The 57671-nt window shown below is 41.7% G+C and carries 44 protein-coding genes and 2 tRNA genes (2 of these 46 running past the window's edge); 20 read left to right on the plus strand and 26 right to left on the minus strand.

The features are described 5' to 3' along the window. On the plus strand, positions 1 to 1850 hold the 3' portion of the coding sequence (locus tag PHEP_RS18725; RefSeq protein WP_015809554.1) for a glycosyl hydrolase family 28-related protein. The gene continues 1102 nt to the left of window position 1, outside the view; 1850 of the gene's 2952 nt are visible here — the last part of the coding sequence; its start codon lies beyond the left edge, outside the window; it ends in the stop codon at positions 1848 to 1850. Here PHEP_RS18725 and PHEP_RS18730 read toward each other — a convergent pair. After that, a complete protein-coding gene (locus PHEP_RS18730) occupies positions 1839 to 2723 on the minus strand; it encodes a LysR substrate-binding domain-containing protein (protein ID WP_015809555.1) in 885 nt (294 codons plus the stop codon). The genes PHEP_RS18725 and PHEP_RS18730 overlap by 12 nt on opposite strands. Positions 2724 to 2832: 109 nt before the next feature. On the opposite strand from PHEP_RS18730, the gene PHEP_RS18735 reads away from it, so the two are divergent. Next, complete coding sequence (locus PHEP_RS18735) at positions 2833 to 4062, plus strand: MFS transporter (protein ID WP_015809556.1); 1230 nt, start codon at positions 2833 to 2835, stop codon at positions 4060 to 4062. A gap of 18 nt (positions 4063 to 4080) precedes the next feature. On the opposite strand, the gene PHEP_RS18740 is transcribed toward PHEP_RS18735, so the two are convergent. Further along, the gene (locus PHEP_RS18740) at positions 4081 to 4563 is read right to left on the minus strand and encodes a hypothetical protein (protein ID WP_015809557.1); all 483 of its coding nucleotides are present in this window, start codon (positions 4561 to 4563) and stop codon (positions 4081 to 4083) included. Between the two features lie 234 nt (positions 4564 to 4797). Here PHEP_RS18740 and PHEP_RS18745 point away from each other — a divergent pair, with 234 nt between their 5' ends. Next, on the plus strand, positions 4798 to 5397 hold the full coding sequence (locus PHEP_RS18745) for a Crp/Fnr family transcriptional regulator (RefSeq protein ID WP_015809558.1): 600 nt from the start codon (positions 4798 to 4800) through the stop codon (positions 5395 to 5397). Positions 5398 to 5409: 12 nt separating this feature from the next. Then, complete coding sequence (locus tag PHEP_RS18750; protein WP_015809559.1) at positions 5410 to 6390, plus strand: GlxA family transcriptional regulator; 981 nt, start codon at positions 5410 to 5412, stop codon at positions 6388 to 6390. Positions 6391 to 6644: 254 nt separating this feature from the next. Here PHEP_RS18750 and PHEP_RS18755 read toward each other — a convergent pair whose 3' ends face one another. Next, positions 6645 to 7511, minus strand: coding sequence for a sugar phosphate isomerase/epimerase family protein (locus PHEP_RS18755; protein WP_015809560.1), 867 nt, complete (start codon positions 7509 to 7511; stop codon positions 6645 to 6647). A gap of 283 nt (positions 7512 to 7794) precedes the next feature. Here PHEP_RS18755 and PHEP_RS18760 point away from each other — a divergent pair, with 283 nt between their 5' ends. Continuing rightward, positions 7795 to 8811, plus strand: a complete 1017-nt coding sequence (locus PHEP_RS18760) for a LacI family DNA-binding transcriptional regulator (RefSeq protein WP_015809561.1) — start codon at positions 7795 to 7797, stop codon at positions 8809 to 8811. A gap of 33 nt (positions 8812 to 8844) precedes the next feature. Here the strand turns inward: PHEP_RS18760 and PHEP_RS18765 are convergent, their stop codons facing one another. Genes PHEP_RS18765 through PHEP_RS18820 form a run of 12 tightly spaced genes read right to left on the minus strand, consistent with a single transcriptional unit; the run spans position 8845 to position 25716 of the window. Continuing rightward, positions 8845 to 9729 (minus strand): glycerophosphodiester phosphodiesterase family protein, encoded by an 885-nt coding sequence (locus tag PHEP_RS18765; RefSeq protein WP_015809562.1) that lies wholly within the window; start codon positions 9727 to 9729, stop codon positions 8845 to 8847. Beyond that, positions 9722 to 10627, minus strand: a complete 906-nt coding sequence (locus tag PHEP_RS18770; RefSeq protein WP_015809563.1) for a carbohydrate kinase family protein — start codon at positions 10625 to 10627, stop codon at positions 9722 to 9724. Before PHEP_RS18770 ends, PHEP_RS18765 begins: the two co-directional genes overlap by 8 nt. Next, a complete protein-coding gene (locus tag PHEP_RS18775) occupies positions 10624 to 12111 on the minus strand; it encodes a mannitol dehydrogenase family protein (RefSeq protein ID WP_015809564.1) in 1488 nt (495 codons plus the stop codon). The genes PHEP_RS18770 and PHEP_RS18775 overlap by 4 nt, the downstream gene beginning before the upstream one ends. Positions 12112 to 12114: 3 nt before the next feature. Continuing rightward, complete coding sequence (locus PHEP_RS18780; protein ID WP_015809565.1) at positions 12115 to 13035, minus strand: ABC transporter permease; 921 nt, start codon at positions 13033 to 13035, stop codon at positions 12115 to 12117. Between the two features lie 10 nt (positions 13036 to 13045). Beyond that, entirely contained in the window at positions 13046 to 14524 is a 1479-nt protein-coding gene (locus tag PHEP_RS18785) for a sugar ABC transporter ATP-binding protein (protein ID WP_015809566.1), read from the minus strand. Between the two features lie 8 nt (positions 14525 to 14532). Then, the gene (locus PHEP_RS18790; RefSeq protein ID WP_015809567.1) at positions 14533 to 15564 is read right to left on the minus strand and encodes a substrate-binding domain-containing protein; all 1032 of its coding nucleotides are present in this window, start codon (positions 15562 to 15564) and stop codon (positions 14533 to 14535) included. A gap of 30 nt (positions 15565 to 15594) precedes the next feature. After that, positions 15595 to 16452: a glycerophosphodiester phosphodiesterase gene (locus PHEP_RS18795; RefSeq protein ID WP_015809568.1), complete on the minus strand. Its 858-nt coding sequence runs from the start codon at positions 16450 to 16452 to the stop codon at positions 15595 to 15597. 4 nt (positions 16453 to 16456) lie between these two features. After that, complete coding sequence (locus PHEP_RS18800; RefSeq protein ID WP_015809569.1) at positions 16457 to 17482, minus strand: zinc-dependent alcohol dehydrogenase; 1026 nt, start codon at positions 17480 to 17482, stop codon at positions 16457 to 16459. A gap of 13 nt (positions 17483 to 17495) precedes the next feature. Next, positions 17496 to 18920 carry a sialate O-acetylesterase gene (locus PHEP_RS18805; protein WP_143715777.1) on the minus strand — a complete coding sequence of 475 codons (1425 nt, stop codon included), beginning with the start codon at positions 18918 to 18920 and terminating at the stop codon, positions 17496 to 17498. Between the two features lie 12 nt (positions 18921 to 18932). After that, positions 18933 to 20492, minus strand: a complete 1560-nt coding sequence (locus tag PHEP_RS18810; protein WP_049772281.1) for a calcineurin-like phosphoesterase C-terminal domain-containing protein — start codon at positions 20490 to 20492, stop codon at positions 18933 to 18935. Positions 20493 to 20515: 23 nt separating this feature from the next. Next, positions 20516 to 22336, minus strand: coding sequence for a RagB/SusD family nutrient uptake outer membrane protein (locus PHEP_RS18815; protein WP_015809572.1), 1821 nt, complete (start codon positions 22334 to 22336; stop codon positions 20516 to 20518). Between the two features lie 17 nt (positions 22337 to 22353). Next, positions 22354 to 25716: a SusC/RagA family TonB-linked outer membrane protein gene (locus PHEP_RS18820; RefSeq protein WP_015809573.1), complete on the minus strand. Its 3363-nt coding sequence runs from the start codon at positions 25714 to 25716 to the stop codon at positions 22354 to 22356. A gap of 280 nt (positions 25717 to 25996) precedes the next feature. Here PHEP_RS18820 and PHEP_RS18825 point away from each other — a divergent pair, with 280 nt between their 5' ends. The 3 genes from PHEP_RS18825 (at position 25997) to PHEP_RS18835 (ending at position 30862) form a co-directional block, all read left to right on the plus strand. After that, positions 25997 to 27319: a BACON domain-containing protein gene (locus PHEP_RS18825; protein WP_015809574.1), complete on the plus strand. Its 1323-nt coding sequence runs from the start codon at positions 25997 to 25999 to the stop codon at positions 27317 to 27319. 49 nt (positions 27320 to 27368) lie between these two features. After that, positions 27369 to 28766 carry a phage tail protein gene (locus tag PHEP_RS18830; protein WP_015809575.1) on the plus strand — a complete coding sequence of 466 codons (1398 nt, stop codon included), beginning with the start codon at positions 27369 to 27371 and terminating at the stop codon, positions 28764 to 28766. 188 nt (positions 28767 to 28954) lie between these two features. Continuing rightward, the gene (locus PHEP_RS18835; RefSeq protein ID WP_015809576.1) at positions 28955 to 30862 is read left to right on the plus strand and encodes an FG-GAP-like repeat-containing protein; all 1908 of its coding nucleotides are present in this window, start codon (positions 28955 to 28957) and stop codon (positions 30860 to 30862) included. Between the two features lie 519 nt (positions 30863 to 31381). Here the strand turns inward: PHEP_RS18835 and PHEP_RS18840 are convergent. Both PHEP_RS18840 and PHEP_RS18845 read right to left on the minus strand, forming a co-directional pair. Further along, positions 31382 to 31453, minus strand: a tRNA-Glu gene (locus PHEP_RS18840). Between the two features lie 46 nt (positions 31454 to 31499). Next, a tRNA-Met gene (locus tag PHEP_RS18845) sits at positions 31500 to 31572 on the minus strand. 111 nt (positions 31573 to 31683) lie between these two features. Between PHEP_RS18845 and era the strand changes: the two genes are divergently transcribed. Together era and der are read left to right on the plus strand one after the other, a co-directional pair. After that, entirely contained in the window at positions 31684 to 32571 is an 888-nt protein-coding gene (gene era / locus PHEP_RS18850) for a GTPase Era (RefSeq protein ID WP_015809577.1), read from the plus strand. A gap of 75 nt (positions 32572 to 32646) precedes the next feature. Continuing rightward, complete coding sequence (der, locus tag PHEP_RS18855) at positions 32647 to 33948, plus strand: ribosome biogenesis GTPase Der (RefSeq protein WP_015809578.1); 1302 nt, start codon at positions 32647 to 32649, stop codon at positions 33946 to 33948. A 1-nt stretch (position 33949) separates the two neighbouring features. Here der and PHEP_RS18860 read toward each other — a convergent pair whose 3' ends face one another. After that, a complete protein-coding gene (locus PHEP_RS18860) occupies positions 33950 to 35530 on the minus strand; it encodes a S41 family peptidase (protein ID WP_015809579.1) in 1581 nt (526 codons plus the stop codon). Between the two features lie 312 nt (positions 35531 to 35842). Here PHEP_RS18860 and murQ point away from each other — a divergent pair, with 312 nt between their 5' ends. From murQ to PHEP_RS18880, 4 genes are all read left to right on the plus strand, one after another. Then, a complete protein-coding gene (gene murQ / locus PHEP_RS18865; protein WP_015809580.1) occupies positions 35843 to 36649 on the plus strand; it encodes an N-acetylmuramic acid 6-phosphate etherase in 807 nt (268 codons plus the stop codon). 9 nt (positions 36650 to 36658) lie between these two features. Continuing rightward, positions 36659 to 37228: a hypothetical protein gene (locus PHEP_RS18870; protein WP_015809581.1), complete on the plus strand. Its 570-nt coding sequence runs from the start codon at positions 36659 to 36661 to the stop codon at positions 37226 to 37228. A gap of 49 nt (positions 37229 to 37277) precedes the next feature. Continuing rightward, positions 37278 to 38027: a Bax inhibitor-1/YccA family protein gene (locus PHEP_RS18875; protein WP_015809582.1), complete on the plus strand. Its 750-nt coding sequence runs from the start codon at positions 37278 to 37280 to the stop codon at positions 38025 to 38027. A gap of 91 nt (positions 38028 to 38118) precedes the next feature. Next, positions 38119 to 39438, plus strand: a complete 1320-nt coding sequence (locus PHEP_RS18880) for a glycoside hydrolase family protein (protein WP_015809583.1) — start codon at positions 38119 to 38121, stop codon at positions 39436 to 39438. Between the two features lie 22 nt (positions 39439 to 39460). Here PHEP_RS18880 and msrA read toward each other — a convergent pair whose 3' ends face one another. The 8 genes from msrA to PHEP_RS18920 form a co-directional block, all read right to left on the minus strand. Then, the gene (gene msrA, locus PHEP_RS18885; RefSeq protein WP_015809584.1) at positions 39461 to 39949 is read right to left on the minus strand and encodes a peptide-methionine (S)-S-oxide reductase MsrA; all 489 of its coding nucleotides are present in this window, start codon (positions 39947 to 39949) and stop codon (positions 39461 to 39463) included. 62 nt (positions 39950 to 40011) lie between these two features. Then, a complete protein-coding gene (locus tag PHEP_RS18890) occupies positions 40012 to 42219 on the minus strand; it encodes an alpha-N-acetylglucosaminidase (protein ID WP_015809585.1) in 2208 nt (735 codons plus the stop codon). Between the two features lies 1 nt (position 42220). Beyond that, positions 42221 to 43030 carry an endonuclease/exonuclease/phosphatase family protein gene (locus PHEP_RS18895; RefSeq protein WP_015809586.1) on the minus strand — a complete coding sequence of 270 codons (810 nt, stop codon included), beginning with the start codon at positions 43028 to 43030 and terminating at the stop codon, positions 42221 to 42223. 77 nt (positions 43031 to 43107) lie between these two features. Next, positions 43108 to 44685 (minus strand): DUF5689 domain-containing protein, encoded by a 1578-nt coding sequence (locus PHEP_RS18900; RefSeq protein ID WP_015809587.1) that lies wholly within the window; start codon positions 44683 to 44685, stop codon positions 43108 to 43110. Positions 44686 to 44722: 37 nt separating this feature from the next. Beyond that, positions 44723 to 46279 (minus strand): SusD/RagB family nutrient-binding outer membrane lipoprotein, encoded by a 1557-nt coding sequence (locus PHEP_RS18905; RefSeq protein ID WP_015809588.1) that lies wholly within the window; start codon positions 46277 to 46279, stop codon positions 44723 to 44725. 7 nt (positions 46280 to 46286) lie between these two features. Further along, the gene (locus PHEP_RS18910; protein ID WP_015809589.1) at positions 46287 to 49796 is read right to left on the minus strand and encodes a SusC/RagA family TonB-linked outer membrane protein; all 3510 of its coding nucleotides are present in this window, start codon (positions 49794 to 49796) and stop codon (positions 46287 to 46289) included. A 230-nt stretch (positions 49797 to 50026) separates the two neighbouring features. Next, positions 50027 to 51205, minus strand: a complete 1179-nt coding sequence (locus PHEP_RS18915) for a FecR family protein (protein ID WP_015809590.1) — start codon at positions 51203 to 51205, stop codon at positions 50027 to 50029. A gap of 66 nt (positions 51206 to 51271) precedes the next feature. Next, on the minus strand, positions 51272 to 51910 hold the full coding sequence (locus PHEP_RS18920) for an RNA polymerase sigma factor (RefSeq protein ID WP_143715778.1): 639 nt from the start codon (positions 51908 to 51910) through the stop codon (positions 51272 to 51274). A 263-nt stretch (positions 51911 to 52173) separates the two neighbouring features. Here PHEP_RS18920 and PHEP_RS18925 point away from each other — a divergent pair, with 263 nt between their 5' ends. From PHEP_RS18925 to hepC, 6 genes are all read left to right on the plus strand, one after another. Continuing rightward, complete coding sequence (locus PHEP_RS18925) at positions 52174 to 53319, plus strand: pyridoxal phosphate-dependent aminotransferase (protein WP_015809592.1); 1146 nt, start codon at positions 52174 to 52176, stop codon at positions 53317 to 53319. Between the two features lie 28 nt (positions 53320 to 53347). Then, entirely contained in the window at positions 53348 to 54196 is an 849-nt protein-coding gene (locus PHEP_RS18930; protein ID WP_015809593.1) for a prephenate dehydrogenase, read from the plus strand. A gap of 103 nt (positions 54197 to 54299) precedes the next feature. Then, a complete protein-coding gene (locus tag PHEP_RS18935) occupies positions 54300 to 54692 on the plus strand; it encodes a hypothetical protein (protein ID WP_015809594.1) in 393 nt (130 codons plus the stop codon). A gap of 30 nt (positions 54693 to 54722) precedes the next feature. Beyond that, positions 54723 to 56138: an aminotransferase-like domain-containing protein gene (locus PHEP_RS18940; protein WP_015809595.1), complete on the plus strand. Its 1416-nt coding sequence runs from the start codon at positions 54723 to 54725 to the stop codon at positions 56136 to 56138. Positions 56139 to 56197: 59 nt separating this feature from the next. Then, complete coding sequence (locus PHEP_RS18945; RefSeq protein WP_015809596.1) at positions 56198 to 57427, plus strand: carboxypeptidase-like regulatory domain-containing protein; 1230 nt, start codon at positions 56198 to 56200, stop codon at positions 57425 to 57427. A 119-nt stretch (positions 57428 to 57546) separates the two neighbouring features. Beyond that, positions 57547 to 57671 carry the 5' end (the start) of a heparin-sulfate lyase HepC gene (gene hepC / locus PHEP_RS18950; protein WP_036674924.1) on the plus strand. The gene runs 1855 nt beyond the window's last position, so the window shows 125 of its 1980 coding nt (coding positions 1–125); its start codon is at positions 57547 to 57549; the stop codon falls past the right edge of the window.

Raw genomic sequence — 57671 nt, forward strand, 5'->3', positions numbered from 1 at the left:
ATCACTTTAAACTGATAGTGAAAGACGGGCCGAACAAAGGTTCTTCAAATGTGCTGAAATTTTATTCCGGTAAAATGGACGTTAAAAGCCTTGGGGCAAAAGGCGATGGAAAACAGGATGATACGCAAGCTATCAATGAAGCCATTGCCACGATAAACGATATGGGTGGCGGTACCTTGTTGTTTAGCAGCGGGACCTATAATGTCAGAACCGTCCATTTGAAAAGTAATGTATACCTGTTTTTAAATAAAGATGCAACAATAAAGGCCATAAAAGGTGCGGACGCACCGGAACCGACCTGGTTTAGCGATAAAAAATACAGATCGGGCCTTTCGCCTACTGCACCAGGGCCTTATGCAGATCCTGAAAACTACATGACCAAACAAGATGTAGGGCACCACTATTTCAGAAATACCATGTTTTTTGGTGAACGCCTGGACAATGTAAAAATTATTGGACGCGGACTGATTACAGGAGATGGGAACCTGGTAAATGGTGATGGCGTGATGAACAATACACCTGATAACAGGGCAGATAAGATGTTTACACTTAAGCTTTGCACCAATCTGGAAATAGGTGGTATATACCATCCTGAAGACCTTTGGTACGATGAAAGCAAAGACGAGCCTTATTACATTCAAAAAGATGGCTCAAAATCATTTGACCATGACAACATGCTGAAAATTGAACGCGGGGGACACTTTGCCCTGCTGGCTACAGGAACCGACCACATCAATGTACACGACACTTACTTTGCTAAATACAATACCACTAACGCCAGGGACATTTATGACTTTATGGGCTGCAACAACGTTACGGTAACTAATATTTACTCCAAAGTAAGTTCTGATGATATCGTTAAACCAGGTTCTGACTGTGCTTTGGGCTTTACCCGGCCGGCAAGGAATTATAAAGTACGCAATATTATTGGCGACACCAATTGCAACCTGTTCCAGATTGGCTCTGAAACGGCAGATGACATTAAAGACATCTGTGTTGATAACATCTATGTACTTGGGGCAAATAAAGCTGGCTTTTCTATTTCTACCAATGATGGGGCACACATCAGCGATATCCATTTAAATTGCGGACATACCGGAAAGCTGCATTCCAGGTCTAAAATGTTTCGGACCAGAGCCCCGTTTTTTATTTCGATATCTAACCGTGCGCGCATATTAGGTGCCACAGTGGGCAGGTATGTTTTCATGGAAAACGGGATAAAGCATGATGAGCTGCTGGTTCAAAATGTAAATATTGGTAAAGTGGAAAATATCATCCTCAATGGAATTGATATTGCAGAAGTATACAGCGGTAGTTCATACGGCGGGAAAAATGGCCGTTGGAAAGCCTATGATGGCAAACAGGAAAAAGCAACTCCTATTGTTGCCGGTTATAAATTACCTGATCCGGAAACTGTAACGGGAGGTCTTAATTTTAAACTTCCAAATGGGCTGCATACCGGTTATATCAAAAACATTGTATTTAACGATGTCCATGTATTGGTTAAAGGAGGTAATGCAGCTGCCGACACGGCCAATCTGGCACCCGAACTTGGTGTTGGGCAATACAATGTGGCCAACCTTAAAGTTCAGCCTTCTTATGGCATCTGGGCAAGGCATGTGAGCGGACTTACCGTAAAAAACAGCACTTTCAATTATGAAAAACGCGACAGCAGGTATGGGATATTTTTAGACGATGTACTGGGTGCCAGGTTCTCTGCATTAAAACTGGTAAGGGCTAAAGACAATGCTACCGTTATTAAACTTAAAAATTCATCAGATGTGGCAATAGAAGATGTAGTTTATTTTAACGATGAATGGGGAAAATTGCCATTGAAACTAGCCCAATAAGGTTTTAATCAGCTCATCGACAAAAAGGGTGGCTGATTTTTTTCTGTATATTCCTTTTTGCCATAAGATAAAGGCTTGTTTATAATATTCCTTGCCGGAGATGGGGATGGCGATCAGATTTTCCCAGGTAAGGATGGCCTTTTCATTGATGATGGTAGCCCAGTTCCCTTCATCTACCATGGAAAGCAGGGAGTGTACATCATTCATTTCAATTTTGATCAGCGGGCTGAGTTTTCTTTTCCTGAACAGTTCATTGAGCAGATCTCTGGAACTAAAGCCCTTGCTGGGCAGGATCAGTTCTACTTTGGCCAGCTCATTCAGCGAGATCTTTTTAAGGCCTGCAAGGGGGTGTTTTTTTGAAACCACCATCGAAATCCTGGAAGAAAAGAGATGTTCCATTTCCAGGCTTACATTGTCGTTGTCCGTCTGATCGTGAAAAGCAAGGATCACATCCAGTTCGGCCTGTTTCAGGTTATGCTCCAGTTCTCCGGCTGTTCCATATTCAACCACAATTTTAATTCCGGGATATTTGGAAGAGAAAGGTGCCAGGGCGGGCAGCAACATGGAACTAAAGGCATAAGTAACCCCAATCTTTAAATCTCCTGTTACCAGATTGTTCAGTTCAAGGATGGCCTGCTTTGATTTTTTTACATCCAGCACAATTTGACGGGCATGCTTAAGGTAAACATTTCCTGCTTCGGTTAAACGTACATGCTTCCCCACCCTGTCGAACAACAACATACCCAGCTCCTCTTCCAGCTGTTTAATTTGCTGGGAAAGGGTAGATTGCGTTACAAAGCAAGCTGCCGCGGCTTCAGTAAAGTGCAGCATTTCGGCAGCTTTAATAAAATAGTTGATCTGTCTTATTTCCATAACCGCTTACAATCAATCGTTAAAACTAATCAATATCATTAAAACAATCAATTTTACCTATTTAAATGTAATGCCGAAATTTGCTGCACCTGCTTAATGAAACACACCTATGTTCAGATCATTAAAATACCGCAATTTCAAGCTCTTCTTTTATGGACAATCTATCTCCCTTATAGGAACCTGGATGCAGAAGACGGCGGTAAGCTGGCTGGTGTACAGGCTAACCGATTCGGCCATGATGTTGGGCCTGGTAGGTTTTGTAAGCTTAATCCCCTCACTCTTTCTTTCGCCTTATGCCGGGAGCCTGATCGACAGACACAACCGCTATAAAATCCTGCTGATCACCCAGGTGGTCTCGATGCTCCAGGCGGGGGCTTTGGCTGCTTTAATTTTCTTTAAGTATTATCATATTCCTTTTATTATCTTTTTAAGCCTTGTTCAAGGCATTATTAACGCTTTTGATGTTACCTGCCGACAATCGCTTATGGTAGAAATGGTAGAGGACAAAGCCGACCTGCCTAATGCGATTGCCCTGAATTCTACCATGGCCAATCTGGCACGCATTGTAGGCCCGGCTATTGCAGGGGTGATACTCAGTACCTTTGGCGAAGACTTCTGCTTTGTGGGCAACTTTGTAAGTTATGTGCCGGTACTGATCTGTCTGCTGATGATGAATCTGAATATCACTGTAATGCCCCACGGACAGAAAAGCATATGGACAGAACTTGAAGAAGGTTTTAAATACATATCCGGGGATAAGGACCTGAGCAGTATGATTGTCATGATCGGGATAAGCAGTCTGTTCGTCATCCCCTTCAATACTTTAATGCCTATTTTTGCCAAAACCATTTTCAATGGTGATGCCGGCACCTTCAGTTGGTTTGAAAGTGCCGCAGGTCTTGGATCGGTTGTAGCTGCTATGTACCTGGCCAATTTAAAATCGGCCAAACCGATGATGAGGATCAGCATCATCGCCAGTGCTATATTTGGCTTAAGCCTGGTACTCCTGTCCTACTCAGGGATACTACCTATTGCACTTGTATTCATGACTTTAAGTGGATTGGGCATGATGGCACAAACCTCTTCTATCAATACCTATATTCAAACCCATGCCATACCCGAAATGAGGGGCAGGGCAATCAGTTATTATGTAATGGCCTATCAGGGCATGATCCCCATCGGCAGCCTGCTCATTGGCTGGACGGCAGATGCATTTGGTTCCAGAATGGCGGTTTGCATAGCCGGACTGATTGGGCTCGGGGCTACGGTATCATTTGTGCTGTATAAAAGCAGGTTCTCCAGCCGCAGGATCTCAGCATTGATATTACATCATAAATAAACAGTACGGCAGCTGAAATTATTCCTTACAATCTGCAGGAGCAAATGTAAACCTGCCTTTATCGAAGCTGATGGGCTTACCTTTTACAAAATAAGACCTTCCCAAGGTTGTCTCTATCTGACCAACTCCAAGGATCAGTTTACCGTCTTTACTTAAAAATGCCAGTGGGTTTTTATAAATGGTCTTGTTTTCATTACCAATTTTAAAGGTATAATCTACAAATAAGGTATCTCCGCTATAAGCCCCGGCAATCTCGCCGTCGTTTTTCCCTTTTTCGGCGTAATTAATCACCAGCTTACCTTTTACTTTCCCACTGTTCATTGTTTTTATACTCAAATCTGCAGTATCTTTTCCATCGATGGCCACATAACATTGTTTATGCGTCATGGTATCGGCCATTGCCAGGCTATCTTTTAATTCGGAGCCCTTGTTACTACTTTGATTGCAGCTAAATAAAAGCGGCAGGGCCGCAATTGCGAGGTAAAGAGAGGTGTTTTTCATCTTAAGAATTTTTATGGGATAAAATAATTTAATTAGCCATTCTAATATACATCAATAAAAATAAAAGATGTATTGTTTTAAATAATTTCATTGCGCATATTCCTGACATCAATACCCCAGCAATTCATTACAGAAGCATATCTTTAATAAAAAAATAAAAACCTCGTTGTATATTAGTAGCTGATTAGCTATCACTTACACAAAAACAAGATCAGAAAAAGAAGCGTAAAAAAGATGAAAAATCAGGATGGATGTTATGATAAACTCATTCAATTTACAAAACAAAGGGGATTTGCTTTTAGCGATAAGGAATGTAAGCTTGTACACGCGCTTACAAAGCACAAAACAGTAAGTGCCCATAGTATCCTCATGGAACAGGGCAAACCTGTTACAAAATTCTACTTCCTAAATTCGGGTATTGTCCGTTTGTTCAGGGTGCACAAGGGTGTAGATTATACGCTTGGCCTGGTTTCTACCAATGATTTTGTATCAACCCTCTTATATCTCGCCAATGGGCTGCCCTCTTCCTGCGGCCTGGAGACCCTAACAGATGCAACATTGCTGGAGTGGGGCAAAGCAGAAGTTGAAGCGATGAAACTGCAACTAAGCGTGGCACAAGATCTGGAAATGGCCATTATGGACCGGCTGCTCAACTGGCTGCAAGACCATCAGATTGATGCCGTATGCCTTACTGCTGAAGAGCGGTACCAAAAACTGATGGAGCAGCAACCAGAAGTGATCAGAACAATCCCTTTAAAGTATATCGCCTCCTATCTTGGCATTCACCAGGATAGCCTGAGCCGGATCCGTAAAATTGTTAGCAGAAAAACATAAAATTAAAACTCAATGAAACATCTTACCATAATCGTTCCGGATGGGGAAAACAACCTGAGCAGCATTGTAGGTGCTTATAAAATATTTTCGAGGGCCAACAAATATTGGGTGGAAAACGGGAGAAAAGAATTGTTCAAAATTCAGTTGGCCGGCATTTCAAAAAAAGTAGATTTTTACGATGGTTTATTCTCTGTAACGCCACATACCCACATTTCGGCAATAACCAAGACCAATCTCATCATTATCCCTTCATTGAACCATAATTATCTTAAAGCCATAACAGGGAACAAATTGCTGGTAGACTGGATTGAACAGCAATATAAGGATGGTGCCGAAATTGCCAGCATATGCACAGGGGCATTTATGCTGGCCTCTTCAGGCCTGCTGGATGGAAAAAGTTGTTCTACACATTGGGCGGCAGCGGATAATTTCAGAAGTATGTTCCCTAAAGTAAATTTACAGACGGACCAGCTGATTACTGATGAAAACGGGATTTATACGAATGGTGGCGCTTATTCTTTTCTGAACCTGATGATTTATCTTATAGAGAAGTATTACGACAGGCAAACAGCAATTTTTTGTTCCAAAGTATTTCAGATTGAAATAGACAGGCAAAGCCAGTCGGCATTTACCATATTTACCGGCCAGAAATTACATGGGGATGAAATGGTAAAGAAAGCGCAGGCTTATATCGAAAGTAAACTGGACGAAAAAATATCTGTTGAACATTTGTCAGCCAGCTTCTCGGTTGGCCGCAGGAACTTTGACAGAAGGTTTATTAAAGCTACAGGGAATACCCCTGTTGAATATGCACAGCGGGTAAAAATTGAATCCGCAAAAAAAGCGCTGGAAACCAGTTGTAAAACAATTAATGAAGTGATGTATGGCGTAGGCTATTCGGATGTGAAGGCCTTTCGTGAAGTATTTAGAAAAATCACTGGTATGTCGCCTTTGGAATACAGGGGCAGATACAACAAGGAGGCTGCAAGATAAATATTGTCATTACTATTTTGATTGCTGCCATGTCTTACGCTATGATTCTGCCGGGGGTTTAGAAAACCCCGTAAATAAAAAAGCCCCGATGTGGATAACTTCGAGGTTTTCCGTAGCCCCTAATGGAATGCAAACACACAACTAACTGACTTTCAATACTTTAATTTAGAATCCAATATCTAACTAGCTATAACTTTAATTTAATCGTTTAACGATGAGCCAAAAATTGATTTGCATTGTTAGACAGTAAAAATTTAGTGTGAAATAAAACGGGTATTTAATCCCCATTGTTGGGCTTTCTGCTTCATAAAATGCAGACTGCCTTTTGCCAATGCAGCTGCATCATATTTCGACGGCCTCCATAACGAAGTCATCCCCGACATTCCTGAAACCTGAGAGGAGAAATTCTCCAGGACTAGGTCGCCGGTATAATTAATCTGGGCTAATCCCCTGAAAAAATCATCCCAGTGTACATTCCCCTCGCCTAACATGCCCCGGTTACTTTCGGTCATATGAACATATTTTAATCTATTCCCGGCCAATACCACAGGATCATAAAAATTGGATTCCTCTATGTTCATATGAAAAGTGTCGAGCATCAGTCCAAGTGCGGGGCTCTGTACCTCAATTGCCAGATCAAGCACTTCCTGAGCAGCAGTAATGACATAACTTTCGTAACGGTTGATGGGTTCCAGGCCTAGCATGACGCCATTTTTTTCGGCATAACGGCAAACCGCGATAAAGACATCCCGTATAACAGCACGTTCGTCCTCCGTACATGGACTTCCTGTGAAAGCACCGATAGCTGAATGAAGCACCCCACCCAAAAATCGGCCTTCCATTTCTACAACCAGATCTATTGCCTTATTTAATAAGCTCAATGCCTGATCAGGATATTGAGGAAGGTGGCAGTTTTTTGGTAAAATTAATGAATACCGGCCCTCTATGCCATGTGCTGACAGCTGCTTTTTAACCATTTGTACATCCAGGTTTAAAGAAGCAGGCAATGAGATTTCTAAAATATCGAATCCACAGTCTGCCGTCTTTTCTATTGCATATATACTATTTTCGGGGGTCCATGTTGTAATCCATGAAAGCATTGATGCGCCAAACTTTATCATAGTCTTGTTTATATCTGGTTGTTTCTATTAATTTATCTGCCTGGTTAACATAAAAGCTAAATGGCAAGAATAAGATATAATTAATCGTTTAAATAATGAAATTATTTAAATAAAAAATCACTTAGCTTTTTGTTTTAGATTAATAATTACCCGCTAAGCATCTAATGCCATTTTGATGTAAAATCAAATTATAATAGAAATGGTAATTAATTTTTTAATAAGATTTATACGGAGATAACATATCTTAGTCACTTAGTTTATTTAACACTCTAACCCATATACAATGAAAAGAAAAGTATCAATGAAGGATATTGCACAAGAATTAGGTGTATCAACTGCATTGGTGTCGTATGTGCTAAATAATCAACACGAGGATAGAATAAATAAAGATACGGCTGAAAAAATAAGGCGGTTGGCTACTGAGCTTAATTACCAGCCCAATCAGATTGCGAAAAGTTTAAAAAGCAGTAAAACCAACACCATCGGACTTATTGTAGCAGATATATCGAATCCTTTTTCGGCAAGCCTTGCCCGGATCATTGAGGACGAAGCAAAAAAAAGCAAGTATACCGTGATTTTCGGGAGTGCTGATGAAAGTCATAAAAAATCCCAGGATTTGATTAACCTATTACTGAATAGACAGGTTGACGGCTTTATCATTGCTCCTGCTGAAGGTTCTGAAAAACAATTGCTGTTACTAAAAAAACAAGGTATTCCATTTGTACTCATAGATCGGTATTTTCCGGAACTTGAAGTAGACCAGGTCGTACTGGATAATTTCCAGGCCGCATATGCTGCGGTTAGCCATTTGATTTCCAACGGATATCAGCGCATTGGAATGATCAATTTTCAAACTGATCTTTTTCATTTAAATGAACGTGTACGTGGATATAACGAGGCGCTTGCAAACCATAAGATTAAGCATACAAAAGGTAATTTCAGAACAGTTGACGAGAGAGAAATTAAAACAGAAGTTAAATCCTGTATAGATGAGTTACTGAATAAAGAGGAACCTATAGATGCATTATTTTTCGGATCTAACACGCTGGCTATAGAAGGGCTTTCTTATATACAAAAATTAAAGATCCAAGTTCCTGACCAGCTTGCAGTTGTCTGTTTTGATGAAGACAATGCTTATAGTCTGTTCCATTGTCCACTGACTTATGTAAGGCAGCCACTGGTAGAAATGGGAAAAAAATCTGTAGAAATATTGTTGACAGCGATTGCTGATGGCAGCAAACATACGAATACCGTTCTTGAAGCAGAACTGATGATCCATGAGTCATCCATGGGTAGGTAATAACAAAGCGCCCCGAGAGGCCCTTTGTTGTCGTTATTTTCCATTCATAAAAAGTGCAGGGTAGTCTGTCTCTATAATATCAGGCTTTTTGATCAGTTCTTCAGAATAAGCTTTTACTTTTTCTAAGTCCGTTTGTTTTTTGTCTGCGGTTGAAGGGATAGAAATAAAGCACATTACCCCCCGGTCACGTAAATAGGTATAAACTTTTTCATGTGCCGGTTCCATCGTATATCCCACATAAGCCATGATCCGGTTAAATGGGATTTTTGTAGCGATAAAGGCATCCAGATCAGTTTGGTTCTGAATAGCCACACATAACATGACCTTATCCAATTTCTCATAATAAAATAAAGCTTCCTTCATCGACCGTACACTTAGCACGATATTTGGATATTGCCCGTCTTTAAGCATATTTACATACTTTTGCCATGGGATACCCTTATTGTCCAGGTTAAAAATAGTCTTATCTTTTCCCCATTCCAAAGCTTCCTGCAGCGTAGGTATTTTAAACGGGGTCACCTTCCCTTCGCGGTCTTTAACCCTTGCCTTTTGTAATTCTGCATAAGTATAGTCCGACACTTTGCCTTTAAAAGTCGTCGTACGGTCCAGCGTTGCATCATGCATCAATACCAATGCCGAATCTTTGGTCAGCCTTGGGTCGATCTCAAAAAATGAAGGTAGAATGGTCAGTGTTTTTGCCATTGCTTCGATTGTATTCTCAGGAAAGCCGGGCAACATTCCACCCCGGTGCCCGGAAATAATCACCGGTTTACCTTCCTGATAATGAAAATACTCCTGTAACTCCGAAAAGTTAGTGAGTTTCACTGTATGCATCGGTTGCTCCTGTGCAATCGAAATACCACTTGAAAGCAAAAAAGCAACAATACAGCCTATACTTTTTCTATTGATTTTATACATATTGATGGTTTGTTTTGAATTTTACAATTTCATCTGCATTATATGCAGGACAGGCGCCTGGAAACGTGGCCATGAACGCACTCAGTACTACAGCTTCTTTCATACAGTAATTCAAGGAGTTGCCCGCCATTTTATTGGCGATAAATGCTGCAAGAAATGAATCACCACTTCCTACAGTATCACTCACATTAATCCTGATGGCATCTACATGTATAACTTCCTCCCTGGAGTAATAACTAGCTCCCTGACTACCTTTGGTCAGCAGAATCTCTTTCAGTACTACGAACTTACTGAACAATGTTGCGATGTTTTGCGTTTCCTCCTGCGAATTATCATTCAGCCATTCGGCCACAATCACCAACTCATCGTCATTTATCTTCAGGGTATGGCAAGGGCTGATCATATCCTCAATCAGTTCTTTACTGTAAAAGGGCGCACGCAGGTTGATGTCAAAAATTATCCACTTCGCATTCGCGATACAATTAAACAAGCTCGTTCTGCTGGCTATGTTCCTGGCGGCCAGGCTCCCGTAAACAAATGCGTCGGAGTTTTTGATAACAGCCTCCATTTCATCCGTATAAGGGATATAGTCCCAGGCAACACCTTCTACGATATCATATTCTACTTTTGTATTGGCCAGCACATGCACCTCTACAGTAGAGGTCGGATAAGCATTTGTCTTAAAGCAATATTGATAATCTACACCTAACCTATCCAATTCTTTTGTGATTTCCTTGCCATTTTCATCGTCACCGATCTGGCTGATGATTTTACTCTGAATACCAAATTTAGAGAGGTGATAACATACGTTTAAAGGTGCTCCACCAATTCTTCTCCCTTCTAAAAGATTATCCCACAGTACTTCTCCAAAACAAATAACCCTTTTATTTTCTATCATGAATATTTTTCTAAAATTTTATCTATTAAACTACCAAGCTCTCCTTCTTGTACGACCTTCATATAGGCCTTGTACAGATTTACGAGTTCTACATGCTCAGCAAGTGCACCAAAAACAGGTTTATAGCTGATAAACCAGTCTCCATTACCTTTAGCCGTTTCAAACATGGGTAGCCATTCAGTTACCTTCTGGTCTTTTACGTCTGCCATTTGGTTTTTATTGAACTCTTTTTCCAGGTATACCCACCAGGCTATAATAATCAACAGCGTTATGTCTTTTTTCGGACTGCTGTTTTTGAGCTGCTCCTGAAGCACTGGCAATACAAATTTAGGCACCTTATCAGATGATCCCGAAATGATCCGGTCGGTACTGTCATTGATCATCGCATTCGAAAAACGCAGTTTCACTTTTTCGTAATAGTTATAAAAACTCACACCATCAATAACCGCTAAAGTGGGGATGACTTCCTGCTGAACATACATATCATAAATTCGGGAAATTGCCTCGTCAACAACAGCGTTATGTATACGATTGTAGCCTAATGCATCTCCCAATAAACCTACCAGCGTATGCCCACCGTTCAATATTGACAATTTCATTGCTTCATAGGGTTTAACCTCGGCTACAATCTCTACCCCAACCTGTTCCAGGGGAGGAAAATCCCCATACTTATTGTCTTCCAGTACCCATTGGAAATAATCTTCACTTACGACCAGGCAATTGTCCCTCAAACCGTATTGCCGTTCAAAATCTGCTTTATCTTTTTCAGTAGCAACCGGTGTGATCCGGTCTACCATACTATTCGGAAAACGAACATTGTCTGCAATCCAGGGTAAAAGCGATTCATCATAAACACTGATAAAGGATAACAACGCGAGCTTTAAAATGTGGCCATTTTCCTGAATGTTATCACATGACATCAATGTTATCGGTCCATTATTACGGAGCTTTCTTAAAGCCAGACCCTTTGCAAGAAAACCAAAAACTGTTCCCGGCTGATCAGGATTGATCAGGTCAGCCTGTACGGCAGGATTTTCAATTAAAAAACGTGATTTATCAAAGTCGATGTTGTAACCACCTTCCGTAATTGTGAAACTGATGACCTTAGTTTCCGCTGACGCTATCCGGTTAACAATTTTAACCGCATCACTTGCCGAATGTAATATGGAAGCTATGGCATTCATCACCCTGATATCTTCTGTCCCCGAAGGGGTGCTCATTTTTAAACAGTAGCGCTGGTTCTGTTTACGCAAATTTTCTACCAATTGGAGATCCTCGGGCATCATACAAACACCGGTGATTGCCCATTTAGAAAACTTCTCAGGATTGCTATCTATCAACTGTTGAATAGCATAAACCTGGTGTGAACGGTGAAACCCACCCACCCCGATATGTAAAATCTGGGACCTGGAACTTTTCAGTGCTGCCGGCACCTTAATTTCTTTGGCTACCCGGTCTGACAAATTATTATTAAGTAACTGCATACATTATTTTTGATTGCGTTGAAAAACTACGGCTAAAATGATAATTACCCCTTTGATCAGTTGCTGTAAATAGGAAGTAACATCTAAAAGGTTCATAATGTTACCGATCATACCCAATATCAATACCCCAAGCAGAGTATTCAGCACAGATCCTCTTCCTCCTGATAAACTAGCCCCACCAATCACTACCGCGGCGATTGCATCCAGTTCCAGTCCAATGCCAATATTTGCAGTCCCGACACCAGTTCGTCCAACCATCATCAATGCAGCGATAGCGGTAAAAAATGCAGCGATCACATACACTGAAAACTTCACGCTTTCAACTGATATCCCCGACAAACGCACGGCTTCTTCGTTAGAGCCAACAGCAAAAATTTTCCGCCCGAAAACATGATAACGCACAACCATATATACCGCAGCAAACACGATCATCAGGATCCATGCAGAATACGGTATACCTAAAAAAGCCCCTGTGCCTAAAGTCAATATGGCTGAGGAATGTGGCCCAACACTAATGGGTGCACCTTTTGAAAACAGAAAACCTGCACCACGAACAATAGTCATCATCGCCAGCGTAGCGATAAAGGGTGCGATCTTCCGGTAGGCAACGAGGTAACCAGAAAGCAGCCCTATGCCAATGCCAAGTGCAAGAGAGATCGTCAAGGCCACCGGGAAATAGACTTCATAAGACAATAGGGCAAATACCACACCGATGGTTGCAACAATAGACCCTACAGATAAGTCGATTCCACCGGTAAGTATTACCAGGAACATGCCGATACTGATCAGACCGATGGGTGCCACCTGTCGCAAGAGGTTGGACAGGTTATTACCGGTAAGAAAGGAGTTGGAGACCAGACTTGATACGACAAGTAATATTAAAAATATAATTAAGGTATTGTTTTTTAAAAGTTCTTTTTTCATAATCTAACGGTTATTTGGCACCAATAGCCATTCTTAAAACTGCTTCTTCACTAAAATCCGGACGTAAAACTTCTCCCTGTAGCGTACCATTTTTAAATACAAGGATCCGATCAGAAAGGCCCATCAATTCATCCATATCAGAGGAGACCATCAGCACAAAAACCCCATCATCGGCTAACTTTTGGATGATATGGTATATTTCAGATCTCGCGCCTACATCAACACCCCGGGTAGGTTCATCAATCAACAATACCTTTAAATCCAGATTGAGCCATTTGCCCAGAATAACTTTCTGCTGATTTCCCCCACTCAGAGTAGACAAAGCATGTGTTGCGTCGCCAACTTTAATCCTGAGTTTTTTGATCAACCTTCCCACTATTTCATTTTCCTTCGTTTCATTGATAAATCCCCAGGAGTTGGCAATCTTACCTAAGTTGGCCAGCGAAATATTTTGTTTGATACTCAAATCCAAGACACCTCCGCTTTTTTTACGGTCTTCAGGAAGCATTCCCCATCCCTGACGGATGGCCTGCTCTGGTCTTTTGAAACTCCATACCCTCCCACCAAATAAAATCTCATTGGCATGGATCCGGTCCGATCCAAATAAAGACTCCAGTACTTCTGTACGGCCCGACCCTACAAGTCCGCCTATCCCTACAATTTCTCCTCTATGGATATCAAAACTCAAAGGTTCTTTTGTGAACCTGGTAGACAAGCTTTTGATCTCGACCTTACTTTGCTGATCAATAGCCTTATTTTTTTGCGGATACATCTGCCCCAGTTCTCTTCCCACCATGAGGGATACCAGCCGATCTTTGTCAACGGTATCCGTCTCCACTGTTTCTATGGTTTTTCCATCTTTAAGCACAGTGATCTTATCGGTAAGCACCAGTAGTTCTTCTAAATGATGGGATATATAAATTATAGATACACCTTTGGCTTTCAAACCTTTCAGCATCTCAAACAATCTTTTCACCTCCTTAGGCCCCAACACAGAGGAAGGCTCGTCCAGTATTAGTAATTTAACATTTTGAGATAATGCTTTTGCAATTTCCACAATTTGCTGCTGTGCAACCGTCAGCGTTCTGACAATAGATTTCACATCCATATCGAAACCTAAACTGTTGATCAGTGATGCCGCTTCTTTATGCATACGCTCCCAATTTATCCAGGAGGATTTTGCAAACCTGCTTAAAAAAAGATTTTCGGTAACGGAAAGATCAGGAACCAGGGAAAACTCCTGGTAAATGATACTGATCCCGTGTTGCTGGGCTACATGAGGGGAATTATGCTTGATTTTACTATCATTGAAAAAAATCTCTCCCTCATCAGCAATATGCGCACCCGAAATGATCTTCATTAAGGTCGACTTCCCAGCGCCATTTTCGCCCAATAAAGCATGAATTTCTCCATCTTTAACACAGAGCTCCACTCCCTTGAGTGCATGAACGCCTCCAAACGATTTTCTGATATTTTTTAGTTGTAGCATAGGTTAAGTTAAAATAAGGCCTTAGCATCGTAATATTCATCCACATTCTTTTTGCTGATCAATACGGAAGGGGTATAATTCAGTTTATTTACCTTTTCGCCGTTAAGATGCCGGGCAACGAGTTCTATGATCGTCTCCCCCAATATTTTCGGGCTGTTTTGTGCAGTCGCTTCAAATTTTCCGGTTTTGAGCATATCAAAAGCTTCTTTCTGCCCGTCGAATCCTAAAATAGTGATCTGGTTTTCTTTGCCCATCTGCTTAATAATTTTGTAGGCACCCAGGGCCATCGCATCGTTTTCTGCCAGTAAAACATTTACATAGGGGTGTGCGGCCAGGATATCTTCCATAGCTTTAAGTCCCCCGTTGTTGTTCCAGCCACCCCAGCCCTGTGCTACGATATCGAAATTGGTTTTCGCATTTTGACGCAATTGTCCGTCTGCCAGGCCTCTCACAAAGCCGAGTCTTTTTTCTCGTCCCACGGGATTGCCCTGGTTACCACTAATGATCGCGATCTTTAAGGCCTCGTTCTTTGTCTCTGCCAGCCAAAGCCCCAGCAACTCCCCATTTAAAGTATTATTAGCCACAACTGATGAGGTATAAGCGGCTTTTTCATCAATCATTGAATCTACAATAAACACGACCACCCCTTCAGCAATTGCCCTGTTTACAACCGGCACCACAGCCTTTGGGTCCAGCGGGTTTAGCACCAGCACCTGTATGCCTTTAGACAACAGGTCTTCTATAGCAGCAACCTGCTTAGCTACATCTTCCTGCCCATCGGCCGTATAATATTGCATTCCATATCGCTGCACACTTCGCTTCACTACATCTTCCAATGCCACATAATAGGGGGCAACCATCGAGGGACCGCTGTAACCCACTTTTACTGCCGAGAGATCCTTTTTAGAAGTATAGCCTTTAACCACCTCCTTTCCTTCCTTTTTTTTGTTGTTTAATCTATCTTCTTTAGGCAAACACCCTACAACAAGAAACAGAGATAAGCCTAAAGTGGACCATACTTTATACCCGAATTTCATCATATCTTAATCAAATAATAGTTATATAAATTTTTATTTCAATGTAATCCAGGAACCGTTTGCTTTCGCCCATTCGGTAATCGCCACAGGAACATCTGAACACAGATAATCACCCCCCAGCGCAAGTCCCAATAAAAAATCATCAACAGACTTACCTGGCCAAAGGCTCACTGAAAAGCCTTGTTTTTTAGCCTGCTGAACCATCTCCTTCGTCGTTTTATCTACCCTGCATCCAAGTCGTTTAATTCCCATTGCTGTAGCTTCGTCCAAAACACTTTGATTTAATGCTTCTGCTTTAATGAACAAAAGATCGACTGAAGGGTAAGTCTTTTTCAAATAGCTTAACGGTCTTTTGTCAAAAGAAGTCAGCACATAAGTGGACCTGGCAGGTTTTGAGGCATGGACCTTATTATACAATTCATCACAATATTTTACAAGCTTATTTTCATCGTAGGCAGGTTTGTTGGTCTTCATTTCAAACTCTACATATAGGCCCGGTTTATCATTAAAAAACGCCAATACTTCATCCAATGTGGGGATGACATTTCCCTTTTTCGTCTTCAGGCTTTTCAACTCTTTTAGCGTTTGCTTTTCTATTCCTGTTGAAAGGCCCACGATCCTGTCCAAAGTTTCATCATGGAAGATCACCAGTTGCCCGTCCTTCGTTCTTCTTACGTCGATCTCGTAGCCACGCAAGCCCCTGTTATACGTTTCCTGAAAAGCCTGAATGGTATTTTCATCGTACTCCATAACACCGCCACGATGTGCAAACAGTTTAACTTCCGCCTTTTGGGCATGCGCCTGGGGGCTACCACTCATAAAAATAAATATGGCTGTCAAGGCCTCTACAAGTACCCATCCTATGCTGGATTTACCGGTCTTTATCATCATATCTCTAATTTACGTCAATTAATACTTTTATAGTTTGTGATGCATTCTTCTCAATAAATGCATAAGCTTCATTATAATCCTGAAAATCAAACCGGTGCGTAATCAGGGTTTTCAACACGAGTTGTCCCGACACCACAAAATTCAGCGCCTGCAGATAATCTTCGTGCTTATACATCATAGAACCCTGGATAGAAAGTTCATGCTCACCAACAAAGCCCATGTTTAACCTCGGAAATTCTTCGTAAACACCAACAATAAGTACCTGTCCAGCTTTTTCTATATTGTTGATCAGGTTATATAGTGCCGGCTCCACACCTACGGCTTCTATTCCTACCTGGAAGCTTTCTCCTTTTAGTATGCGGTCAATTCCTTCTTCAAATGTTTCAACACTCAGATTTATCAGATCGCCGATACCGGTTTGCTTTAACTGGTTTAAACGAAAATCATTGAAATCTGTAACAATCACGCGTTTGGCACCACGGATTTTTGCAAACTGCGCAATCAGGTTACCAATCGGACCTGCACCAGTTACCACAATATTTTTGTTTTCAATATCCCTGATCATGGCCGTGGCATGCGCCGCTACAGCTGCAGGCTCCAGCAAAGCAATTTCATCATAACTAACCTGATCAGGCGCAACATAAGTCCTGTCTTCGGGCAGCACAAAATAGTCCCTCGCCGTACCCGGTGCCTGAAAACCTTCAACTTTCAGATTAGCGCATACGTTGTACAATCCGGCACAACAAGGCCCGCATGTACCGCAAGTCAGCTGAGGCCTGCCTGTCACCTTATCACCAATCTTAACAGATCGCACCTCTGCCCCTATCGCAACTACCTCTCCGCTGTATTCATGCCCCTGGATTACAGGAAAAGGTGTAAAAGGGTGCTTCCCTTTATAAGCATGGATATCAGAGCCGCAAATACCTATTTTTTTTATGTTTATTAAAACATCATTATCCCCTAATTCAGTTGGTGTACCCACTTCAGAAAAAACAATATTCCCCGGTGAAATTAATGTAGCTTGTTTCATATTCTCTTCTCTTTTATTCTTTTTTAGTGAACTGCAACCAGTTGTCCGTCCTGAAAAGGGATACTGGAAGTCCGTTAGTGGTATGCAGTCTGGTTTCATCAGTTTCAGAAAAAGCATACCGTACAGCTACAGGTTTTTTAACCTGATCGCTATACACCAGGAGTCTGGCCCTCATACTTTTTGCTTTTGCCTGGTGAAATACCTGGTCTTCCCCGGCTATAAACAATCCTTCAATTTCTCCGGATTTGTTATCAAATGTATTTCCCTCCATATTAAAAAAAGACACTTCTATTTTATCCCCTTTTACCTGTGCAGCCTTATACAATGCTGAATAAGGATTCTGAAGGTTAATTTTGTAATTCTCGTGCAGGGCGACATTAGCAAAGCGTTTCGCTACCTCTCTTTTTCTTGTAGGGTGGATGTTTTTGATGTCCGAAACTAGATCTGATGTCAGCACCATTTTCACCCGCTCGTTATGCAATGCGGTAAAGGTCTGTTGCTCGCGCAAATAAGCTGCTTTCGGCAATTCTTTATTTTTATAGGTATAGGGGGCAATCTGCGCAAAGTAAAACGGAAATTCATCATTCCAGGATTTGCGCCAACTTTTGATCATCATCGCGAATAAGCGTTCATACGAGTCATAAGAAGCCACATTATCCTCTCCCTGATACCAAAGTACGCCCGCAATAGTGTATCCAACCAAAGGGTGGACCATACTGTTCCAGGCATAGCCGGGCAGGTTTGGTTTTCTGGGCGCAACCTTCTTCAGCTGCGAAGCCTTCAATAACAGTTCATCGTTCATGACTAGTTCCCCTGGTGTCCATACTTCCGCACAGGTACCTCCCCAGCTGGCATTGATGATCCCCACCGGTACATTTAAGCGTTTGGAGATTTCTTCAGCGAAAAAATATCCGATGGCGCTGAATGTTGAGGCACTTGTAGAATCACACAGCTGCCATGAGTTAACCAGGTCGTCCTGCGGATAAGCTGAAGCGATATTACTCACATTTAAAAACCGTATATTGGAATTACGGATACCCGGCAGCACATCTTTCATTTCTTTTAAATCATTCAATGCATTCCATTGCATATTAGATTGCCCTGAACATAACCACAACTCTCCAAAAATTACATCATTAAGGATAACCGTATCTTTTTTTGAGATGATTTTAATGCGGTGTGGTTTTCCGGCTTTTCCCACCGGCAACTTCAACTGCCATTTTGCATTGCCATCTGTAGTTACTTTTAAAGAATCTGTTGTCCAGTCCGGAATGACCACTACTTCTGCGCCAGCCCGTGCCCAGCCCCATATCGAAGTCACCGTATCCCGCTGCAGGATCATGTGATCAGAGAAAAAAGAAGGAAGCCTGAGTTGGGCATAAACCGGATTAAAAAAAAATCCCAGGCTAATAAATAGCATACAAATCAAATATTTCATAGTCGATCCATTTTAGTTATAGACACCAATACCCGAGAAATCTACTTTCAGGTTATTCGCTTTATATACATTTCCAAAACCATCTGTTGCGCGAACTTCAAAATTTGCGGTATTGACATTTCCAGACAATTTACCGATGTAAAAATGGTTTTCTGTTTTATCAAAATCAGAACCCTTTGTTTTACCCAGTTCTTCCATATGGTAATAAGTAGCCCATAAATCACGAGATGTTTTAGCAACCATATCCTGCACTTTCTGCCCGTCCTGGAACAATTCTACTTTCCAGTATTTACTGGCATTCCAGATATTGGCCACTATCCAGCCGGAACCGCTAAGATTGAGATTAACGCTGGCACCAAAAACATAGGTGTACTTATTAGCGGGGCCAAACACCTGATCGGCATTGTACACCCTCATTTGAAAATCGTCTGGATAATTGGTCGACTTATACTTCCAGTTTTTCATGACGTTACCTTCAATTTCGTAAATTGCATAACCGTTTGGTGTACCATCAGCGCAGATAGTTGAGTTCCACCAGGCACCACTCGCAGTCCCATGAACATGTTCAAAAATTTCCTTACCATTTATATTATGGATATAATTGGTCTGGTAATGGGTATGTCCGGCAAAAATATGGGCTTCTTTAAATGTACTCAGCAGGTTTAAAATCTCGCTATAATAATCCACATGATTAACTGAGTTACCATTTCTGAATGGGATATGACATGCGAAGATCACCATCTTGTCTTTGCTTACATGTGCAAGGTCTTCCTGCAACCATTTCCAGTGATTTTCAAGCAAGCCACCACGATAGGTTTGTTTCTCCGAATACATCACATTGTCGACTACTACGATGTGGGTATTGGCTCTGTCAAAAGAATAATAAGTAGGGCCAAACTGTTTTCTAAAACCTTCCTCTCCTACGTCTTCGCTGGTCGCTGTCTGCAAATGGTCATGGTTTCCTATCGTCTGGAAAAAAGGGAGTGCCTGTTTAGCCATTGCATTTTTCATTTCGCCCCACAATTCTGGTGTGTCAAAAATAATGTCCCCCAAAGTAAGCCCAATCACATTCGGGTATTTAGGTACGTTAACTTTGATATCAGCTATAGTTTCATTCTTAAAGCGGGCCAGTTCTGCCAAGTTTCGGCACTGCGGATCGGCAACAGCAAATAAGGTAAACTTTTGCGCTGTAGCTTTTTTATTGATCTTAAAATCATGGCGGATCCTTTTTTCTTTGCTGACCAGCTCCTGGTAAAACAGCGGATAATTGTTCTCATCTACCATAATCTCGCCATCGGCAGGGATACTGTAAAATACAAACTTCGCTTTTTTATGTCTGCTCAGTTGATATACACCGTTTTGGTCTGTTTTTGCAGTCGTAAACCCATCACTAAAAACTATTCCTGGCAATGGTGTATTATTCTGGTCTAAAACTAGCCCATATAAAGTAGTGGCATCGCTTAGCTCGGTCTTTATCGGTACTTCTTCCTGCCCTGTTTTTTTCGCAGTGCTTTGTTTTTTACATGCACATACTGTCACGAAGAGGAGAAAGATAAAACTTAATTTTTTCATAGTCATATCATTAAAAATTGGACTTATTTATTCTTCCACAGATAATTCTGTGTCAGGTTTGGATTTCTGATTATTGCTTCTGTTGGTATTGGCCTCAGGTATTTATACTCTGCCCATACACGCTGATAATTCCAGACCAGATTATTGTCTGCGTTTATAGAAAAACTCTGGTTCACATTACTGGAACTAACCACAATCGATTTTACACTTTCTGAAGTACCAATTTCAAAATCAATCTGTCCATCACCGTTCAGGTCGTAAGACTGGGATTTGTTTGGAATATACATTCCGGTCCAGGGATTGTTGCTGCTATTGAGCAGGTCGCCCATATGCCAGCGCATCAAATCGTCCCAGCGTAATTCCATTTCCAGGCACATTTCTATGGCCCTTTCCCTGCGGACTTCTAAAATCAGTGGGTCGTTAATGGTATTCTGATAATAATTTACCAGATATGAATCGGCAGTTGTAGGAAAAACTGGTGTAACCCCAGCCCTTGTACGCAACAGGGCAATAGATTTGTTCCATTCCGGAAGACCGAACTGACCGAGTTCAGCTTTAGCTTCTGCAAAATTTAGCAGGATTTCTGCAAATCTGAATATCGGCAGACTGTTCCAGCTGGCGGCCCTTGAAAGTATATTATCAGCATTGTTATCCAGAGAAAATTTTATTGGATGATACCCGGTACGCGTTACCAACCAATTCGGTGCGTATAATGCAGTTGTACCATTGTTTGTCATTTTATAACTGGGAGAAATTACCGTCTGTGCCAGACGGGTATCCCGGTCGGTAAACTCCTGTGTATAAGGGATGGTTTTATAGTTCGCCTTGTCGGTAAATGGTTTTCCGTCTTTCATCAGATAGGTATTTACAAATCTTTTAGTCAGCGATACCTTACTACCATATGTCGGTGAATAATAAACCCATGACAAATCGTGAAGTATAGACAAATCCTTGCTAAAGTAACGTCCCCAGATTACTTCGGCAGTCAATAGTTTTTCAGAGGTAAATAAACTTCTGTACGACTTTTCCTTATCCACATCCACTAAACTAAACACATTTGAGCCCATCAGCAGTTCAGAAGCACTGACCGCTTCATTGAAGAATTTATTTGAAGCCGTCTGTGAATTTACCCAGGCATTGCCAGTCGAAGGATCCACCTGATGGTATTTCCTGTAACTTCCTTCAAATAAACAAACACGGGATTTGAAGGCCAGGGCCACATATTTATTGATGACAGAACCATCCCCTTTAAATTTATCGGTAGCCAGGCAATTCTGGGCCGCAAAATTCAGGTCTTCCAAAACCTTATCCATTACAAATTCCCTCGAATCCCGGGCTTTGGAAGTTGCTTCTGTATCGCTGGATTTAAGCACATAATCATAATAAGGTACCGCTCCGAATGTCTTTACCTTGTCGAAGTAAAACCAAGCCCTCCAGAAGCGCGCAACACCTTCGTAATGGTTATAAACCTCATTGCTGACCTTTCCTTTTAGCTTAACCATGTTGACCAGCATATAATTGATGTTCCGCAGGTTACTCCAGGAAGATTCAGTCCATCCTCCCTGGTTTCCAGGCGAAATATTGCCATCAGCTCTCAGCAGGTCATGCGGGATATTAACGGCACAATAATCAGCGTTGATGTCACTATAGCCTATCGTAGTGGCAGAAGGCACCATTTTTTGTATAAAACCATTGGCATATAATTCTAAATCAGATTCTGATTCAAAGAACTTATCTGAACTGATAGAGTCATAGGTATCCCTGTCAAAATACTTCTTACAAGAAACCGTCGAAGTCAGTAAAAGTCCTAAAAGTATGGTGTGGATTATATTTTTCTTTTTCATTTTATTCCAGGAATTGGTTAAAAATTAATATTTACGCCCACCGTGATGTTTTTGAGCATTGGATAGGAATAACCGTTTCCCGTCCCCCCTAAACCCGATGATGTTGAACTGGCAAAATCACTATCGCCTGAATCGATTACCTCCGGATCAAACATTTTAGTGTATTTGTACATCGGTGAATAGGTCCACATGTTTTCTGCGCTTACATAGATCCGGCATCCGCTCATTCCTACTTTCTTCACAACAGAAGTTGGTAAATTATAATCAACAGTGATATTTTTAAGCCTGATATAAGATGCATCCTGCAGGTAATGCGTATTTTCCCATGTTAAGGGGCCATCGTTTCTGTTGGCTACTAAAGAGATCCTTCTTGTCCAGTACGGATCTTTATCCATATTGGTTACTACCCAGTTGTCATTGGATTTATCCACCTGAACAATATGGTCACCGGTTTGCGATTCCATCAGGAAGCCATAAGCGCGGTTATGCTGCCCCCAGAAAAACCCAGACTCTGTCCAGGGATACCATTGTTTTTTCAATACACCCTGGAAAAATGCCGACAGTCCGAACCCTTTCCAATTGGCGGAAAGATTAAATCCAAACTGGTATCTTGAAGAGGTATTGCCAATAATTTCCATATCACCATGGCTGCTCAACGTGCGGTCGCCTTTGGTCATGATCCCGTCTCCATCAATGTCTACAAATCTTAAATCTCCCGCATAAGCTTCAAACATTTCACCGTTCTTAAAGAAATTGTAAGCAGGTCCGTTTTTCGCTTCCGCATTGCTGGCATAAATACCGGCAGTTCTGAAACCCCACATCTCACCGAGTTCCATTCCTTCATAGTAGGTGGTCAGGTCACCATTGGCATTGTAATAATCGGTCACCCAACTGCGACTGTCCCACAACATTGCTTTTACACTGTAATTAAACGGCGACTGGCGCACTTCAAAATTATCCTTCCAGGTCAGACTGGCTTCCCAGCCCGTAGTTTTTAAACTTGCGAAGTTCCCTTTCGGGGCCGAACTTCCAAGAACCTGTGGCAGGTTAGGCCCTACGGTATAAAGGTCATCCGTATACCTGCTATAAATATCGCCAACAAAATTCAACCTGTTGTTCAGCACCGCCAGGTCGAGGCCCAGGTTATAAGTAGTCACCTTTTCCCAGGTAATTCCGTCAGGAATAAGTGATGGAGCTTCCGTATAAGGTACACGGTTTCCATTGATGAGCACTGAAGTCTTACTGAAAGACATCGTCTCTAAAAACTGATAAGGACTGATGTTTGCATTCCCCAAAGAGCCTACACTGGCCCTGATCTTCAAATTGTTCAACCAGTTACCAGTTGCTTTTTTTACAAATGATTCCTCAGAAACATTCCATCCTAACGATGCAGAAGGGAAAAATCCCCATTGAGAATCTTTAGGAAATTTGGAAGAGCCATCGTACCTGACAGAAATTTCAGATAGGTACCTGTTCTTATAATTATAATTGATGCGGCTAAATGCCCCGATCAGGCCCCATGAATTGCCCCCTGATAAAGTGGAATAATACTCTCCGTCCATCAATGTAAAGCCTGGCTTTGAAGGATAAAGGTTCCCCGTCCTGTAAGTCTTTTGGGTTTTATACCGACTGTCTTCCAGGTTCCATCCCGCAATGATGTTCAAATTGTGACCATCAGCAAGTTTCGGCGTATAGGTACCCACCATATTTGCAGATATATAGTCTGTATCGTATCTCCAGTCTTCAAATGATGAATCGTTATAATCTTTTCCCGAAGCATTTAATCCGGTATAAAAAGTATATAGGTTTTCCGAACGCTGTCTTTGCGCACGGATTGCCTTATAGGTAAAGTCGCCCCTTACATTAAAAACACTGGGGATGATATCTACCAACAGCGAAGTGGTATTGGCGATTTCCATGGACTTGTTGTCCTGAAAAGATGTTCCTTCAGCAAAGGCCGCATAACCTACTTTGGCGGCAGTTTGTGTCCAGCTGTCATCCGGGTTTTTAATCGTAGCTACCGGAAAACCAAATAAATCAATCTGACGGCCAACTACGTTCTGCCCGTAATGCATCATGGGTTGCAAATAGTTGTTAATGTTTAGACTGGTATTGTTGTCTAAAGTTAACCAGGGCTTTAATTTTAAACTCCCCTTACCGCGAAGGTTGTATTTATTAAAATCTTCATTTCCTACTTTATAAATACCATCCTGCTCGTAAGCCCGGCCTGATAAGTAATAACTGGAAGATTCATTACCTCCTGAAAAATTAAGGGAATGTACGTTAGCGCTGTTGCTTCTTTTATAGAACTCTGCTAACCAATTGGTTGAACCATAGTAAACGTAATTTCCATTGGCATCAATATTATAATCATCTAAAGTCGGATCAGCCTGCCTGCGTTTTAATTCCTGAAACCAGCTGTCCGAATAAGGAAAGTAATTGTTCATCAATGAGGGCACGGTACCATTTGGCATGGCATTCAAATAGGCCTCCCTAAAACCGTCTACCCAGGCTACCGGATCTGAAACAATATGGTCTTCCCACAGCACTGTCCTTTCCATAATAGAGCGGGCATAACTATAAGATATCTTTGGCGCATTACCTTTAGGTTTTTTAGTAGTGATCAATATCACGCCGAAAGCTCCCCTTGCGCCATAAACGGCAGCCGAAGAAGCATCTTTTAAAACACTTACACTGGCAATATCTTCAGGATTTACGGTATTGATGTCTCCTTCGGCACCATCGATCAATACCAAAGCACCTCCACCTTGTCCTAAGCTGTTGCTGTATTCCCCACCCCCAACTTTCCTTGCTTTAAAGCTGTTGTTCTGACCACGTATCGTCAGGTTCCCTCCGTGATTGGGCTTCCCATCGGCCTGGATAATGTTTAAGCCCGGCACCTGCCCCTGTAATGCCCTGGTTATATTCGGTGTGGGCCTGTCCTTAATGTCATCACCGCTAATTTCTGACACAGCACCTACGACAGCCTTTTTCTTCAACACGCCATAGCCTACCACTACCACCTCATCCATCATTAATTTTTCTTCCTTCAGGACAAAATCAATGGTTTTCTCACCTGAGTATATGCGCTGGATTCTTGTATAGCCCACATAAGCCACCAGCAGTGTATCTGAGGGGCTAACTTTAATTAAAAAACCACCTTTTTGATTGGTTACTGTTGAATTGCTTTTTCCTTTGACCTTAACAGTTACTCCGGCCATCGGCACTTTTCCTTCTTCATCATACACGCGCCCTTCTAGAGCACGCTCCTGTGCCCCGGCCCGCAGACATATCGAGGACAGCAATACGAAACAAAATGAGATATAGCGCAAAAAAGTCTTATACTCACTTCCTCGAATGAATTTAAAAATCACTTCCATAATTTAATTTAGTTTACCCGGTTTAATTTTTTGTTACGATGCAAGTCGTCCGTTTGTGGTTTATAGAGGTACTATTTTATAGATTTATATTTGGTTAGTTACTCGTTTAGTTAAACGATTAAACAAATATAATTAAACGTTTAAATAATCAAAGAAAAATCTCTGTATTTTTGGAAATCATAAATATTTAATCAATATTTGCTCCTGCAAGTCGGAATGTTTCAGTTTATATATATTCTATTGGATAGACCAATGTCTAACAAAGTAAAATTGAATAAATATGAAATATCCAAATTATTTATGCTTATTTCTATTGTTGGCTTTAAACACCTGCTTTTACTCCTGTAGTAAAAACGAGGATGAACCTTTTTTAAAGCGAAACTTAGATGAACTATCCTTTAATTACTTCGAAGAATCTAAAGAATTTACCATACGGGCAACCGGAGATTGGTCAATTGATATTCCTGCGGGCAATGAATGGATAAAAGTTGAACCTTCTTCCGGAACGGGAGACGGCAAATCCTATCAAAAAATAAAAGTTACCTGTTTACAGAACATCAGCGAAAAACGTGAAGGCACAATTTATCTAAATGGTGCGGGTCAGGCCAACGTTCCGCTTAAAGTACGGCAAAACAACGGACTGTTTGAGTGGTATAAATATCCGAATGGCAAGTACCTTGCGCTTACGGGGACACTGATCGCTCAACAAAATTCAAATCTGCAGATCAAAATACCATACAGAAAGGCAATCGGCAATGAATCCTTTCCTGTACAGGTAAGCCTGACGGGCAAAGGTGCCGCAGGTCTGCAGTTTAATGGAAACCAGGGTACCATTACCGACCGCGGTGACGGCTATCTTTACCTCCCTGTTTCAGGAACACCAACCACACAAGGCGAATTATTAATCCAGGTAAAAGTAAACAACCAGGACTTTGGAACGATACAAACCATCACGGCAAATGGGACTACACTCGTTCAACAGAATTTCGCGAAGTTTCTTTGGGGAGGTGACTGTATTGGTAATAAAGACGGTGTAACTTCTACAAAAGCAATTGCAGAAATGTCCCTGGCTGATGAGACGATATTATGTGTGGTAGGAACAAACGGCGCTAACGGATCCGGGGTAACTTCTACCATCAGAACTTCAAACCCTACCCTGTACAAAGAAATGGGATTGGAAAACTGGCTGGGTGTTAGAAATTACATGCGTCCGGGTTATCTGCAACTGGGTGCCACCAGTGCTACCGCAACGGAGTTTGGCTCTATTATTACGCCAGGACTGGCCCTTGGTGCTGGCGAAACAAAAGATATTTTAGTCACCTTTAAAGTAGCGTTTTACAATGCGCCGTTCCCTTCATCGGTACTGGTCGGACTGTTTCCAAAAAGCGTGTTGGGTGTGAACATTGCCAATCTCAATTTGCTGACCAACAAGGAGTCAATTCCACTGGAAATGAATACGCTAACCTGGGTGGAGGTGAGCTGCGTTATTAAAAACGCAACAAATGCTTCATCCCTGGCCATCTTGCTTCCTGAGAGTACCAACCAGGCCGGTACTGTTCAGGCCTCCAGATTGTATATAGACGACATCATTGTTACCTATTAATTTAACCGTTATGACAAAGAAACTTTCATTCGTGCATTTAACATTTATAATGTTAATGATAAGTGCGGTGGTGTCCTGCAAGAATCAACAGGACATGGACATTAGTGACGCGCACAAGCAACATATTCCAGAAAATGTACAGTTACTGGAATATACCAGTAAAAGCATTGTTATTGCCTGGGACTTTATAGAAAATGCCTCTTCTTATACAGTACAGTTACTAGCTGATCCGAATTCAGATAACCCTTTATTTACTTATACGACCAACAAAAATGATTATTTTGAATTCGGAAATTTAAACCCCAGACAATCTTATTATGCCCGGGTAAGGGCAAATTTCCCATATTCAGCCACATCAGCATGGTCTTTTGTCACTAAAAATGCGAATAAAGCAAGGATCATCCCCAATTACGGGATTGTGGAACCGGATTTTGAAATCCTATACATCAAACCTGTTCATACTTCCAATTCTACGATCACCGCTGAATGGTCGTTCACCGACTTCGCTAAAATGGACACCGAAATTGCCAACTCTTTTAATCTGTCGCTTTATAAAAATGAAGCCTGTACAGATTTAGAAGTCAGCTGGACCAATGTTACAGGAATTTTCGCTGCCTCTACAGCGAGTCTGCCAAAACCATTGCGTTTTACCTTTTCCGGTTTAAAAAACAATACAGACTACTATTTAAAAGTTAAAGATAATGCAAGCGGCATTTTGAGTAGCGCAGCACACTTTAAAACCCTTTCTGCACAGCCTGTAACGACGACCAATCCATCAAAATCGGGTGATATTCTCCTTTCGCAGGATTTTTCCAATTTTGTACACGGCGGCGACATCGTATTTAGCGCCGGTGGCTACACGGTTGGTACGGCACTAGGCCGGGCGAACTGGCAAAAAGCTTCAGGAGCCAATACAGAAGATGTTGCCTTAGGCCAGACATTTTGCGACCTGAGTGGCGAATTCAATATTTTTGATGGTGGAAATGTAGCAAGAGAATACACCATAGGTGTGGGAATGGAGTATTGGGGGAAAAATGGCAATACCTCCACACGCCCTGGATACATAAAAATTGGCGGTTCCAGTGCGGTGGGTACCTTGTACAGTGCTCCGCTGAGTTATACAGGCACATCTACTTCTGTAGAAGTTACATTCAAAGCTGCCGTTTATTCGGAAGGTAACAGCACTTTTTGCGAAGATGTTGTTGTTGAAGTTATTCAGGGTGCAGATTTTTCAACCAAAGGTGCCATTTCTAATTTAGCGGCCATCACAAAGAAAGATAGTAAAAAAGTTTCTATTGTCAGTTCTTTCCAAAAATTTGATGAATATACCGTGGTATTGAATAATGTTGCACCTAACAGCAGGATCGCTTTCTCTTCTGATCCCGCATCAATAGCAAACAACAAAACACGATTTTTATTAGATGACATCATCATTAAACTAAAGTAAGTTCGTAGTGGATAAACTATTTTGACTCACCCCTCTTCGCCAATTTTAAAATGCACACTAAATAACTGATTATAAAAGCTAAAAGTGCTCATGGCAGCGTTGCCTCATTTGTCAAATTTTATATCATGATTTAATCCAATAGTTTAAACGATTAAACTTCAACCAAATTATAATTAAACCCATTCACTATGAACAATTATTTAAAAGTACCTACTACTTGGCACAAAAAGCAGCAACCTGTTTTAGAGCTGCGAAAAACTGTTTTACAGTTGATGTTACTAATTATGCTATTTGCATTTGCAGCTTGTGAAAAGATAGCGGAAACAAATCAGTTAGAATTTAAACCTACCATTCGTCGGCAAATCTCTAATTTGAACGCTACAATGGCCCTACCACCACTTAACGAATTTAAAGTAATGTCGTTTAATGTTCGACATACCGAAACTGGCGATCCAGAAACCTTAGACCAAAGAAAAGTAAAAATTCGTGATTTAATCCTTGCTAAATCACCAGACCTTGTCGGTTTACAAGAAACTTCCGATCCTGTTATTACCCAATGGTTTACTGATCAATTGGCGGCAACTTATGGTGTAGCCACAACTACATCAACAGTAACGCCGAAACTAATTTTCTATAAAAAAACAAGGTTTACCCTAATGAGCTCAGGTTTTTCAGCAATGGAGCCTGGAACTGCCCAAAGTATGATCTGGGCGGTCTTTAAGGATATCGTTACAAACAATCAATATTTTGTAACCAACAGCCATTGGTCTCCAGCTGGATCAACAAATAGAATGTCTGATGCGAAAGCTATCGTTGCAGTTATTCAGGCTAAAAATACCAGTAATTTTCCCCTCATCACATTCGGAGATTTTAATGCACAACCAGGAACTGCAGAGATTGAATATTATAAAACAAGTCTAGATGTGATTGATGCACTTGGCGATAGTTTGGGCGATTTAACTTTTCATGGTTGGGATGCCATCGGAAATACAAAGATAGATTGGATGATGAGCAATCGAAAAATGGGATTTTTATCTTGGGAGGTGATGGACCAACCTGGTCCAGGCGGCCTTTGGCCTTCAGATCACTGGGCAGTGATGGCGACCTACGTTCCCGCAGTGTTTGCAGAGCCAACAGAAGACAGTCATGGTACAAGCGCTAGCCCAAATACAGACTTTAATTTTGGTGATGTTAACGGTGATGGAAAAATGGATAAAATCTATTGGAATTATGGTGCTGATAGTGGAAAACCAGCTGTATATCTTTCTAATGGAGATGGAACATTTACCTATGCCGCAAAAATTACAGGAGCTGCCTCTACCCTACCAGGAACAATTTATTGCTATGGAGATGTGAACGGTGATGGTAAGGATGATGTAATGGTATGGGAGCCAACACTTGCAACAGGTCATACACGGGTCTTTTTGGCAACAAGTGCCGGCAATTTTAGTACTACGGCCATTGAAAACCCTGAAAATGGAAGTACGACCAGTACAACACTTTACCATTTGGCTGATGTAAATGGCGATGGAAAAGCAGATAAAATTAGGTGGACTGCCTCCTATGACTCTGGCCGAACCAGAATAAACCTAGCTACAACTGCAGGAAGCTTTAATGCTACAGCAGTAGTTGATACCGACGGAGCAAGCACAACAGCAGGTACAAATTTTTATTATGCAGATGTAAACAATGATAACAAATGTGATAAAATAATGTGGCAGCCAACATTAAATTCAGGAAAAACGATGGTTTATCTCTCTGATGGAAATGGTTTATTTACCCCATCAGCATCTTTTAGCAATTCTGGAGCTTCAGGTACGGCTACAACAACTAAGTTTTTCTTTGCTGATATCAATGGAGATGGCAGTGCTGATAAGATCTATTGGAACCCAGCAAACTTTCTCGGAAAATTAAAAGTTTATTATTCAGGTGCTGGAAATAGTTTTGAAGGACCAATTTATTCGCTTAGAGGAACATCGCAAAGTACAGATACCTATTTTTATTTTTACGATATCAATGGCGATGGCAAAGCTGACCAGATTCGTTGGAATTACACTTTAAATAGCGGATATTTAAGCACTTATCTGTCCAATTAACGAATTTAAGTAGAGCGGTGTAGTTAATCTTACCGCTCTACTTTTAATAATATATTAGTTTAAATTATAGAAAATCTAAGTAAATCATTGGGCGAAGTTATAACCCTAAATAAGACTTATGTTAATCAAAATAAAGAAGATACAAGCTTTGGCTTTTTCAGATAGAAAAGCACGCTGTAATTTGTTTCCATAAAACAAGCTTAAATTGCGAACAAAATTAAGCTTGCAGCTAGGTGTAAATCAAGACGCGCTTAATATAAATATACTGTATTACAGCTAATTAAAAAATCAAACAGTAAAAATCAGGCTCGTTTCCCTTAGGGAATATGAGTTTGATTCCCATGCCAAAAATCCCTGTTTTCCAGGAGCTCCAGTGAGTAATTTTTACGTTTTAACCCACCCACTGAATTACTCACTTGAATTATGTCATTTTGTTCATCAAACGGGAAACCCCATAAAGCAAAAAAGCCGTAAATCTTAGATTTACAGCCTCTTGATGTCGTTTGACATCTATTGAAGTAGCCCGTAGGGGAATCGAACCCCTGTTTCCAGAATGAAAATCTGGCGTCCTCACCCCTAGACGAACGGGCCATTTTAAAAGTTGCCTCAGCTGAATTAAAGCTGCGAACTTTTTAGGTAGCGGGGACCAGACTCGAACTGATGACCTTCGGGTTATGAGCCCGACGAGCTACCAACTGCTCCACCCCGCACTATATACAATTTCGTTAGTGTCTGTTAAATCCTTAACTCTTCTTCCGAATTGGAATGCAAAGATATAATTCGTTTCTTTGCGGTGCAAATTTATTTTAAAAAATATTTTCATGTCGCATAAAGCAGGTTTTGTAAGTATCATCGGTAAGCCCAATGTGGGCAAATCAACCCTAATGAATGCCCTGGTGGGTGAAAAACTTTCTATCATCACTCCAAAAGCGCAGACTACGCGTCACCGGATTTTAGGGATTGTGAACGAAGAAAGTTATCAGATTGTTTTTTCTGATACCCCGGGCATCATAAAACCGCTATACGGCTTACAGGATTCGATGATGAATTCTGTAAAAGGTGCATTAACTGATGCCGATCTGATCCTGTTTGTAACGGATATCAATGAGCAGCATGATGAAAATGATGTGCTGGAAAAAATCACCAATACTGAAATCCCATTGGTGGTGCTTTTAAATAAAATTGACAATGCTACTCAGGAGCAGGTGGATGAAAAAGTAGCCTACTGGCAGGAGAAATTGAATCCCAAACATATTTTTGCCATTTCTGCCCTGCACCAGTACAACCTGGAGGGTATCATGAGCATGGTACTGGATTACTTGCCGGAACATGCGCCTTTCTATGACAAAGAAGACCTGACCGACCGCAGCCAGCGCTTCTTCGTTTCGGAGATCATAAGAGAAAAGATATTTTTCAACTACAAAAAAGAAATCCCCTATAGCACAGAGGTAATCGTTACAGCCTTTAAAGAAGAGCAAAGTAAAAGCGGCCCAATGGTTCGCATTACCGCAGAAATTGTTGTGGAACGCGATTCACAAAAGAACATTCTGATTGGCACTGGTGGTGCAATGCTTAAAAAAGTGGGAATGGAATCCCGCAAGGACATCGAAAAATTTCTGGATCAGAAAGTTTTCCTGGAAACTTTTGTAAAGGTAATCCCCGATTGGCGCAGCAAAAAGAACTACCTTAAAAGCTTTGGCTACGACTAACTAAAAAACTAAACTCAGCCATATCAATGGGATTATGTATCTTTGTGGCTTTTAAAATATTCGTATAAAATACCCATGTCAAATATTATTGCAATTGTCGGAAGACCAAACGTAGGCAAATCTACCCTTTTTAACCGCTTAACAGAAAGTCGTAAAGCCATTGTTGATGATTTTAGCGGGGTAACACGCGACCGTCATTATGGTGTAGCCGAGTGGACAGACAAACAGTTTACGGTTATTGATACAGGTGGTTATGTGGCCAATTCGGAAGATGTTTTTGAAGCTGCCATCCGTGAGCAGGTGATCATTGCCATAGAAGAAGCTACTGTACTGCTTTTTATGGTTGATGTAACCACAGGCATTACCGACCTGGACGATGAGATTGCCCAATTGCTCAGGAGAAGTAAAAAACCTGTATTCATTGTTGTGAACAAGGTTGACAACACTCAGCTGCAAAACGATGCCGCAGTATTTTATGGTTTTGGCCTGGGTGAGATCCACCCCATATCTTCTATGACAGGATCAGGCACCGGAGACCTGCTTGATGAGGTGATCAAACACTTTGAAGATGTTCCTGAAGAAGAAAATGCATTGCCTAAGATCACCATTGTTGGAAGGCCAAATGTGGGTAAGTCTTCCCTGATCAATGCTTTGATGGGCAAAGAAAGAAATATCGTGACCCCTATTGCCGGCACGACAAGGGATTCCATTCACATTCATTACAACCAGTTTGGTCATGAATTTATGTTCATTGACACTGCCGGCCTCCGTAAAAAAACCAAGGTTAAGGAAAATATAGAATTTTACTCGGTAATGCGTACCATTAAGGCGCTTGAAGAGGCCGATGTTGTGATCCTGATGATAGATGCCATGGAAGGTCTGGAATCGCAGGATGTAAACATTTTTCACCTTGCCGAGAAAAACAAGAAAGGTATTGTTATCCTGGTCAACAAATGGGACCTGGTAGAGAAAAACAGCAAAACTGTAAATATCTTTGAAGATCAGATCCGCCAGAAACTACAGCCCTTTACCGATATTCCCATCATCTTTATTTCCGCATTAAATAAGCAACGTATTTTCCAGGCCGTAGAAACTGCACTGGATGTATTTAAAAACAGGGGCAAGAAAATACCCACATCAAAATTAAATGATGTGATGCTGCCTATCATCGAAAACTATCCTCCACCAGCATTAAAAGGGAAGTACATTAAAGTCAAGTACATTACCCAGATCAACGCAAGCTCCCCTATGTTTGCATTCTTCTGTAACCTTCCGCAATACATTAAAGAACCCTATAAAAGGTTTATTGAAAACAAGCTGCGTGAAAATTTTGATTTTAGCGGGGTGCCTATCCAGATCTATTTCAGACAAAAATAGTTTATTGCAAACTCGTAACTGCTTGCTTTACCATCGGATCATGTAGGTTCAGCGCCTTATAATAACCGGCATCACCAAGGTGATATTTATAGAGTAACAATTTAAGGTCGTTATAGATCAGCGGCTTAGCAATATACAATTGTTTTGAGTCTATCGGGATGTGGCGGTTTTGGATATATTTCAAAAAATCATTATAATCTGTCTCAGTGATCGCAAATACATTCATTTTTTGTTCTAATTGTGCGGCATTGTACCTGCTGCCCAATACATCGTATACAAAGTCGAAAAGTATCTTTTTAGCCACCAGTTTACTGTAAAACCGGTTATAGCCATTTGTATCCAGTTTAACGTAAACATCAGGCTGTATACCCCCGCGCGTATAGTTTTTACGTTGCAAACTATCCTTTGCTCCGGTTAGTGTCTCTGAAGTAAGCTCACCATCATTAAACCGATCTTCAATCTCATTCTGATAAGCGTTGTAGCCCTTTTTATAAGACTTTTGTATACTTTTCCCCGAAGGGGTATAATACCTGGCTATCGTCAGGTTTAAAGCAGAACCATCCCCAAAAGGGAATTGTTCCTGTACCAGGCCTTTACCAAAAGAACGGCGCCCTATAATAACTCCCCTACCCCAGTCCTGTACTGCACCGGCAAGAATTTCACTGGCCGAAGCAGAGTTTTCATTAATCAGCACGGCAAGTTTGCCCTGTTCAAACTCCCCTCCACCGGTAGCTACATAATCTGTCCGCGGTTCATGTTTACCCTCTGTATACACAATTAGCTTATTTTCGGGCAAAATCTGGTTGGCAAGGCCTGTTGCTGCGCTCAGATATCCTCCCCCGTTATCTCTCAGGTCAAGGATCAGTTTTTTCATTCCTTTTACCTTGAGTGTTCTTACCGATTCAATAAAGTCCTTGTCTGTATCTGCACCAAACTTACTGATCCTGATGTAAGCGGTTTCGGGGTTCAGCATATAAGCAGCGTCAATACTGCTTACTTTTACCCTGTTCCGGTTTACGGTAAACACTACTGGCTGGTTATCACCCGGATGCACAATGGTCAATCTCACCGCGGTCCCTTTACGGCCCCTTATCCGTCCGATCATCTGATCCCTTGGCAGGGCTTTCCCACTCACTGTAGCAGTATCGATCTTCAATATTTTATCTCCCTGCCTGATGCCGGCGTTAAATGCTGGCCCGTCTTTTACTACATTGGTGATCAGCAAAGTATCTTTCAATATATAATATTCGACACCAATACCTTCAAAATTACCACCCAATGTTTCCGCCATCTCGTTTGCTTTAGCCGGGGGCAGGTATATACTGTGCGGGTCAAGCTGATGCAGTAAACTATCAATCGGCAAATGGGTCAGTGAATCGGCATTTATTTCATCCACATAATTTTTATTGATGATGTGGATAATTTCATCTACCTTTTCTGCGTTACTATCAGCAAACTGAACCGGCTTTTGAAATTGAAACCCCTGGTCCTTTAAAAATTTATAGCCAAAAAACATTCCGCCAATCAATGTAACGGAATAAGTGAGGGCTATTAAGACATTATAACGGGTATTCTTCTTCATGAGTAAATGCTGGGTAAAGTTATAAAATTACCCTGTCAATTAATAAATTAAACGATGTTCATTTGTTATTGTTTGACATTTTTTACAATCATCCGGAACAGGGCTTATTTCCGTATAATTTATGTTGATTTTATGTATATATTTCTTGTTTAGAAAGAAAATGCCGAATTTTATGAAACATTAGGAAAATACCAGTGACTTTTGTAGATAGAGATGCACAGAACTGTCTGCCCGGGAACTAAACTTTACAAGGTGGCTAAGGACTGGCAATAAAATTAAACAAGAATAAACCAAGAAAAAAAATAAAAGAATATGATAAGAGTAACCGAGCAAGAATCAAAGTATCATGATATCGACCAAATGTCTGTACTTGAAATTCTGAAGGGAATAAATGAGGAGGATAAAATCGTTCCCCAGGCAGTAGAAAAGGCAATCCCGCAGATAGAAAAGCTGGCTACTGCAGTTGCTGAGCGCATGGTAAACGGAGGAAGGTTATTTTATATCGGAGCAGGCACCAGCGGTCGTTTGGGTGTAGTAGACGCTTCAGAATGCCCGCCAACATTTGGCGTTCCTTTTGATTGGTTAGTTGGCATAATTGCCGGTGGCGATACTGCCATCAGAAAAGCTGTTGAAAATGCAGAAGATGATGCGGCACAGGCATGGGTAGACCTGCAGGAATACAATATCAATGCTAAAGATTGCCTTGTAGGGCTTGCTGCGTCGGGCACTACCCCTTATGTTATTGGCGGTCTTCATACTGCCCGTGAACATGGGGTGCTTACCGGCTGCATCGTATGCAATGAAGGTGGGCCAATTGCAGCCGAGAGCGATTACCCTGTAGAAGTAGTGGTTGGCCCTGAGTTTCTAACGGGCTCTACCCGCATGAAATCAGGAACAGCACAAAAACTGGTGCTCAACATGTTAAGCACTACGGTAATGATCAGGCTGGGTAGGGTAAAAGGTAATAAAATGGTAGATATGCAACTTACCAACCATAAACTGGTTGACAGGGGCACACAAATGGTGATGGACGAATTGAACATCGACCATGATCATGCTGCTGATTTACTGATCCGTTACGGAAGTGTCCGCAAGGCTGTTGAAGCCAGTCACAAATAACCGGATATCATGCACGAAATTGAACCTTATTATCTCTGGCGCGACGATTACATTGCGGCTGAAGATGAGCGTTCGCCATTTTACAATACGGAATACTCAGAGTTTTATTTCGACAAGCAGCTATACAACTTCCTGATCCATCCCCAATGGGATGATTTTGGGTCCAATACGCTATACCTGAAAGTATTGTACGTTGATTACGATAGAAATTACGCCATTATAGAATTTATTGGCGAATGGAACGATGCCATCAACAATGACATTATGCTTTTAAAACGTGAAATTCTGGAGCTGATGATGGATGAGGGGATCAACAAGTTCATCTTGATAGGGGAAAATATATTGAACTTCCATTCTTCTGAAGACAGTTATTACGAAGAGTGGTTCCAGGAGGTTGAAGAAGGCTGGATTACCGGCATAAACTTCCAGGAACATGTGATCAACGAATTTAAAAGCAACAATATTGATTATTATATCAACTTTGGCGGGCAGCTTGACGATTTGGCATGGAGGACCTTAAAACCATTGCAATTTTTCAAAAAAGTTGAAGAAACCCTGACAAAAAGGCTCGGGGCATAGCTTTTGTATGAATCAAACTATTAGTACCTTTAAATAAATTTTAAAACAAATGGATAATAACAATAATTACGATTGGGCGCAAAAATCAGTTTTTGTACAGCCTCAAACCGGAGTAGTTGCTAAGAAATTCTTTGCTAACGTTTTCTTATGGATGTTTGTAGCCTTAAGTCTCTCTACATTTTCCGCATACTTTATGTCCGCCAATGCCGAATTCTCTTCTTTCTTGAGAAATCCTGAAACTTTAAGACCTACAACATTGGGATGGATAGCCACTTTTGCTCCTCTTGGATTGGTTTTATTGATGAGCGCTGGCCTTAACCGACTTTCATATGGTGCTTTAGTAGGAGTATTCGTTCTATATTCAGTTTTGACTGGTCTAAGCTTAAGTTTTATTTTACTTGTTTATACCTCTACTTCTGTATTGAGCTGTTTTATTGGTGCCGCAGGTATATTTGGGATTATGGCCATAATGGGCTATACCACCAATATAGACCTGAGCAAATTTGGCCCTATATTAATGATCGGAGTTGTAGGCTTAATCATTGCAAGTGTAGTAAATATGTTCATTCAAAGTGCAAACTTTAGTCTGTTCATGGCTTTTATCGGCATTGCCATATTTACTGCTTTAACTGCTTACGATGTTCAGAAGCTGAAAAGAATTGGTGAAGGCCTGGAAGCAAACGGTGCACAAATGGATGCGGATACTAAGAAATTAGCCATCATGGGTGCATTGTCACTTTATCTCGACTTTTTGAACATCTTTATTTATCTGTTAAGGATATTTGGAGACAGAAGGTAAATACACAAAAGAGCTATAGAAAAGCCGTACAAAAATGTACGGCTTTTTTTAACAAAAAAACGCCCTGACAATATGCTATAAATGCAACTTTATGAGATTTTATTGTGTCCTCCTCACCCTTTCCTGGCTGATTTCTACTCAATTTGTAGTTGCACAGACTCGAGTTCAAAAAAAACAGTTTGCCCAAGCGGCTTTAGCTCCAATTGGACCAAATGATTTTAAGGGCAGTGATACGCACCGCATACAAGCGGCTGTAAATGCTGCAAAAGGCACTACCAATAGCATTACCATTCCACAAAGAAACGCAAACGGAACCACGATCTGGAAAATAGACCAGGCTATATTGCTTCCTTCAGAGATGACCGTGATTCTAGAAAACTGCGTGATCCAGCTATCGGATAGTTGTCGCGATAACATGTTTCGCAGTGACAATGCAGGTATCGGGATCACGAATCCTGTATGGAATAAAAACATCTCGATCATCGGCATTGGGGATGTTGTATTAAAAGGTGCAGCCAATCCCAGGGCAACTGGAGACGGCTTCAGAAAGCTAAGCCTGACTGCTACACCTACCCACAATAAGGACAGGAGCAGTTACGGTACGGATGCCGGTAAGGAAAACAGAAAACAGCAATCCGACTGGCGTAACTTTATGGTATTGATGGCTTATGTTGACGGTTTTAAATTAAAAAATGTGCAGATAGCATACGCCCATGCCTGGGCCGTTACCTTCGAACGCGTGCATCATGCAGAATTATCAGATCTCCGGTTTTACACTCCCCAGTTTAGGGATTTCAATGACAAAAGGATATACACTTATAATAACGACGCAATCAACCTAAGGGAGGGTTGTAAATATTTTCGGATAGATAATATTACCGCTGTAAACGGCGACGACTGTATTGCGCTTTCGGCACTTGACTTAGGGCCGGAATTTCATTCGAACGGCAACATCAACTCTTATCAGATTACTTCTACCAAACACACCGGGCCAGAAGATCATATTGAACACGTATATATTACCAATATCAAAACGAATTATACCGGAGTAGGCATCAGGGCAAGTGACAGTGCGAGCATTCATCATGTATACATTAACGGGGTAACAACCGCAGCAGATCCCAACATTCAAGCGCCATATAATGGAAGCCCTTACACTGTGCTGCTTGGCAACCGGGCCTATGGAAAACCACCGCTACCCGGACTTATCCATAACATTTACGTCATGAACATTGTTGGAGACGGGCTTAACCTGATCGATGTGAAATCGCCCATTGCAAACTGTGTTTTTATGAATGGAATATATACCGGTACAGCTGCCGCGGGACCAGTAAGCTATTCAACCGATAAAACTTTAATCAAAAATGTAACTGAAGTAAATCTTGTCAAAATACCTTCAGAAGTCAAATAGATTTTATACGAAGCTGATGAACTTATAATTTCCAGTCGGGCCTCTCAAAGTGACAGGTATATCCATAGGGATTTTTCTGCAGATAATCCTGATGCTCTTCTTCGGCATCCCAAAAATCAGTTGCAGGCACAACTTCCGTTACAATTTTTCCCGGCCATATCCCTGAAGCTTCCATTTCTGCAATTAAAGCTTCTGCGGTTTCCCGTTGAGTCTCGTCCATAAAAAAAATTGCCGATCGATAAGATGTACCTATGTCATTTCCCTGTCTGTTCCGCGTTGTTGGGTCATGGATCTGGAAAAAATACTCCAGCAGCCTACGATAGGATAACTTGGCGGGATCAAATACAACTGCAATACCTTCAGCATGTGTTCCATGATTGCGGTAAGTTGCATTGAGTACATCCCCACCTGTATATCCTACTACAGTCGAAATAACACCCGGATAATGCCGGATCAGTTCTTCTACTCCCCAAAAGCAACCGCCGGCCAGAATGGCTTTTTCAGTATTCATATAAATCCTTTTTTTGAATAAAGGTAAGAAAAATTGACTGCTGTGACTACTGACGGGCTTGTTTAGTTGTACGTTTTTTTTAACTGAGCGATATATTTTTTATAGAGGCTTTCAGCAGTCTTAATCTCATTTCCGCTGGGTTGTTCGGTAAACACATCATTTTTATTTACCCAATCCCATTCCCAGCGTTTCATTTTTTCTTCAAATACTTTCTGGTCAAGCTTTGCACCTGATTTAAGTTGCTGTTTGGCATAACTAAAGAACTGCTGCCAGCGTGGTTTGTAAAAAGAAGAGATCAGGCCAGACCATTGTCTGCAGGAGTATTCATTCAGACTACTGTTTTGATCAGCCCATAAGGTGATCAGGTTTCGGGCATTTCTTTCATAGCGTTTCTTTTCTTCAGCTGTAGTCCCCATTCTTTTTGCTTCATTAAGCCATTTACCCAGCAAAAAATCCTTACGCGTTGCTAAAAGGTAATCTACATCGTCCATTACGGCTAAGAAATCCCCGCTCAGTCTGTCGAATTTTTTGCCATCTTTTCCCTGATAGGCCTGGGCAAACTGTCTTTGCAGGGTATCGGCATAGTTCACCAATACCTGCCGGGTAACATCAACCAGGTCGTACTTAAAACCATCCGTACTTAACTGTTGTGAAGCTTTGAGGAGTGCCTCCCATGCGGGGATCAGTTCTGCCGGTTTATAGTTCTTTTTTGGACGTGTGCTGCGCGTGCTTTCGGCCATGGTGGGCCTGCCGGTAAGAATAGATTCAGGACCTCCTGGTAAAATCCCACCGGTATAAACCGTCTTGTACAAAATTTGCCAGGCTTGTTCGGCCAATGCATTTTGGGCCCCATAACGCTGGCGGCTATAATTTTTTAACCAGGCCGTTACATTTATAGGCTCATCTGTCCAGATATTATCCAGCATCAACTGGTACATCACCGGATTTTGTTCTATGGCTTCAGGAGTCAGCCCTATGCCAACCATGTTACCCGAATTTGCCGCCTGTTTTGCTTTAATTGCACCAGAAGCCACTTCATCCATACGGCCATATAAACTGATGTTGCCGCCAAAATTGTGCAGCATGTTCCAGATCCATGGTTTTCCGTAATATGCAGCTGTGCGCTGCCATACCGGATGGTTTTCACTCCACAAGTCAAGTACAATCATTTTATCATTGGGTATAGCATTTAACAATGCTTTGATCTGTGTAGGTTTCCAGAATTTTTCACCATGATAAAATAACCATCCCTGCATAATCCAGGTGGCTTCAGGGTCTGCCAGGGCCATCGACTGGTATACTTTTTTGCTCACATTGCTCAGGTATAGCGAATCGGAGGTTGGGGGCGTATTCTCATTAAAGGTATCAGCGGTGTATAAATGATCAGTGCCAAATGTTTTTACTTCTTCTTCAATAAAGCGTTTGCCGATAGTAGTAAAAAGTTCATCTTCCGGATCCAAAATATATACTGAAGGAAATGTTGTCCAATTGGTCTTTTTGAGCTTTGCTTTCGGAAACTTATCCTTAAAAGCAGGAGGAACATGACCGGTAAAGGCCGGCAGGATAGGTGTCATCCCAAAGGAACGCTCACGTTCCAGGATCTTTTTTTGGAGTGCCTCATGGGCCAGCATCTGGCTTTTTGGAAGTGGGCCGCCCCAGCCATCAATATTACCCATATAAAACCAGTTGAAATAAGCAGGGCCGGTAAAAAAATTTTCCAGTTCTTTATCGGTAAAGCCAAGTTCTTTATACACGCGGCTCCACACTGCGTTCTGACCGGTAATGGCCAGTGGCATATTGATGCCGTTCAGGGCCATAAAATCTATTTCCCACTGCCAGCGCTGCCAGTCCCACCAGCTCATAGAGTAATTAAAGGTACAATAGTTCAGGTAGTAACGGTACTTGTAAGGCGATGTTTTGCTTACTTTAACAGGAATTGCAGGCAATTTAGCCGGTAATTTCAGGTTACTGCCATTCCAGGAAATCAGGCAGCCTGCGTAATAGCGCAGGTAATGGTTTAGCGCACTGGCTATGGAAATGTTGTTGTTCCCGCTCAGTACAATCTTATTGTTTTTGCTCTCCAGTTCATACCTGTCGTTGCCATTGGCTGCAGCAGCGATATAACTGATCTCAAAATCGGCAGCATGGTCCTTAACTATACGTTTAAGAAAAGCTTCGGCCGCCCCCTGATCTGGTCTGGCATACACAGTTGGGGTCAGTAAAAAAAATGACAGAAAGCCTGTAAGCAGGCAGCTAAAAGAAAGGTGCATGTTATTTTTCCAGGTTAAAAATTGCCATTACAGGTCTGTGATCTGAAGCATAAGTTTCTGCTATTACCTGATATTCCAGCAAAGGCCAGGTTACATTTTTGGTGGCGATATAATCTATAGTACGACGGGGGTTAATCTGGGGCGAGGTAGGAGGACAATTTTCTGTACAGGTACGTTTAAACTGCGCATCAAGTAAACTGATCACTGATGAACCAGCAACGCTGTTTAAGTCGCCACATAAAATTACCGGCAGCGCAGCATGCTCAAATTCTTTAAGGATGCTTTGCATCTGGACGAGCCTGTTTTCATCTGTCCTGCTTGCATCGAGGTGGGTATTTGCAAATATGATTTTCTGTTTACCTACCTTTATGGTGGCATAACCCAATATACGTTTTTCGGCAGTGATTTGCTGTGGCAGTGGTACCAGTCTGATCTCCTTTAATGGGTAACGGCTCAGTATGGCAATCCCATAATCACCGCCATCGTAATCGATGGCTTTAAAAAAATGGTACTGAAATCCTGTTTTTTCTGCAAGTATCTTCGCTTCGTTTGCCCCTCCGCTCCGGCTTACACCGGTTTCTACTTCCTGTAGTGCTACAATGTCTGCCTTACTAGCTGTGATCACCCGGGCAATGGCATCCAGATCAATCAGGTCTGGTTTGGATGGCGGGTTTGCATGGTGGATGTTATAACTCATGATGCGCAATGTCTTTCCTGCGTTTTTATCAGCAGGTTTTGTTTGCGCATACCCCTCGGGCCGGAGGTTCAGTTGCAGAAAGAGCGCAATAAGGAAAAATGTAATTCTGTTCATCTTATGTTTTGTTGATAAGGTGCTTCCCTCTTTTTTGTGGAAGCACCTGGTTATAATGCTATTGTTAAATATACGGGTTACTCTACAACTTTAGTTGGTACTATACCAGGAGTAGTACCGGTTCCTGCAGGAAATTCTTTTTCCAATTCATCAAGTACAGAGGTAATTTCTAAATCTACCCTATTTTGTGATCTTGCTGTTACCCAGCGCCCTAAGCGTATATTATACACTCCGCCCAGCTTATAGAAGAATCCTGCATTTGTGGGTGCCGGGCGACTTAAACAAATGGTGTTTGAGCCTTGTTTATACAATGGCTGTGGCTCTAATGTAACAGGGTTTACAATATCATACCAATCTGTGTTGGCAATACGCAAACCTGCCTCTTGCGCCAGGTTATAGATTGCTCCGTTTGCTCCCGTAATAATCACATCTATTGGGGTTGTATTTTTTGTAACTGTAAGTCCTTCAAACACTGCAATGCCATCTGCAAAACCACTGGTTCCGTTTAACAACAAATCGGCATTGATGTCGCCAAGGCCATCACCTGCCGAGCTTCCGGTATTTTTAGCTACAATCCACTTGCCATTTGCAATACTGGTAGAGCCTACTCCGTTAATCAATTTATTGGAATTTCCGCCTACATAAAAATACTGCCCTTTTGCTACCGTTCCTGCTTTTAAATCAAATTTGTAGGAACGTCTGCCTGTTGTAGCCCAGCCATTAAGTGGTACACCCGTTGGCTGATAGGCAGAGTTGGTATTATGGGTTACCACACAATATGGCGTTACAGAGAAATCAATATCCCGTGTTGCCAAAAATTGTATGTATTCGCCATTGGTAGATGGCGTACCTTCTGGCATGGCCAAAAATCCGGAAATTACAATAGCTGCCCTTGTAACCGTAGAGCTTAACACCCTGATGTCGGCTGGTTTTCGGATTCGCAAATGAGGTATGTTTTTGCCATCTGAACCTTTTGAATATTCCAGTACACCAAAGAAATTGGCCATTCCTGGTAAAGGGGTATTGGCAAAGGTTGCCGCTGCTGTAGTATGTAAGGTAAAATTACCAAAACCATCATTTACTAATTTATCGCCGCTATAAGTATCTGTTGGTGCTGGTATAGGATCAAAACCCCCTTTTACAATTACAATCTCGGTGCTTTCGTATTTATCAGGGTTAGCCAGAATGAAACTACTGGGAACCCGGTTAACCGGAATGTTTTTACCGGAAGCTACCTTTACCACTGCTGAACCATTGACCCCGGTAACCCGCAGCATTCCGTCAACTTGTTTCATCACACCGCCAACCAGGTTTACAGTCACCGAATCACCGGGAACATAGTTTGCAGCATCGGCCCCAATATCAATAGCAATGCCCCTAAGCTCGTTTAATCTCCACTTGTTTTGTACCATTAGCAGGCCAGAGGTCATGTTTTTACCGCTATGATCTGAAACAACTACGCCGGTAACACCAATTGAACCAAGCATAGACGATTGTGTAAGTGGATAATCAGCTCCTTTATAAAAGCTCCTTAAATCGTAAATGGCTATATGCGGATTTACCTCGGCACCGGGGAAATTTCCTGTTTTATCGCAACCAGCTAAGAGAAACAAAGCTGAAAACAGCAAGATAATATGGTGTATTAGCGTTTTCATCGTTATAAATATTTTAAATTATCTTAAATCTTATTTATTAAGGTTTCTGCCACCAAACCAAAGTATTCATATCGTCTCCGCCCATATTGGCTACAGCTTTACTATAGTTGGTTGGATTGGCCGATTGTACATAGACCGGGTAATTCATCCTGGCAGGCATTTTCCCTCCGTTTTTTAAGCCTTCACCTTTGGGCAATATCGGATGCCCGGTACGGCGGTATTCGAACCATTGCTGAAAATCGGTAAGAAAAAGACTGTAATACTTTTGGAGATGGATGCGCTCCATTTTACTATCTCCCGTGGCCGCATTTAAGGGCAGGTTATTATCCCAGGCAATACCTGCATTGGCTATATAACCGGTAAACTGTGTTCCTGAGATGTTTGTACTAAAGTTTGGCACCCAATAATTAATCGCACTTGCTATACCTGTATAATAGAAGGTCTGGGCAGAACCCGAAATCCAACCTTTGGCCGCTGCCTCTGCCAGTATAAACTGTAATTCGGCATAAGTCATAACAATACCGGTCAGCGGACTTTTCTGTATAGAAAATTCCGAGTTGCCAAACGAATAAAAATACGATTGTTTCTGTTCCTTGCTGCCTGGTTCGTAACCACTGTCTATACCAATAAAACCACCGGTACCTGCTGCTATGCCCAGCCTGTTACGGGCGTTAGCCCCGTAAGTTGCACCAATATCTATCCGTGGATCATTCCAGTCATTCAGCTTAAGTATAAAGAAATTACACATAGAAGGTATGGTGAAGTCATTTTCACGCAAATTGATCACATAAGGGTTAGTATAAGGATCTGTAGTGGTAGTAGCGCCGGTCCATTTTAGCACTGCCGATTCTGCATTTGATGTAAACAACGGATATTTTGATGGATTTGTGTCTACCATTTCCTTGATTTTGGCAATCATGATACCGGCCACTTCCTGTTTTCCGGATAAACGCAATAGCAGACGCAGGTGCAAGCCATTACAGAACTTGCGCCAAAGCCCAATGTCGCCTTTATAAATTGGGTCACTTGCGGCATCGATGGGCACATTCCCTGTCAGCAAAGTATTCGCTTCTTCTAACCTGGCCAGCAAAGCGGTGTAAATTTCTTTCTGACTGTCAAACACGGGCTCTACCAAACCTATTTTCCCCTGGTTGGCCTCTTTAAATGGCACATCACCATAGGTATCCGTAAGTAAAGAAAAAACCCAGGCTTCGCATACCAGTGAAATGCCCTTATAGGAATCGTTCTGATATTCGGGCCTGGAAGCGATCTCGTAAATATCCCTGAAGTTGGTGAGTTCCGGATACCAGATATTCCAGGTATAATCTGCAGTGTTTGGTCTGAAATTATATCTAAACACAGTAAAATCATCTTCACTTTGTGTTACCGTTACCTGCATCAGCTCGTTATTAAAGTTACGGTTACGCAGCATGTTGCCTGTTAAAACATTTACCAATGCCGGGGCCAGCAGCTTATCCGGTGAGGAGCTGATGATGTTTATAGGATCGGTATTTTCACGGTCAAATCCTTTATCGCAAGCAAAAAAGCCCGATACAAATGATAAAAGGGTAATGATGTATATTGTTCTTTTCATTGCTATATTAATTAATACCTATCACTAAATTAAAACCATAAGTACGGGTTGAGGGGAACTGTCCGATCTCAAATCCCTGTACAATATCAGTACCGCTCAAAGTACCAAACTCAGGATCGAACATAGGCCAGTTGGACCAGATCACGAGGTTACGCCCATACACACCTATAGTTGCCCTGGATATTTTTATTGATCTTAACAGCGATTTTGGCAGCGTATAATCAAACCTCGCTTCCCTGAATTTAATAAAGTCGGTTTTATAGGTTGCGCCTTCGCCATTAAGGGTTCCCATAGTCGTATTATAAAACGAGGTAATATCTGTAGCTATAGTTGTATTTGGGCTATACGTTCCATCCCCGTTATCCACAACACCCTTACCGGTTATACCGCTGTAACGACCAGGTAAGGTAGCTGAAAGTTTACCAAAATCGGCCAGGCGACCATGGGTATAGGAATGGGCCACCCCGCCTTTTTGTGCATCAAACAATACATTTAACTTAAATTGTTTATAGCTAAACTCAGTACCTATACTCGCTTTATATTTGGGAATGGTATTGCCCAGATAGACCGGAGTGCCTGACAGCAGCGGAATACCTGTAGTAGGGTTATAGACTACCTGCCCATCCGGAGCACGTAAAAACCCTGTACCATACATATCGCCCATGCTACCACCAACCTTTGCTATAATTTGCGCACCGCCTACTGCACTTGAACGCAACAATACGGTAGTATCGTTATTGGCTAAGGCAATGATCTTATTTTTATTGGTAGCAAAAGTCATAAAAGTCGTCCATTTAAAACTCTTGCTTTGTATGAGTGTGCCGTTCATTGCCACTTCCAAACCAGAGTTATCGATCTGCCCGGCATTAATAATCTGACGGGTATAACCTGATGAGCGGTCGACAATACGTTCTAAAATCTGGTTTTTGGTATTTCCTGCATAAGCAGCAATATCAATACCCAAACGGTTCTTAAACAACTTAATGTCTGCACCTATTTCGTAAGCAGTAGTTTTTAGCGGTTGTAAATCAGGATTGGGTATTGTAGTTGGATTTTGTAACGAACCATTTGGGTAGGTTCCGTTAGCTGCCAAACCATATAAATAGGCAGTACGGTAAGGTATTGTACCACCGCTACCCACCTGAGAAACCGAAAGTCTTAGCTTTGCAAAGCTGATGGTTTTAGGTAAACTAAAATAATCGGAGGCAATAAAGCTCAGGTTCGCAGATGGATAAAAAAAACCTGTGCTTTTCTCTCTAAATGGATTGGCCAGGGTACTGTTCCAATCCATGCGACTGGTTACATCTAAATAAAGATAACTTTTATAGGAAGCAGAAAACAAGCCATACACACTGTTCAATGAGAAACGTGAAGTATCTGGTACATATACCAGCGGGTTTTCAGCATTATCAAAGCTATAAACATTTGGCTCTATCAATCCATCAGCTCTTGTTTCTTTCTTGGAATAGCGGTTCTTAAGCATACTGCCACCAACTGTTGCGGTAATACTAAAATCCTTATTCAGTTGTTTGTTGTACTTCAATAAGAAATCACCACTGTATTCTTTAGAAACAATATCCTGGGTACGATAAGAACCAGTAGCTAAGCGCGCCGCCGTCCACGGGCGTTTTTGCACCCTGTCATCAATGGTGCGGTCTAAAGTTGCCCTTAACTGCAAGCTCAGCGCTTTGGTAAAAGCATAATTTAACTGTGCATTACCAGTTATGCCATTGCGTTTTGAACCATTGATAAACTCATACGAAATGGCGTAAGGATTTTCTGGCGATGCAGTAAAAACATCTTTAAGTTCCCTGTATTCTTTACCGTTTGTCCAATAGTTTCGCAACCAATTGATATCGGCATTTGGCACCCAAAACACATACCAGTACATTACGGATTGGTTTCCGTACCCCATTCCGGGTAAATTATCACTTTCCCTATTCGTGTACCCTCCTTTTACAGTCAGGCTTAGTTTTGAAGTAATTTTACTGTTGGCCGAGAAGGAGATATTGTTACGTTTATAGCCTGTATTCGGAATGATCCACTCGTTATCAGCATGTGTTGCAGAAACACGGAAAGTCGTATTCTTTTTGATATTTCCGCTAATACTGATAGAATTTGTAAAAGTTTTCCCGGTTTCAAAAAACTCCCTGATCTGGTTTTTATAAGGAACCCAGGGTGTAGCTTCTGTAGCCGCAGCCTGTGTTACCGGGTCGTACTGTACAAAAGACTGTCCGTTAAACCTTGGGCCAAAAGCCAAACTACTGGCACTGTTCAGGCCATATCCGTAGGTATCGGCACCACTTTGCCCCTGTCCATATTCATATTGTAAATCTGGCCACCGGTTAGCGCTTTCAAATGCGGCATTAGCGTTTAGGGTTATACTTACACCGCGGCTTTTTGCACTGCCCGATTTGGTAGTGACAATGATCGCTCCATTTGCGCCGCGTTGCCCGTATAACGCTGCAGCACCGGGGCCTTTAAGCACCGTAATACTTTCAATATCTTCAGGATTAAGGTCATTAATCCCGCTTCCAAAATCAGTTGGCTGTATCCCATCCGATGGTGCAGCTGCAGATCCTCCAGTTGCAGTTCTTCTGCCACTGCCATTATTTACGACCACGCCGTCTATTACAATCAGGGCTTCGTTGTCGGCCCCTCCTGTCAGGTTGTTCTCTCCGCGCAAAATAATTTTGTTTGAACCGGCAGGTCCTCCGTTTGACCTTACCATATTTAAACCTGCAACCTTTCCCGAAAGGGCATCAATCCAGTTTCCCGCTGGTGCATTGGTAATTTGGTTGCTGTCTATTTTAGTAATGGCATAGCCTAATGCCCTTTCTTCTCTCTTGATACCCAATGCAGTAACAACCACCTCGTTCAGTTTGCTGTCGGCAAGCAGCAGCCTGATTGTAAGGTCGCGGGTATCTTTGGTTACTTTTATTTCTTTTACCTGGTATCCCAGGTAAGAAACTTCCAGTGTAGCATTCTCATCGATACCCCTGAGTGTAAATATACCCTCGCCATTTGTTGTGGCAACCCTGCTGGTTCCTTTAACCTTCACTGTAGCTCCGTACATCGGCTGGCTGTTTTCATCCAGCACACGACCCCGAATATCAATTGCCTGAAATCGGGCAGCTAATTGTTCAAATAAGTTTTTATCTTTTTGTTTGATGATGACCGTTTTGCTGTCAATAGAAAAACTCAGCGGCTGATTCCTGAAAATCTGCTCCAGCACCTCCTCAAAGTTAAGTGCTTTAATGTTGATCGTTACAGGTAATGCTTCCTTTAAAACGCTTTCGGTATAGATGAATTCGTAACCACTTTGTGCCCTTATCTCTTTAATTACTGCTTTTAAAGAAGCGTTTGTTTTAGACAGACTGATTTTTTGGGCCAGCGTGGTGGCACTCACCTGCATAAGGGATGCTATTAATATAACGGTGGTAAATCGCATAATTAGCAAAATTTTACGGGCATACCGCTCGGGCATGACCAGTTTCTTCGTATAAATTCTATACATTAGTACTTGTTTGGTTGAGCAGCATGCCTGTTGCCTCGAAAACTCCGGGCATCTGCGGTTAACGGTTAATTTTTATTGGCGTAGACCGAACATACACCAGGAGTGCTAGTAACACTTCTGGTTATTTTTTACCTGGCCCCCGGCGGCTTTAGTTATCCTTTTGTAAACATTTCTCCATTTTTGATTTTAGGGTTAATAATCTGTCCATTGTTTATCGTAGATGATTCTATTTATTTTGATACCAAAATTCTCCTGCCTTCAATCTTAAAATGCGCACCTCCGGTAGATTCCAATATTTTCAATACCTGCGAAACATTGTCAAAGCGGGATACTCCCCCTCCGAATTTCTCTGTTGGCATTTCTCCTATATAAACTACCTCCACATTATACCAGCGTTCAATCATGCGCATGATATACCGGATATCATCATTTTCAAAAAGAAACTTATTGTCCTTCCAGGCTACCGCACGCTCCGTATCTACTTCAGTAATTGAAATCGATTTTTCATTTACTGCCGACTGGTCTCCCGGCTTTAAGATTTTGGATCCTGGTTTTCCGGATACTTTTACACTGCCTTTCAAAAGTGTAGTTGTTACTTTCTCTTCATCGGGATAAGCATTCACATTGAACCACGTACCCAGTACCTCAATTTTTTGTCCCCCGCTCTCTACAATAAAGGGGCGGGTCTTATCTTCGGCTACCTGAAAATAGGCTTCCCCTTTAAGCATAACTTTACGCTCCCTTTGATTTAAGCCCGCAGCGTAGGTGAGGCTTGAAGCCGCATTCATCCATACTTTAGTTTTATCGGGTAAGGTTAAAATATAGGTCTCACCTTTAGCAGTAGTTAGGGTATTGGTTTTGCTCGGATCACCATTTCCCTCTTCAATTTCATAAACCAGCTGTCCGTTTGCCATTTTGGTTACACTGATGCCAGCTTCTTTGGCAAGCTCGCCATTTGCGGCATCGGACAATCCGATTGTTTTTCCGTTGGCCAGTGTTAATGTGGCCCCCATTTTTCCTGGCTTGATGCTGTTTACATACTCAGGTCCCGAACCAGGTTCAGACTTAGGTACCGCATTAAAAATATAAATACCAAGTATAATCAAAGCAACTGCTGCTGCTATCCCGGCAGCAATACCTGGCCATAACTTAGTGATGCTCTTTTCGGATTTAGTATCAATGGTGTGAACCACTTTTGCAAAAGACTGGTTTAGCAAGGTAAAAAGTTCAGGTTTGCCCAGCAACTGATCAGCAAGCGGCCCTTCCAGACCATTTTCTATCAATTGCAAAAAGACGTCCTTGTCGGCACCTGACTGCAAATGTTCAAGAAATTGTCTCGCCTCTTCTTCCCCCAATTCATTGTTCAGGTATTTGTAAAAGGAGGTTTCTATCTTATCTAAATTTTCCAAGTCTTATCCATTTACAGCTAATACACTTGAAAAATGCAGAGCATCTGCTCTGAAATAGAATATTTTTTAAAGATTTTTTAAAAACACTGAAATTACGGTCAAAGTAACCGCAGCACCGAAAGATGCATGGCGTTGTTTTAAAAATTTTGTAGCCTTAACAATATGATCATTAATTGTAGAAGAAGAAATTCCCAGTTGTTTACCCACCTCTGCATAACTTTTACCTTCAATTTTGCACAATTTATAGATTTGCTTTCGCTGGCTGGGTAATTCCTCAATTGCATTGAGGATAAACTGATCATTTTCCCTGTAGGCGATTCCTTCCTCAATATGTGTATACAACTCTGTGTTTTCGAGACTGAGATAAGTTTTTAGCTTTTTATCCAGATTGAGCTTGCGGATAAAGTTATACACAGTGAATTTGGAAATCTGAAATAAATAAGATTTAAAGGATTGTTCGGGATCAATAAGGCCCCGCTTTTCCCAGACCTTAATGAATACATCCTGCAGGATTTCCTGGGCATCTTCAACAGATTTCACCATCTTTAAGATATTCAGGAAGATCCTGGGGCTATAGCTCTGGTAAATTTTTTCAAATGCAAGCCGGTCTCCCGATTTAAGCGCAATCAGCAGCTGAATTTCATTTGAATTACTTCCCCTTTCCTGATGCATAATGGATGTTCCCCTCTCTTCGCAAAAGAACATACCCAATATTAACTAAATTTTTCCAAATTATTAACAAACAGCCTATACATAACCCTCAACTTTCCCACTCTTTTCCAGGCCAGCATTCCCCGTCCGGGTATTTCCTTAATTTCTTTGTCAGCACCAACTTAAATTTGCAGCAATAAGCAACTTAATTTTTTAGATAAAATAAATGAACATATATTTACGCAAAGTGCTGTATGGCCAAAAAATTTGCAATTATCAGCTATTACTGCCGCACACCTTGACAAAATTTTTTTATAATGATTGCAAAAAGACTGGAGGGTATCAGTGAATACTACTTCTCCCAAAAATTAAGGGAAATCGAATCCCTGAATAAAGAAGGCAAAAACATCATTAACTTAGGTATCGGTAGCCCCGATCTTCCACCACATCCCGATGTCATCAAAACATTGCAGGAAGAAGCCGCCAAACCAGGGGTACATGGCTATCAGGGCTATAAAGGCATACCTGCATTGCGACAGGGTTTTGCAGACTGGTATCAGCAGTGGTATCATGTAACCCTTCATCCTGATACAGAAATATTACCACTGCTTGGGTCCAAAGAAGGGATCATGCACATCTGTATGACTTATCTGGATGAGGGCGACGAAGCATTGATCCCTGATCCGGGTTACCCTACTTACGGCAGCGCGGTTAAACTTGCAGGTGGTAAACCTGTGAATTACATTTTACAGGAAGCGCAAAACTGGTATCCGGATCTGGAGGCATTGGCCGCAACAGATCTGAGCCGGGTGAAACTCATGTTCGTAAATTACCCAAATATGCCAACAGGCCAGCCTGTTGGCCAGGACCTATTTGAGGCTCTTGTCCGTTTTGCAAAGGAACATCACATTCTGTTGGTACATGACAATCCTTATAGTTTTATCCTGAATGATGAACCGATAAGCCTTTTGGCAGTACCAGGTGCAAAAGAAGTGGTATTGGAATTGAACTCTTTAAGCAAATCACACAATATGGCCGGCTGGCGTATTGGTGTGCTGTGCGGTGCAAAAGAACGCATTGAAGAGGTACTTAGGTTTAAGAGCAATATGGACAGCGGCATGTTTATGCCCCTGCAACTGGCCGCAGCAAAAGCTTTGAGCCTTGGTTCCGACTGGTATAGCCATATCAATGGCATTTACGCAGAAAGGAGAGCTAAAGTATACCGCATACTCGATATCCTGGGCTGTAGCTATTCGCTTAAACAGGTTGGTTTATTTGTATGGGCAAAAATTCCTGATCATTATGAAGATGCTTATGCACTTAGTGACGAAGTGCTATATGGATCGGGCGTTTTCCTTACACCTGGAGGTATATTTGGAAGCCAGGGCCTGCGGTACATCAGGATCAGCCTTTGTGGCGACCTCTCCAGGTTTGAACAGGCCATAAACCGGATCAATAAATAACTTATACAGAACTTTATAATATTAAATAATGAAGATAGCAGTAGTCGGCCTCGGACTTATTGGAGGTTCCATGGCTTTAGTATTAAAGCAAAAAGGCTTTGCCACAAAAGTATATGGTGTAGACAATCAGGAAGCACATACACAAAAGGCGCTGGAGCTTGGAATTGCAGATGAAATAACAGACCTGAATACAGCAGTAGCCAAGGCCGACCTGGTCATACTGAGTGCTCCGGTAAGTGTCTGTACCGTATTATTGCCACAGATACTGGATCAGGTAAAACACCAGATCGTACTGGATACCGGCTCTACTAAAACATCTTTGCTTGATGCGGTAAAGGGACATCCCCACAGAGGCAGGTACATTGCTACACACCCTATGTGGGGTACCGAATTCAGCGGGCCGGAAGCAGCTACGAACGATGCATTCCATGGCCGGGCCAATGTGATCTGCAATGCAGCAGAAAGCGATAAAGATGCACTGGCAACCGTTGAAAAGTTGTATACCCTGCTTGGCATGTACAATGTATATATGGAGGGAAAAGACCATGATGTCCATGTAGCTTATGTCAGCCACATTTCCCATATTACTTCTTTTGCATTGGCCAACACTGTACTGGAAAAAGAGAAAGAAGAAAATGCCATATTTGAACTGGCCAGTGCCGGTTTTGAAAGTACAGTAAGGTTGGCAAAAAGTAGCCCTGCTATGTGGATGCCCATCTTTAAGCAAAACAAAGAAAACGTGCTGGATGTACTGAACGAGCACATTACCCAGCTCAGAAAATTTAAGTCCTGTATTGAAAAAGAGAACTGGGCTTACCTTACCGAATTGATGGAAAACGCGAACAAAATCAAGCATGTCCTGGATAGGGAAGAATAACTGGGGTACCCAGTTAAAAAATCTGTACCCATAAATTAATGCATTTTTGTATCTGTATACCTAACATTAAGCTGTCTAATTTTGTAAGACAATTCTTAATATTATGGTCGCACAGGAAAAAGAACACAGCCAAATCAAATTTAGAGAGGTATTTTTATCAGACTTAAAATCAATCGTCAACCTGTACAGAACTCAAAAAACGATCCATACCACTGGTCTTAACGCCGATTTTGGCCTGCCCCTGGGCATCGCCGAATTAAATTGTAAGATTATCGCTTATGCTTTTGTAAATATCAATGATGCCGGAAAAGCAGTGGTACAGGTACATACCGACAAGGAGTTGGCACAAGATCAGGTTTGTGAAACCTTAATAAACATTTCTTTAAAGCGTTTTAAAGCGCAGTGGACCTTCGATGACAATGGCATATCAACGGAAAACCATGTTAAAAATGCCATCTCCAGGCTGGTAAACTGGCTAAACAATTGTTACCAATAATCGTACATTTATCTACATTACAGCAGCAGCATGTCAAAAGAAGTATTGTACCTGAAAATTGCCGGTACGGTTGAGCAGCAGATTGCTTCCGAAACCCTCAAGGTGGGCGACAAATTGCCCTCTATCCGTACCGTACAAAAGATTTACAATGTAAGCCTGAATACCGTTAAACAAGCATTTTTAGAACTGGAAAGCAAATCGCTGATCGAATCCAGGCCTAAATCGGGCTATTATGTCAGCAATTCTTATGGCCGCAGGCTTTCCATTCCCGATACCAGCAAGCCAAAGTTGTACGATAAAGAAAAACATCCTGAAGACCTGATCACCAGGGTTTTTGATACCCTGTACTACAAAGACATTACCAAGTTTTCCTTAGGTGTACCTGCCAACGGCTTATTACCTATTGCCAAATTAAACAAAGGGGTAATCAAAGCCATGCGTAACCTGGAAGGGAGTGGTACGGCCTACGAACCTGTACAGGGCAGTGTAAACTTACGGCGGAACATATCCCGCTGGTCTTTTGTTTGGGCCGGTCAGCTCACCGAGAATGATGTGGTAACTACCTCGGGTGCTATGAATGCCCTGTACAATTGCTTTATTGCCGTTACCAAACCTGGTGATACCATTGCCCTGGAAAGCCCTATATATTTTGGGATATTACAGATGGCGCGCGAGCTGGGCCTAAAAATTATTGAACTGCCTACTCATCCGGTTACCGGGATTGAAATAGATGCTTTGAAAAAAATCCTGCCCGTTATTAAAGCCTGTTGCCTGGTCAGCAATTTCAACAATCCTCTCGGCAGCTGTATGCCCGATGAGCATAAAAAAGAGGTGGTCAGGCTGCTTACCCAGCATAACATACCATTGATTGAGGATGACCTTTATGGCGATATTTTTTTCGGAACTACACGTCCGGTACCCTGCAAATACTATGATGAGGCCGGAATGGTCATGTGGTGCGGTTCCTTTTCCAAGTCCCTGGCTCCGGGTTACAGAGTAGGCTGGGTAGCTCCGGGGAAGTTCAAAGAAAAGATCATCAGGCAGAAATTGTTACAAACCATATCAACACCCCCGCTTTACCAGGAAGTAATTGCCGATTTTATGGAGCATGGGCGTTACGACCATCACCTGCGGACTTTAAGACATAAGTTATATACCAACTGCCTTCAATACCAGCGGGCAATAACAGATTACTTTCCCGAAAACACAAAGGTAACACAACCCCAGGGAGGCTTTGTATTGTGGCTGGAGCTCGATAAGAGAATAGATACCGCAATGCTCTATAACCAGGCCATCAAACAGAACATCAGTTTTGCGCCCGGCCGCATGTTTACCCAACACAATCAGTTTAACAATTGCATGCGCTTAAATTTTGGGCTCAAATGGGATGAAAAACTGGAGTCTGACTTAAAACGGCTGGGGAAGATTGTGAAGAACGCTTTATAGTACACAGAATGTAATGAATTGGCATTGATAAAACTATACAATTCATTACATTCGCATTCATGACAAAAGTCCTGCTGGTATTTCTGCTTATCGTATATACAAGCTTTCCTTCATCCGCCCAAAACTCATTCTCCATAACCGGTACTGTCAAAGATCAAAAAGAAAGTCTGCCAGGTGCGGGGGTATATTTAAGTGGTTATAAGGTTTCAACAGTAGCCGATGCTGAAGGGAAATTCAAGATCAATAACCTGAAGCCGGGAAATTATGACCTGATGGTACAAATGGTGGGTTACCTTCCTTATTCAAAAAATGTGATTATCTCTGACAAATCTGTTCAGGTGGAGCTGATCTTAAAGGAAAGTACTACAGTTTTGAATGAGGTAGTGATCCGGGCAGACCCAAACCGGGCCAAATACATCAAACAGTTTAAAGAATTCTTTATTGGCACCACACCCAATGCTGCCCAATGTAAAATACTAAATCCCCAGGTATTAAATATTGATTATGATGTAACCAAAAGTACCTTAACCATAAAAACCTCAGAATTTTTAATTGTCGAAAACAAGGCTTTGGGTTACCGTTTAAAATATATGCTGGATAACTTTGAATACAACTCAAGGACCCGCATCATCTATTTTTCCGGACATCCATTTTTTGAAGAATTAAAAGCTTCGGGTGCAAAACTGAAAAAATACATTGATAAGCGTGAAACGGCTTATTATGGTTCTTCCCAGCACTTTTTCAGATCCCTGTATGCAGGAAATGTGAGTGAGCAGGGTTTTATCCTGAACAGGATGATAAAAATACCTAACCCTAACCGCTACCCCGACAGCATTATTCATAAAAACCTGGTCAGGTTAAAAACACCGCCAAAATCAACTGTCATTGGTAAGGGCAGCATGCTCCGGGACAGTGCAATGATCGCTTTCTGGATAAAACAACAGGACATGCCCCGATACGTAGACTACCTTGACCGTAAAGAAATTTCAGCGGCCAGCCTGGTCTCCACTTTTAACCAGAATTTAAAATTGCTGGACTGCAGCGGAGCACTGGCCATCAGTTATACCAAAGAGAAAGAAACCCTGGCTTATTCTAAAACAGGGTTCTGGGTATTCCGTCCGCTCGACATACCAGACTATGAAATATCTGTAGCCAACATAACGCAAAACACGGTACGATTTTATGAAAACGGCAGCATATACGATTCCAGGGCCATGCTATATGAAGGCTTTTGGGCCTATGAAAAGGTAGCCGATATGGTGCCGATGGATTATGTCCCGATCCATTAAATGATCCCATCCGTTAAATTCACCAAATTCAAATGATTTCTGAAAGAAATTGAAAGTCAGTAAAGGTATTCATACTTACCTTCACCATGCTAACCATTAATCTAAATCTTAAAGATTGCATGACTACGAAAATTTTTAAAAGGATCATTGTATTTGCTGTAATTGCCCTATCGTCGGGAAATATACTTGCACAAAGCTCTTCCATTACCAGGAAAGATTTTGACCACATCAACCTTGAGTATTC

The organism is Pedobacter heparinus DSM 2366, assembly GCF_000023825.1.
GTDB classification, from domain to species: Bacteria; Bacteroidota; Bacteroidia; order Sphingobacteriales; family Sphingobacteriaceae; genus Pedobacter; species Pedobacter heparinus.

Coding starts and splice junctions, on each gene's coding strand:
- msrA (WP_015809584.1), bottom strand. CDS start 39,949: ATGAATACTGAAAAAGCCATTCTGGCCGGCGGTTGCTTTTGGGGAGTA.
- PHEP_RS18910 (WP_015809589.1), bottom strand. CDS start 49,796: ATGTATAGAATTTATACGAAGAAACTGGTCATGCCCGAGCGGTATGCC.
- PHEP_RS18775 (WP_015809564.1), bottom strand. CDS start 12,111: ATGCAGTTACTTAATAATAATTTGTCAGACCGGGTAGCCAAAGAAATT.
- PHEP_RS18945 (WP_015809596.1), top strand. CDS start 56,198: ATGACAAAAGTCCTGCTGGTATTTCTGCTTATCGTATATACAAGCTTT.
- PHEP_RS18870 (WP_015809581.1), top strand. CDS start 36,659: ATGCACGAAATTGAACCTTATTATCTCTGGCGCGACGATTACATTGCG.
- PHEP_RS18755 (WP_015809560.1), bottom strand. CDS start 7,511: ATGATAAAGTTTGGCGCATCAATGCTTTCATGGATTACAACATGGACC.
- PHEP_RS18780 (WP_015809565.1), bottom strand. CDS start 13,035: ATGAAAAAAGAACTTTTAAAAAACAATACCTTAATTATATTTTTAATA.
- murQ (WP_015809580.1), top strand. CDS start 35,843: ATGATAAGAGTAACCGAGCAAGAATCAAAGTATCATGATATCGACCAA.
- PHEP_RS18785 (WP_015809566.1), bottom strand. CDS start 14,524: ATGCTACAACTAAAAAATATCAGAAAATCGTTTGGAGGCGTTCATGCA.
- PHEP_RS18760 (WP_015809561.1), top strand. CDS start 7,795: ATGAAAAGAAAAGTATCAATGAAGGATATTGCACAAGAATTAGGTGTA.
- PHEP_RS18740 (WP_015809557.1), bottom strand. CDS start 4,563: ATGAAAAACACCTCTCTTTACCTCGCAATTGCGGCCCTGCCGCTTTTA.
- era (WP_015809577.1), top strand. CDS start 31,684: ATGTCGCATAAAGCAGGTTTTGTAAGTATCATCGGTAAGCCCAATGTG.
- PHEP_RS18860 (WP_015809579.1), bottom strand. CDS start 35,530: ATGAAGAAGAATACCCGTTATAATGTCTTAATAGCCCTCACTTATTCC.
- PHEP_RS18905 (WP_015809588.1), bottom strand. CDS start 46,279: ATGAAAAGAACAATATACATCATTACCCTTTTATCATTTGTATCGGGC.
- PHEP_RS18900 (WP_015809587.1), bottom strand. CDS start 44,685: ATGAAAACGCTAATACACCATATTATCTTGCTGTTTTCAGCTTTGTTT.
- PHEP_RS18750 (WP_015809559.1), top strand. CDS start 5,410: ATGAAACATCTTACCATAATCGTTCCGGATGGGGAAAACAACCTGAGC.
- PHEP_RS18835 (WP_015809576.1), top strand. CDS start 28,955: ATGAACAATTATTTAAAAGTACCTACTACTTGGCACAAAAAGCAGCAA.
- PHEP_RS18745 (WP_015809558.1), top strand. CDS start 4,798: ATGAAAAATCAGGATGGATGTTATGATAAACTCATTCAATTTACAAAA.
- PHEP_RS18770 (WP_015809563.1), bottom strand. CDS start 10,627: ATGATAGAAAATAAAAGGGTTATTTGTTTTGGAGAAGTACTGTGGGAT.
- PHEP_RS18920 (WP_143715778.1), bottom strand. CDS start 51,910: ATGTTCTTTTGCGAAGAGAGGGGAACATCCATTATGCATCAGGAAAGG.
- PHEP_RS18825 (WP_015809574.1), top strand. CDS start 25,997: ATGAAATATCCAAATTATTTATGCTTATTTCTATTGTTGGCTTTAAAC.
- PHEP_RS18735 (WP_015809556.1), top strand. CDS start 2,833: ATGTTCAGATCATTAAAATACCGCAATTTCAAGCTCTTCTTTTATGGA.
- PHEP_RS18940 (WP_015809595.1), top strand. CDS start 54,723: ATGTCAAAAGAAGTATTGTACCTGAAAATTGCCGGTACGGTTGAGCAG.
- PHEP_RS18875 (WP_015809582.1), top strand. CDS start 37,278: ATGGATAATAACAATAATTACGATTGGGCGCAAAAATCAGTTTTTGTA.
- der (WP_015809578.1), top strand. CDS start 32,647: ATGTCAAATATTATTGCAATTGTCGGAAGACCAAACGTAGGCAAATCT.
- PHEP_RS18925 (WP_015809592.1), top strand. CDS start 52,174: ATGATTGCAAAAAGACTGGAGGGTATCAGTGAATACTACTTCTCCCAA.
- PHEP_RS18800 (WP_015809569.1), bottom strand. CDS start 17,482: ATGAAACAAGCTACATTAATTTCACCGGGGAATATTGTTTTTTCTGAA.
- PHEP_RS18730 (WP_015809555.1), bottom strand. CDS start 2,723: ATGGAAATAAGACAGATCAACTATTTTATTAAAGCTGCCGAAATGCTG.
- PHEP_RS18795 (WP_015809568.1), bottom strand. CDS start 16,452: ATGATGATAAAGACCGGTAAATCCAGCATAGGATGGGTACTTGTAGAG.
- PHEP_RS18895 (WP_015809586.1), bottom strand. CDS start 43,030: ATGAACAGAATTACATTTTTCCTTATTGCGCTCTTTCTGCAACTGAAC.
- PHEP_RS18930 (WP_015809593.1), top strand. CDS start 53,348: ATGAAGATAGCAGTAGTCGGCCTCGGACTTATTGGAGGTTCCATGGCT.
- PHEP_RS18815 (WP_015809572.1), bottom strand. CDS start 22,336: ATGAAAAAGAAAAATATAATCCACACCATACTTTTAGGACTTTTACTG.
- PHEP_RS18765 (WP_015809562.1), bottom strand. CDS start 9,729: ATGTATAAAATCAATAGAAAAAGTATAGGCTGTATTGTTGCTTTTTTG.
- PHEP_RS18890 (WP_015809585.1), bottom strand. CDS start 42,219: ATGCACCTTTCTTTTAGCTGCCTGCTTACAGGCTTTCTGTCATTTTTT.
- PHEP_RS18790 (WP_015809567.1), bottom strand. CDS start 15,564: ATGATGAAATTCGGGTATAAAGTATGGTCCACTTTAGGCTTATCTCTG.
- PHEP_RS18810 (WP_049772281.1), bottom strand. CDS start 20,492: ATGAAAAAATTAAGTTTTATCTTTCTCCTCTTCGTGACAGTATGTGCA.
- PHEP_RS18805 (WP_143715777.1), bottom strand. CDS start 18,920: ATGAAATATTTGATTTGTATGCTATTTATTAGCCTGGGATTTTTTTTT.
- PHEP_RS18830 (WP_015809575.1), top strand. CDS start 27,369: ATGTTAATGATAAGTGCGGTGGTGTCCTGCAAGAATCAACAGGACATG.
- PHEP_RS18935 (WP_015809594.1), top strand. CDS start 54,300: ATGGTCGCACAGGAAAAAGAACACAGCCAAATCAAATTTAGAGAGGTA.
- PHEP_RS18820 (WP_015809573.1), bottom strand. CDS start 25,716: ATGGAAGTGATTTTTAAATTCATTCGAGGAAGTGAGTATAAGACTTTT.
- PHEP_RS18880 (WP_015809583.1), top strand. CDS start 38,119: ATGAGATTTTATTGTGTCCTCCTCACCCTTTCCTGGCTGATTTCTACT.